The organism is Bacillus mycoides, assembly GCF_018742245.1.
GTDB lineage: Bacteria > Bacillota > Bacilli > Bacillales > Bacillaceae_G > Bacillus_A > Bacillus_A cereus_U.
Map to the genome: position 1 here is coordinate 115,343 of NZ_CP036135.1, position 46,972 is coordinate 162,314.

Here is a 46,972-nt window from a genome sequence, read left to right on the forward strand (position 1 = left end):
AAACGCGAAATGATTGTTATTTTCTTCATTTTAATTACTCCCCAAAATTTAATTTATTTAAGATTTTTGCTGTGACATCAATCAAAGATTACTTAATAAGTTTTTTCAGGTGAATCTATTATAATTATTTTGTTATTTCTATAAATCTTTTTTCAAGTTCATTTAATTCAAATGAACTACATATTCTATGATTTTCTTTGTTTAAAATTCGGTAATGTTGAGAAAGGATGTTTTGTTGTATTTTATAACCATTCAACTCTTTTAGTTCTCGCCACCATAGTTTTCCTCCTAAAGTCTTTGGGAAACTATTATTATAATTTGTAAAAGCAATTGTTTTGATAATCTCGTTAATATCGTCTCCAAAAGTCATATGGACTATATCGCTATCTTCAAAAAGAGTGACCACACATACTGCGCCTGTCCATGTGAGACTGCGTCTCCCTTTTTCTATTTCTATTAAGGTTTTTTTGGATAAACCGATAATTTCAGACATTTTATCTTGTGATAAATCATTTTCAATACGAATAAGTTTTAATTTTTCATTTACTAATTGAATAAATTCTTGTTTATCCATAATATCTCTCCTTTTCTTATGGTGTAATTTTACACTATAAGAGTGTTTTTGTCTATAATAGTGTGATTTTACACTTTGATTTTGTGATATTTATTTTTTAAAAACAGGAGTTCCACCACATCGCTATCAAGCTAATAAAAAGAAATACCCTCAAAATGAATAAAATACGTTATTCTTTCTGTAGAATCATAGGAAAGGATGGCGTTTTTTGTATGTCTATTTCTGTATCTGACGAACTACAACTATTTGCACAGGAGATTCAGAGTCTGTTATCCCCAAATACCTTACAGAATCTAGCTAGAGATGCTGGGTTTGTACAGCGAACAAGTAAGTATCGAGCACAAGATTTAATAGCTTTATGCGTATGGATAAGCCAAAGTGTAGCTACTCTGTTCTTCTATCATGTTTCAAATGTGCCAATTAGGGGTCACCATACACGCCCATCAACTTAAGAGTGTACCAAACTGAACTTTTGTTCAGCCGGGTTAAAACATTCTTAAAATAGAAGTATATTCTTAAAAATGCGCATACCAAATAAACCCTAACGGGTTTCACTTTTTTAATTATGCAATTTTTTTGTTTTCTCAATCCATTATACTCATAGACAACACCCATAATATCAAAGACAGTCTTCTTCTCATATCTGTGAGATTTTCGTCCATTTTTCTGTAGAAGATGGAACAGGCGGATTAAAATCTTTGTTATTTCTCGGGTGTTTTGCTGTATAGCTTGATAAAGAATGTATAGATGGTCTTGAATCATTCCAATGGCTTTATATTCGCTTAATTCTCTTTTCTTCTTTTGTAAAATTAATTGTCGCATCTTAAACATAGTAGAAGAACATAAAAAAATAGCGATGAGTTTTCCATAAATGTTGCATTCTAATCGCTCTCGTTTGATATTGTGCCAATCATGAATTTGAAATAAGGATTTCCAAGTTTTAAAGATAATTTCAATCTGCCAGCGGAGGGAATAAAAATCATGTATTTGTTCCATCGGAACCCATTCCAAAGCTGTATTGGTAACATAAATGTTCATACCAGCTAATCGTTTGCTTTTCTCTGAGTACGTAATACCCTTTTTACTTTCGGTATACACTTGTTTTTTTTTACGTTCTCGAAGTTGTTTTTCAGTTAATCGATATATAATAACGCGTGTAAATAGTTTTTTATCCTTTCCAATATAAGCATCTGTTATTTCATAGACCTGTCCTGGTTTTAAGGTATTCATAATGTGTTCTAAATCAACTTTGATGTACTGAGACTGTTTTTTTACTGTCCCATTTCGAAAGTATTCAGGAAACTCATTTTTGATATACACCATATTATTTAATTTCAGCCGCAATATATAATATACCCCACGTTGGTCCATTTGATCTAAATCGTCCAGTGAATAATAACCCAAATCTCGAATACAAAGGTCGCCAGGCCGTAATGTCGCTAAACATTCTGTTCCAAAGGTTTTATCATTATTCTTCCCTGGTTCAACTTGAAAATTTAAAAACTGCCCACTATGTAAATCATATTCCAATTGAATCTTTATACCTACTGTTTGTGCACAACCACCCGAACCGGGATACACACTAGCTAAGTGTTTTAGCACTTGAAAAATCGTTGCATCTAAAATGCGAATTCGTTGAAAATGGGTTAGTGAAGAACTTGGAATCACTGAAGTTTCATAAACTTTATTTTTTAATAATGCAGAGAAAACATGTTTTAAAAAACAAACAGCTTTTTTATTGAACCGTTTATTTAGTCCTTCTGGACTAATAAGAGTTCCTGTAGCTGCATGTAGTTGACTACACAGTCTAACTACAGAATCACTCGCTATCCGTTGACTCATCCAAACACAAATAGTGGCTAAGTCATGTCCTGAAAATTTGCGCTTTCGTTGAACAAAATCTAACTCTCTAGCAAGCTCTTCTAAAAATGAAGGAGTAAAATATTGATATAATTCCTCAGCAAATAATTGGAGTTCATCTTGAATCGAAAGATTCATAAAAAATGCCATCCTTTCTGCATATTTCTACAAAAAGAATAGCGATTTTTTCGCTATATGGATACAAATTTATCTTAACTTGATGGTGATGTATAGTGACCCCAAATATGCCCCAAAAACTTTACAGTAATAATTCTCATGTTACCTCGCTGGTTATTAGGATATTTTTTCTTACTATATGCATACTAAACGTACTATAAAAGGTGCATAGAAAGTGAGGGAATCATGGCTAAATTTTTGAAGCGTTTAAAATATAGAGACAATCCTAAGTCATTTTCAATACGAGACAATACTCATTTTCAGAAAAAAAATATTGAAGACTCCCTCTTAGGCGCTGATTTATCGAAAAACATAGCTGATATTCAGAATATATTTCGTCAAGCACCTGATTTAGTGATTCGCCGGTTTCAAATAAAAGCAGATGGATTAGAAGCCGCTTTAGTATATTTGTCTGGATTAACAGATAAAGAATTGATTCAAAATCATGTTCTAAGTCCTTTGATGAATAGTGATTTTGATACCAATACGGAACTTCCAATTCCATTAGGACAAATCAAAATTATTAATACGTGGAGTCAGATTGAAAATGCTATTTTTGGAGGAGATAGTGTTTTATTAATCCACAGTCGAACAACAGCACATCAATTGGATACGAAAGGATGGCCACAAAGAAATGTTGAAGACGCTCATAACGAAATAGCTCTAAAAGGTGCGCATCAAGGATTTACAGAAATTAGAAGTCAAAATATCGCAATGATTCGAAGGTATATTCCTCATCGTGAATTAACGGTAAAAGAAATAGTAATTGGTGTACGAAGCAAAACGAAGATTTCTATTTTATATTTGAAAGATGTAGCTTCTGAAGATGTGCTGAAGGAATTAGAAACACGGATTCATAATATTACAGTCGACGCTGTTGCTAGTAATGGGGAACTTATAGAATTCATTGAAGATAACCCGTACTCACCGTTTCCACAATTTATATTAACTGAAAGACCTGATTTGGCAGTATCTCACATTCTACAGGGCAGATTTGTAACTGTAATGGATCATTCGCCTAATGTGTTAATTGCTCCAACAAATTTTATTTGCTTTTTTCAAGGAGTGGATGATTACGGTACAAGGTGGCTAGTTGCTTCGTCTATTCGGATGCTTCGTTTTATCTCCTTTATAATTGCTTTATTTTTGCCTGCGAGTTATGTTGCTTTTATTTCCTTTAATTTTGAAGTTATTCCTGTAGAGCTGTATTTATCTATTGCAGAATCAAGAACGCGCGTACCCTTTTCTCCAGTTATGGAAGCATTACTTATGGAAATAACATTGGAAACGATGAGAGAAGGGGCTTTACGGATACCTACTCCGATCGGTCAGACAGTTGGAGTTGTAGGTGGTATTGTCATTGGACAGGCGGCTGTTCAGGCGGGAATTGTAAGCAACATTATGATTATTGTTGTTGCTATTACAGCCATCTCTTCTTTTGTTATCCCTAATTATGATATGGGAGCGGCAGTAAGACTTTTACGCTTTCCGATGATGCTAGCAGCTGCCTTATTTGGAATTGTTGGACTTGTTATCGGGTGGATGACTTTAATTGGACATCTAATCAGTCTTGAATCGCTAGGTACTCCTTACGGAACGCCATTAGCACCGTTTCGCTTTGCAGATATGAAAGATGCTTTTTTACGCTTTCCTTTATGGGCAATAAGAAGGCGTCCTAAGGATAATGGAACCATTCAATCTATTCGACAAGGAAAGAATCCTAATAAAAGGTGAAATCATGAAAAAGTATGCCTATAATGACATCACTCTTATGCAGTATATTGTTTTAATCAATGGAATGCAGGTGGCCACTGGCGTTTTATCACTTCCGCGCGTGCTTGCAGAAAACGCTGGAACAGATGGATGGATAGCTATATTGATTGGTTGGATATTCTCCACAATATCAGGTGTTTTTATCGTGAAAACTGCTGCAAGATATCCCGAGGACACGATTTATGACATTCTTATACGATTGTTTGGAAAAATAGTAGGGAAAGCATTCGTTGTTATTTACATGATGTACTTCGCTTTTTATACTTGTATCGTTCTTGTAAACGCTATGCTTTTTCTTAAGGGATGGCTTCTTCCGAAAACGCCTGACTATATCGTTATCTTTTTGTTTTCGATTCCTACCTTTTTTGTTGCGCGTAACGGTCCTCGTATTATAGGGCGATACTCCGAACTTTTTTTTTATATGGCGCTTTGGATTCCGTTGTTTTTTTTGATACCGCTTAAAGAGAACGGAAGTTGGATGCCCTTCTTTCCGCTATTAAAAGAAGGATGGAAACCTGTATTAACGGCTGTACCGACCACTATTTTTGCTTATTTAGGGTTTGATATTGCTTTCTTTTTATATCCTTTTTTACAAAAAAAACAGTATGCAGTCCATGGAATGGTTATTGCAAACACATTAACGATGTTATTTTATTTATTTACTACTATTGTTTGTTTTGCTTATTTTAGCCCTGATAGCATTACGCAATATAATCAACCGGTACTAAATTTAGTGAAAGTAATTGAATTTCGTTTTTTAGAACGTTTTGACATGATTTTATTGGCTGTTTACTTAACCATTGTTTCCACATCATGGATTCCTGCCCTATACTGTTCTGTATTTTGTTCAAGCCAATTACTTGGAAAACAAGATCATAGCTCTCATGTGGTTGTTCTCTTATTGCTCATTATCGGCATCATATTTTGGACTCATCCTAGTTGGAATGAAGCCGAAATTTGGCAACAGGTATTTTCGAATGCTGGATTAGGATTAACCTATATATTACCTATCATTTTATGGCTGTACTGCTGTCTATATGAGAAGTTTCGCCAGGGGAGGATACATTGAAAAGAAAAGTACTATGTTGTATTTTATTATCGGTGTTCATGATGACTGGATGCTTTGATCAAACAAATGTTGAAGATGTTTCTCTTACTCTTGTTCTTGGTATTGATTTAGATCGTAATGATAATTTATTAGTGTATATATCTAGCCCTGTTTTCAATAAAGAAGCAAAGATAAAAGAAGAAACTACTGGTGTGAAATCTGCTACGGTTCGAAAATCTAGAGAGCAATTTGATGCTACGGTTATGGCGCTTACCGCGGGAAGTAAAACACAGGTTATTTTAGTTGGAAAAAGGCTACTGAAACGAAAAAACTGGGAAAATCACCTCGATCCATTTTACCGAGATCCCAAAAATACAGTTACCGCAAGGGTTGTCGCTGTAGATGGGCCTGTTTCGGACGTCATCTTCTATAGCCCAAAAGATAAGCCGCGGCTTCCTATATATTTAACAAAACTAGTTGATACCGCTTCTTTAAGAAATATCACAGTAAAAACAACTCTTCAAGAACTATATGAACAAAGAGCAGACAAAGGGGTAACAGCAAATATTACTGAGGTGAAAAAAAAGAATAAAATATGGGTGACAGGTACAGCTTTATTGGATGAAAAAGGAAAGTATAAATTAACGCTAAAATCTAATGAAACCAAACTATTACGCATTTTGCAACAAAGAACTACAGGTGAGTTTCCATTCACAATTCCAATTAAGCTAAAGTCGGATAGCCAAGATAAAGATTGGATAAGTTTTACTGCCAATGGTATTCAAGTAAAGACAAAGGCAAGATATGATAATCATTTTATATTTAATGTAGATGTAAAGATGAGAATCGGTATTACAGAACGGCTTTTTTCGTTTAATACAAAAAAGGACGCAGCAAAATTACAAAAAGCGATTGAAACTAAGCTGGAAGCTGATTTCAATCAATTAATACAAAAAATGCAAACTGCCAAAATCGACCCTATTGGGCTTGGAGGATATGCAAGAACTTACACATATCCAGAATGGAAAAAAGTCCAAAATAAATGGAATAATGAATTAGCAAAGGGCGATGTAAACGTCAAGGTTAAGATTAAAATTGGCGGGATGGGAACGATTAAGTAACACGAATTCAACTGGAATTCGTACTGAAATTGCAAGTACCTTCTATTTTAGAAGTGGAAATGTCTTTAATAGGGGTTCCGCCCCATCACAATCAAGCTAAGAAAAGCAAATACCCCAAAACGAGAAAATTGGCATCTCCAGGTGAAAAGGTACAATTTTTTATTTTGGGGTGCTATAAAATTTTTAAGTTGATGGACATGGGGTCACCATATCAAAAAAAGAAAATTGTACGTTTAGACATAAAAATGACACATTTCGATTAGTTCTCTGTACGTTAAGGAATTAGTTTGTATATTTGAGGAGATGTACGAGACAGATGTGAATTTAGGGGGATCCAATATTTTCTATTCAAATATGATAGAATAGAAGTATATGCAAAACGGAGGAAAAACAAATGAACTCAAACACAAAACAGTTTATAAATGATATCCAGCAAAGAAAGAACAATTATATAGAAAATGTATTAATAGCAATACAACACCCTAAAAAAGAGCAATCTGAACAGGTCATTCAAAATATAGTAGAGAAGATGGATATGATGATTAGTTTAGTTACTACTTATATGAGGATTGAATTAGGATCTACGGAAGAATTAGAAGCACTTCAGGAAGAAATCATTCATGCTCAAGCATATATTCAAAAACGAAAATTTGAAGAAACACAGAGATAAAACCCTGTATTTTTATTTGGGCGTCTATGACGCCAATCTGTTATAAATCAAACTAGATGTAATTTGATCATTGTTTTGGCATAATCCATACAATTTGCGGCACCTTATCTTCAGTGAGCAAATGATCTGGTTTCACATTCTTTAACTTTCCTCTTACATTACCTCTTACAGTTTCAATAACCACATGTTTACCAATTACCGATTGTAATGTCTGATATACGTAGGGATTAGGTACACTTACCATATCTTGTTCACTAAAGTCATTTGCCTCTAAATAACTCATTCTATAGGACTCCTTTCTAACTTACATTTTTCCTCTTAATATATGATATAAATCTTATAACTATGCTAGAAGGATAATTCATTATAGGAACGAAAATAACATTTTAATAAGGTGCGTTTTCTATTCCTAAATTGCTAAAAAATTATTTATATAAGGTTACTTTTACTAGTTAATAGGTGATTATATAGGGATATTTTGAATGTACATCCAGGCTGTTCCTTTCAAGATATGTATCATTTTAAATACGCCCTTTATTAGAATAGTGCTCATACATTTTTTGAGATTCTTTAGTAATACGTGCGTTAAGTAAAATTGCTAACAATAAAAACACTCCATATTTTCCCCCTGTAGCTCCTATGATAATCACACTACTACAAACAAGCACAATTAATAGGATAAACGAAACTAAATAAATACAGTCATAATTCTTTGACATTTTCTCGTATTTTATGCGTTCTTTCCTTGCATCCATCTAAATTATCCATTTCACTATAAAATAAATCCCTACCTTAAAAAGAAAAATCTGTCCATTTAAATAATTAGTTTGTTTTTTTAGCAACTAATGTATATAACATGAAAAGAAATCCTACCAATATTAAGCTTTCCACTATGATAATCCCGACCCTCTCCTTCCTTTTAACCCCCAACACATCAGATGAAAATTATGTATATCCCATATTAACTGCAGCAAACAAAAAGGATCTTCCCTTCTCGTAAAGGCTGATCCTTTTCTTCGTTCATTCAACTATTTCTAGCTATTCTTGATTAATTAGAATAACAGCTGGTCCATCTACACGAATTCCACCAACTTCGATTTTTTCATAAGGCTCAACTGTAATAGAAATGACCCCTTCCCGCTTCTTTAATTCATTACTTAATTCTTTTGTTAACATTTTTTTCATGTGTGCACTCCTTCTTACTGCTTAATTTATTAGTGTTATGTAAATGAAATTAAAAATGGTTTCCTGGTCTGGAAACCATTTTTTGTAGTTGACCATATGGTGTTACCAGTTCGTTTATCAATTTTACGTAAAGAAGAGATAAACAATTACCTATTCACTGTCTCAGTAGATGTAAGGAACTCTTAAAGAGATAGCGGTGAGATCGATTGTTTTTTCTTCTAGAAATAATGACTTAGATAATATATTACCTAAAACAATGAAAGCCCTACCTCTCTTTCATCCTTACGGATCCTTGTCCGTGCCAGTGTGAATCAGGATTGCAAAAATCAAGTGACTATTTAATCGAGTTATTTGATGCAACTTCGAACGTTCGTAAAAGAAATTTAAAAATAAAAATGGATTAGATTGAAGTAATAACAAAAGAGGTTCCTACTCTAAAAGTGAGCTGAAGAAGTTGAATGTCTTTGAAATGATTTACTTTTAATAATAATCATATTCCCGAAAAATTCAGGATATTTTCGGGGGATGTAATACATTATCTATAATGAATCTTAACAGAAACTTTTTATTTGATTTTCAGTGATTCCTTTAATTAATCCTAGTTCACTAATCAAAAATTCATGTGCGTTATCCAACATTTTTTTTTCGCTTGTATTAAGTGCCTTTTCTTTCTTCATACGCATTAAATCACGTACAACTTCAGCACCTTCTTGTATTTCACCCGTTTTTATTTTGTCCGTGTTCACTTTATACCTTTGTTTCCACGGCAATAATCTATCTGATTCTCCATGCTGAAAAATGTGTATAATGTGTTTTAATGCAAGTATATCAGTAACTGGGCGTATACTCGAACTCAATATTTTACCCATAGGAATCATGACTTGCATATTACTGATTGACATTTTTATAACATAATACCGTTGTTTTTCCCCTGAGAATTCTTTTTCTTCTATGGCTTCAATTATACCTGCTCCGTGCATTGGATAAACAATGTTATCGCCAATTTGAAACATATAATCCACCTCCATATATGGTAACCTTGTTAAGCTTAACATATATGTGATTTTTTATCAAATATTTAATAATATCATAAATTTATTTTTAGTGTCAATATCTTTTTCTTCAAAAATAAAATTTAGTAAAAACAGCACCAAATTTATAGGGAGCGTGTCGGATTTCGAATAAAGGGAAGGGGGATTTTCCCGCGTATATTCTGAAACCTTTACTAATTAACGTAGATCAGTTTTCCCTTGAAAACGACCAAATCGATCCCGTATTTTTTTCAATCTTGTTTGGTACTCCAAAATCTCAATTCTTGCTTTTTCAGCTAGAGGTGCAATTGGTCTTAAATCTTTTAACCCCCAATAATCAACCACTACATCAAGTACTTGATCAAAATATTGTAGCGGTCCATAGTTAGCTTCTTTTGCAATCACAGCCATTCTATTTTCAAAATCAGGCATGACAGCACCTGGCATTTTAAAATTCATAATTACATTGGCAATATGATAGCAATAATTAGGTTCCAATTCCAAATGTGTTCGAATGACTTCTCGATAAAACGCATAATGAAGAGTTTCATCTTTTGCAAGACGGCGTAATAATGTAGCAAGATCTGGATCATGCTTACTTGCAACCTTAGCTACATTATTGTAAAACACCATCGTTGCAAGTTCTTGTAGCGTCGTATACGTCATTGCTTCGATTGGTGTGTGAAAATCGGGCTCAAATCCCCCCTCAACGACTGACTTTCTTAATTCATGTAATCGTTTGGGATTCACACTTCGAGTGAGTAGTAAATATGTCTCCAATAAATTCGAATGTTGATCCTCTTCTGAAGTCCAAGTATGAATAAAGTCTGTAATAACAGAAAGGGACCCTTTAAAAGTCGCAGATAAATACGTTGTAAACCATGGTAAATTCACTTCTGTTAATAAAGCTGTTTCAATGGCCGTAATTACACCAGAAGGAAGAGTAACTTGACTTTCATCCCAAGGAACTCTTTTAAAGTCCATTCCCTTATCCCATGGTAAAAACTCATGATAACCCCAGTCTATCTTCTGCGCTCTTATTTTATGTTGTTCATACAGTTCTTTTAAACGTGGTTCTAATCGGAAATCTAAATCATTTGTTAGCATATATAAGTGCCCCCTTTTCTTATCATAGATAGTCATTCTATTTTTACATTCATTTTTATCCTTAAAAATTTTCTACAAATAAATATTACTTTCCTTTTTTTAAGTCAAACATAACAAATTTGTAACAAAACTCTTTAAGAGCACTATATTTTTATATGATTTTTTCAAATCAAAAGGGGAACCGTTACATATATTGTCCTTTTTTATAAAAGGGGTTCTGAGGCATACGGTATGTTGCTTAGCCTAGATAAAAAAACGATCATCAGTAAATAGAGAATAACATTCATGGATGAAGATACTCGTCATGTTGTAAATCTTGGTGATTGTAAAAAGGTGCATGCCCATAAAGAATCGTTTTTTGGTCATCTGAAAGATGAAGCACATATAAAACCTTGCGAGTCTTTTATTGAATTAAAACAAGAGATTAAGAAATATATGACGTACTATAATCATTATAGATATCAATGGAATTTAAAAAAGATGACTCCTGTTGGATACAGAAATCACCTTCTTGATGTTGCCTAACTTTTTTTAAAAATGTCCTTTACAAAGGGTACAAATTAATTTGAAGATGTCTTTTTATTCACTGCACTGAGTCACAATTATTTTAGTACCTTTTAAATTTGCGACCAAAAATAATTACCATACCTGCAAGAACCATCAATATGCCCAATGCTGCACTGTTATTTGTACTTGCACCCGTTTTTGGAAGCTCTTTATATGTATCTTCTTTTTTATCAGAAGTACTATTGATTGAGATATTACTGTTACCAGTATCAGAGCCATTGCTGTTGTTAGTACCAGTAATGCCATTATCAGCACCATTACCGTTGTCTTTATCTTTCACAACCACTTTTTGTATTGTAGTTACCTCATTACCACCGGAGTCACGAACAAGGAATTTTACTTCGTAAGTACCAGTTTTAGATGTATCTACTTCACCAAATTGTATTACTTTATCAGTAATATCGCCATCTTCTTTATCAATAGCTTTAACCCCAGACATTGGATCGAATTTATCTCCAACTGTTACTGTAGTTTCTGAAGGTACAGTTAACTCAGGCCCTTGAATTTCAACAGGTTTTTCTTTTTCTTTAACTGTTACAGTTTGTGTTTGAGTTCCCAAATGACCTGCAGAATCTTTAACTGTGTAAGTTAAAACATACGTTCCCGGTTTAGTAGTATCTACATTACCTTTATATTTGACTTTGCTTGTTAAATTGCCATCTTCTTTATCGGTAGCAGACACTCCTGACATTGGGTCAAACGTATCTCCTACATGGAACGTAGTTGTAAATGGTACTTTTAACACCGGAGCTTGGTCTTCCGAAGGTTTTTCTGCCGCTTTAACAATTACAGTACGTAATTTAATTACTCGATGACCTTTAGAATCCTCCACAACATACTTGATTTTGTAAGTACCTTCTTTATCAGTACCTTGGTCTCCGCTATATGTTACTTTAGAAGTGATATCACCATCTTCTTTATCGATAGCTTTAACTCCACCCATTGGGTCGAATTGATCACCAACTGTTAATACTGTTTCCTCCGGTACTGTTAACTCTGGCTCTTTGTCTTCAGCAGGTTTTTCTTTAACTGTTATAGTTTGTGTTTGAGTTGCCAAATGACCTGCAGAATCTTTAACTGTGTATGTAATCGTGTAATTGCCAGGTGTATTTGTATCTACATAACCTTCATATTTTACTTCCGACGTAATGTCACCATCTTCTTTATCCGTAGCACTTACATCTTTCATTGGATAGAATTTATCTCCTTCAGTAATTGTCGTTTCTGAAGGTACTTTTAGTACTGGCGCTTCATCTTTTGTTTCTTCTTTCTCTTTAACCGTTACTGTTTGTTTTGCAGTTACTTTATGACCTTTAGAGTCTTTAACTGTGTAAGTTAAAACATACGTACCCGGTTTAGTAGTATCTACTTTACCGTCAACTGTTACTTTAGAAGTAAGATCTCCGTCTTCTTTATCAGTAGCAGACACTCCTGACATTGGGTCAAACGTATCTCCTACATTCATTGTTGCTCCAACAGGTACTGTTAATTTCGGTTCCATATCTGGAGTTTCTCCGTTTTCTTCTACAATTACAGGTTTAGAATCAGTTGCTTCCCAAATAGGAGCGGCTAAAAGTGGGTAATTCAACTCTTCTATTTTTTGTCTTGTTTCTGACGATGCCATAAGTCCCCATTTATCAAAGAACGGAAGTAAATTTTGTTTTGCAACCTTGGATGTATTGTAAATAAATGCTTGCATTTTCTCGTCACTCGTTTGAGGAAGCTCTTCTTTCGGGATTGCACGGTATAATTGATGTAATTTCGGATAAAATTCTTCTCCAAAAGCTAAGTCTAATTGCCAAAACATTGCTACTTTCACAAAAACATCATTAATTTTATTATAATCTTTTTCGGATTGAGGCTTATTTAAATAAGTAAACGCTTTGTCATATGTTCCGCCTTCTAATCTCGATTTATTTCCAAAAGCCCGTTGTACGGACAGACTATAAATATTTGTAGTAACTTCTGATAATCCATCCCACATCCACGGAAGTTGTTGCCTTTGATGTCCCATTTCATGCCAAGGGCCCCATCCATTTTCAGTGAAGTCTTTTACGTTTAGTACATGTTGAATCGCATCTCCCACATATGCTGTTCTACCAGGATACGCATACATATAATAATCAGAGCGATTATCTTCTACAAAGTGCACATAATGCTTGTCCGCTTCTGCTTCAGACAAACCAGAAACTCGGTCTTGAATTTTGATAGCTTCATCTAATTTTTGTAAGAGTTGTACAGGATCTGTGTTAGAGCCTATTAAATATTTTTTCACTCTTGCAGGACTTGCGGTTATGAGTGACCGGTCCCCTTTTAGTTCTACCGCATGGGCATCAGGATATTTATTTAGCATGTCTACTAAATCTTGTTGCGTATGTTTTCCTAACTCAAACAGAGGGGTAGTTGTTCCGCCTGTTTTTATCTCCGCTTTTACTGTTCCACTTTGCCCAGGATTATAAAAATAAATCATTCCGCCATTTGGGGATTCAATTGTATTTTCTCCTGGTTTTAAAGTGAACGACTTTATGAGCGAATCTTCATTCCATGCACCATCGTATGAGTATGTTCCTATATAAGCTCGAATAGTCTGTGTTCCTTCTACTTGAATGGTTATTTTTTCATTGGGACTTGCATATAGTCCAGTTGGTTCATAGGTACTAAATCTAAACCATCGTCGATCCATATCTCTAATTTTCTCTGCATCACCCTTGCCTGGGACATAAAAAACGTGTTCAGTCGTTACTTGTTGTTCCTCAGCTGCAACTTTTGTGATTCCTGTTATTCCTCCTATAAATGGAGAAGCAAGTACGTTTACAGCTATCAATGTTTTGATGGCTATTCCTTGCTGTCTTTTTTTCGTATCTTTTTTCATTTTGCATCACAATCCTTTCTGTAGTTTTACAAGTTTAATAGTTCTATACATATTAAGAAGTTTTATATAAACATTTTCACATTAGTAAAATATAAGATATAAGTATAAATTGAGGAATCGGCCAGGGCCTCTTCATGCTTGGTACAAGCTGAAAACAAAGAGAGAAGGTGAGTGCAGGTCACCTTTTGTTCTGAGTGGTAGGGATTTGTATGCCAAAAATACTTACCCTTAATAGTAAAGAAAATTCTGAAAAATATTCTTCTACAAAGTTTTTCTATGGTCTGTTTTCCATTCTTTTTTGTCACTTTGAGTTTAACATCCACTATATAATATGACAATTAAAATATGACATTTTTCGTTAAATATCGACAAAAAATTCCTTCATCACATCTTTTGATTGGATGAAGAAATAAACAAATATAGTAATTCTTTTAAGTATCGTATGTGAGTTAATTGGTTTTGATGGGCATGTGATGTGACCCCACATCCATCAACTTAAGAAAAGTAAACACCCCCAAGACGAAAAAATGAGCTGACTTCTTAAAATAACTAACTGGAGAGAAATTTTTTTAATTTAGGGGGTACTTCAAAATCTTAGCTTGATGGCGATGTGGTGATACCCTATTTTTACTTATAAAGTCTTACAAAACTGTCACCTTTATGTAAGGATATTAGATAGTTTAACTATTATTTCAATGTGATAATAAAAATATAAGAAATACATAAAAAATATATTATACAGAGGTAACCATACGATGATTGTAAAACTAGCATTTATACTTTTTGGAGTAGTCTTAGTATTATGGGGTATATATAGTACGAAAACATATGAATCATTTTTAGACAAACTCACTGGAATAGGACAGTTATTAGGCGGAATTACATGCATAATTGCTGGGATTTTATCCTTTATAATTAAATAATTTATAAAGGAGTAGCTCCAGCCTTACTAACCTATAAATCACTTGTTTTGTATCAAACAATCCTTACATACGGAGGTTTTAAAATGAAAAAATATATTTTAACTTTAATACCATTTATCCTAGGGATAGGGTGTGTAGTTAGTTATAATACTATCGGATCTAAAGTTGCATCGGATGGTACTCTTGTCGAACCATTCTATTTACTACCAATGGGTTATTCATTTTTAGCTATCGGTATAATTAGTCTTTTTGTAAGTAAAATTAAAAAAGTTAATAAATAGACTAAAAAAGAGCCTTAATACGGCTCTTTTTTAAAATCTCGTGAAAAGTTATTTTTTATGGTTTTCCCATTGTATTTGGGTATGAGGCAGCTATTGGGGTTGTTAGTGTTAATAAAAGTCATACAAGAACTGGGTTTTTTTCTCAATTTTTAGATATCCCTCAAACAATTATTCATTATATTGCTCAAAAAAACTTTTAACCGATATCTACTGTGGATTTTGAATAAAGTCTGATTGTTTATAATAAAGATTGATTAAACTTTATTTCAAAGCAACACTAAAAGTGCTCCTAAAGGCGATACTGATTTTATTGCTCTGACAACTTTTCCTTCTAAAAAATCTGATACGCATAAATCATTATTTTGAGCACATAAAAAAAAGACTGTAGCAAACATATAAAGTATGTTTGCTACAGTCTCTATTAATCTTTCAACTAGTTATTATATAATTTTATTTCTGAAGCTGAGGCAAATCCACCGTATCCTGATACCACTTCAAGCTTTACATATTGTGCATCTACTTTACTGAAACTTGCATTCTTCGTAAGTTTATTATTTTCCCATTTTCCAGTAGCAACCTTTATAAAATTAACTCCATCCAAACTTGTGTATATATTATAACTAGTTATGTTACCGTTATTATTGCTATCTTGTCTGGGAGCATAAGTTAATTTCGATATACTAGTAATTTCATTAAGCTTTATCGTAATGTATGGAGCTTTATCACTTCCATCCCATAACGTATGCCACATTGTCGAAGAGTTTCCATCAATTGCATTTGCACCAGCATTACCTTTTGCATCTTGTTGACTTGAGAAACCTGCAACCGATAAACTTGTGCGTGGTATTAATCCTACTACAGCAGTATCAGTAAACTTTAAGTTAACAGCATCACTTGCTGGATTTGAACCAACAGCAAACTTTCTAACGGTTAACGTAACATTTCCTGTTAAATCCGGTAAATTAGGAGAAGCTGGATTATATTTTGTCCAATGTGAACCTTGATCGATGCTGAATTCCATCGTACCGTCTAGACCAAAAATTAAGTTCTCATCATCATTTGAAGAAACATTCACTTTACCAGATTTTCCAATTGGAATTAATAAAGGTTGCGTCGTTCCAATCACTCTTGTTAAAATACCATTCGTTGAATTGATTGCTGATAATTCTTCATTGCTAAGAAGCATATCATTGCTTGTAGCAGCTTTATACGTTTTTCCCCCATCGATACTGTATTCCGTATCCGGTTTAATCCCCATTAATTTCCCTGCATTTACTCCATCAAAACTAAAAGTAGCAAGGTACAGCCCTAAACTTGGCATTTGGGCTTTTATATTATTAGCTACTTGCTTCTCATTAACATTTGTTATTGTGGAGAATGCATTTAATATATTTAAAGTATATTGCTGAAGCTTAGCTCTATCACCTGTATTAAGAACATGGCTTCTAATTTGAGTAAGAAGATCCATCATCGGTCTTGGCTCATTAGCAAAAGCAGAAACTATACTGTTATTTAATTCTTGCCACTCAGCATCTGTTACATTTGGATTTTGTAACATGAGAGAAACGTAATCTTTCCATACTAAAACATTAATTGGTAGAATATTCGTAGCTGTTTTATAAATTGCACTTTTCTTATCTGATGAAGACATCGCTTTCGCTAACCAGCGTAATCGCTCTGATTGATCTAGTTTTACTGAATCACGTTCAGCATTTTCAAATAATAATATGTTCGGTACTTGATTTTTCAAACTATTATCTGTCCAAGGAATAACAGTTACATCATGACGGCCCGATTCTCCCCATCCAGATATATCATTTCCTAAATTCCAAGAAGATGGTTTGTCATTCCATATGAGTGCACAATGTCCAGGCTGTGTAACAGGCATAGCTGCTACACCAAAGGCTTGACTTACTTGCACACCAAACTTTGAAATACCACCGCATACCGCACCATTTCTGTAAATTGAGGAAAGGTTCCAACCTAAACCATAGAATGCATCATTTCCAGCTTGAACGCTAACTCCATCTTTGTTGTTTGTTACATACTGAATCAAATATGCACTTGTTCCTATCTTATCTTGACTTTTCAATTCGGGATGTTCCGTATTAATCATTTTTCTTGCCCAAGTTAAATCTTCTTCTGGTGACCAAGTATTCACTACTAACCTTAAATGCCAAACATCATATGTTCTAAAGCAAGGAAGTAACTCATTATTTTGATCTGCTGATTTATAATGTTGATACCTCGTTAATGGATTAATAGGTGTATTATTTGTCCAATATTTTATAGGTTCAGCATGAGCTAACGATGTAGCTATCGCTAATTTCAAATACAAGCCTTCATGAGAATCTGCATCCGTATTCCATATTGTATTCCATATCTCAAGTGCATTTACTGGATTTTTTCCAGTTGGACTACCTCCTTCAAGAAACGTATTCATTACATCTGTATTTTTCATAACCCAATTAAGAAAATTTTGATGCGCAGCATCTTTTTTAGCGAATGTATTCATTGCTGCAGCACCTGTTTGTGAGATCAATTGCCACTGAGCCAAAGCTGCTGCAAATCCTGGGTCTGCAAGCTTATTCTGTAAACCCGTTCCAGTGATATTTCCAATATTTACATTCAGATACGTTGTGAGATAACTCAAATGACCCTCAAAATTACCATTTGCAATTGCCTGATCTGTCTTTTGGTTCAATGTTTCTAGATTGAATGTTTCTTGATTGGATGGCACCGTTGCAGCTGAAACTTTTGTATACGGAATCGTAGCAACACTCCCTAAAATAATTGGCATAGTTAATAATAAAGATGAAATCTTTTTCAAAATAAGTCCCCCTTGTTTTGTTTTTGACCTTTGACTGCTGCATTATCTTCCTTTATATAAAATAATTCCCCACACCTAAAGGCATGAGGAATTAAACAGCCAACATGAATAAAATTTGGTAGTTTCCTAACCTTTCGGCAACTGGCTGACATAGTGCAATGCACCTTAGTCCCTATAGCTTTGCGCCATTAGCTTTCACTAATTTTGCCTTTATCGAATTTCATTATCGGATGGAATCATAACAAAATTCAAAATATATTTATATATTTTGAAACTTATTAAATCAAATTTCATTTAATAATGTGGTAATCCTTAATTAAGGAAAAAATTCTTCTATAGTTTTTTTACCACTAGTTATTATCGTTACGGTTCATCGTGTTACATCTAAAATGATAAATAAAACTTTCACGAAAAAAAACGACTTGAATCATAATAATTCGTTTTTTTTCCGTAGGATAGAAAGACGAAAGAGTAGAGATGGAAAGTGCACAAACAAGAAAAATATATTAATTCTAAATTTTCGGAAAATTAAATCTAAAGGGGTTTGTGTCCACACTCTCTATAATTAAGACTTTATCACTAGAAATAAAATAAAACAACAAAATTCGCATAAATTCGACATTTTTTTCGTGAATTAAAGACGTACGGAAACGCTTCAAAGAATAACCCACTACATCTGAAAAATTCTCCAATTTCGGCGGGTGTTTTTTCTTATACTTTGTCTTGTAGTTTCCTATATAAAGCTAATCTTGAAACTGCACTAATAATAGTGTTCTTATCTTTTTTTTACTTATATTATGTAGGAATTAGTTGAAGGGAAATTCAGCCTCTAAAAGGATGTTCCGTCTAACTTTTTCAATTTCATGTTTACTATATAGTTTTTATATAACAAGAAAAAAGTAGGGGGAAGAAGCGCAAATAACAATTTCCTAATGAAGAATTGGTAGAAAGATTCCTTGTTTCACAATTTGAAACATACAATCAGCGTTTCACAACTCGTTGTCACTTAGGTTTCGATCAAGCTCAATCAGAACTAACAGCTATGTTTGAAGATAAAAAATAAAGAACCCTCTCCTCTGCAAGAAAAGAAATTCTTTATTTACACAAAAATATTGACGGTACCTGAAGTAGTACATCTCTATAAAAAAACATACAATCTTACCAACAAATACAAGGTTGTATGTTTTTATATTATTTACATGTATTCAGGTGCAATCCGGTCCTATTTGCGGTTGTCCTATTTGTGGTTCTCCTATTTGTACAATCTATTTATTTTGTGCAATCTTAGCACCTTCATATAATTTATCTGTATAATTTTTAAGGTCCTGCCAATTATCCTTCGCTGTATTCAGATCTGCTCTTATAATCTCATCAAACAAGTCTAGACTAATGCTGTCAACACTGGCAATCAATGATTTATATTTTTTCTCCACTGTCCCCCACTGAGTCTTTATATTTTCAAGAGCAGTAACAGCTGTACCAACTGTTGCAGCCATATGTTCCGTTTTATTTTTGGCATCAGTCAAAATAACTACTTCTGCCTCTGCTCCAGAAATTCTGGACTTTAATTGTTCTATTTCTTGTTGTGCAGATGCGATATTCTTGTCAGCAGTGACAATCAATGGTATACCAATCGGAGGCATAAATACAGATAAAGCTATATAGCCACCACGTTTATCATAGTTTTCTTTAATTGTATTATTACAATTCTCAATTCGTTGTTGTAGAAGCGGAATACCAGCGTTCGTACTTTCTAGAATATTCTCCAATTGATTGAAATCTTCTTTGAAATTTCTTGTATTTTCTGCTATTTCACCTTGAAAATTTTTCAATTTTTCTAACAGTACATCTAATTTTTGACTATTGTACAAAATACTATTGTACAAATTTTCTAGTTCATATTTTAATTTCTCTGTATCTTTTTGCTCTATAGCAGTTAGTAAAAGCTTATAACTTGCTTGAAACGTATCATTATAACTTACAATATTCTGATGCGTGTACATAATACGAGTTTTAAAATACATGAACCAAAAGTCGGCATTCTCTATTGCATCCCGTTGATGCTTAATCATGTTTGCTTGTAAATCACCATTTATAGAACTTATTTTACTTAAATCTGTCAGCTGTTGATTACTGATTGTATTGGCATATGAATCCATTGTAAGGATATTTGCCACCATTTTTCCCATTACTTCTTTAAATTCACCAGGACCAAGGGAATAGTTCTTCAAACTTTCTTGCTGTTGGGACACAGTTTGTTCTGCTGCCAAAGTATGAAGTGGAATTACATTACTCGCTGCCATTCCCGTAATGATTGTTGACAAAATAATTTTCTTATATAAATTCTTATTCATCTTTTTCACCTACTCTTTCACATGCATCACATATTTTATTAAATTCATAAGCTTCTATTCTTTACTTCAAATGAATTATGATTATTGCAAATAAAACAACATATTAAGATAGAGATTCTCGTACTTTCTTATTCTATAATCTTTATTAAGTTTCATAACTATATAGGAAGTCTCCTGCTCAAACTTGAACAGGAGACTCACATTATGTGTTCTTCAAAAGAGAAACTCAGTATATTATATTTTTCATTACTTCGGCAATTTCTTGATGTAATATTATTTGTTCAAGAATGAAATCTCACTACTTTGAATATTTTCAGCATACTTTCTAATCTGCTCCCAATGATCCTTCGCTGTATCCAGATCTGCTGTTATATCCATAGCAAGGAATTCTGGGTCAACAGCTTTAGCACTCTTAATCAATGAGTCATATTTTGTTCCCATTCCATCCCACGCAGTCTTTATATTTTCAAGAGAAACAATAGCTTTATCAATTGTATCTGTTAAATTTTTAATATCACTTTGCACTATCGTTAATCTAGCTGACTGTAGTTTCGCCATTGAAATATCTTGTGTTAGCTTTATAATTTGGTCTTGTGCCTTGATTATCTGCTGCTGCGATGAAACTACTCCGTATATCCCACCTCCTAATATAGGTGCACCAATGGGCGCAAAAGGTGAAAGAACTAAATATGCACCAGCAGCAGTTGCAACCGACGATGCAATATAAATTTTGTTATTCTCATCGATTACTGCTTTATTTGTTTCGATTTGTTGCTGAAACAGTGGAATTCCGGCTTCTTCACCAGTTAAAATATTTACAATCTTTTCAGCATTCCCTTTTAAATTTTGTGTATCTTTTTCTAATTTGCCGCGAAAGCTTTTCAAATCATCCACTAATTTGGTCACTTGATCTTTATTCTGTGAAATTTCATCATTCAACTTTGTAAGCAAAGCTGTTAGTTTGACTGGATCATTTTTATATTGTAATAAATAACGAGAGTAATTTTGGAATTTTGTATCATAACTGATAATATTTTGATTCGTCGTAATTATTCCTGACTTCAAATTATTTAACCAGTATGTTGCATTTTCTCTAGTAAGATTTTGGTTGGCTTTAATGTCTGTTTTTAAATTATCGCCAACTGAAGATAAACCATCCAAATTAATATCTGCTTGTTTAAGTATAGTTAAAGCATACAGGTCCATTACCAACATATTGGATTTAGTATCCTTCATCGCATGATCAAGCCCTGTTGGTCCAAGGTAATAACTAGGGTATTTTAGGTCTTGATTTGCATAAATAGGTGCTGGTTCCTCTGCCGAGGCATATGATGGCATAATGCCACCCGCTACGATTGTTGCTATTAATGTAGATAAAGCCATTACTTTATAAGGTTTTTTCATCACATTTTTCTCTCCTTACATTATTAAGAATTATTGTTCTGAATTCTACAAATTTCATCCTGTTACTTTTATTTTTGTAACACTCTCTTGATATTCCGTTGTTTGTTTTTTCAATTCATCCGTAAACTGTTTAAGCTCTTTTAATCGTGCTTGTAATGAATTAGAATCTATTTTCACATCAGTATTAAGACTTGTCCCCGTTTCAATCATTATGTTATTAAAGGTGTCCCAACTACTTACTAGATTGTCAAAACTCTGAGTTTGCTTTTTAACTGTTCTTGTAAAGTTATTTAATTGCTGCTCAATAAGTGTCATTTGAGTTGCTTGCACTTCAATATTCGATAAATTTTGTACCAATTGAATTAGTTTCTGTTGCTTTTGAGCAATAGCTTTATTCAGTTCTGTTACTTTATCATTTTTGAGTTGTCCATATTGGTTATAAATCGCTTCCAAATTAGACACGTCTACAGTTTTATCCTTAACTCCGTCTTTCAAAATATTAATAACCGACTTTGTAATATTTAAAGAACCGTCTAGATTTTCTTTTGGTAGAGCTAGAAGTTTTTCAAAATCTTCTTGAATGCCTGCATTAAGTTGTCCCATTTCCGTTCTTAATTTTTCAATGTCTCCGTCTGAACCCTTATAAGATTCAAACGCTCTGCTAACTTTACTAGAAAAATTATTACTATCTTCAGCCAATTCGTTTTTAGAATTGTTTAAGTCTTCTGAAGTTATTTTCATATTATACTGAATTTTTTGCACGTCACCTTGAAGTAAGTTAAAAATACGTACAAATAATGCTTTTGCTTCCGGATCTTCATTCATTTTTCCAGCTAGTTCAACTAATTTATTGTAATAATTTGTAAACCTTATTCCGAAACTCTGTATGTCTTGATTTACAACGGATAATTTGTGGTTATTTACATCCAGGCAGTCTCGAACATGGTTTCTTACAGTACCTTGATCAGTTGTTATTCCATATATAGTACTTACATCAAGATCTGGTTGCTGTAATATGATTAGCCCATATCCTTGAATCAATGGCGTCTGTGATCCTAATTTCGTAATCGAATTTGATAACCTATCCATAGCGGGTCCAAGTATACTACTTGGTTGTAAATAAGTTGTTTTACTTTCTGCAAAAGTATTTACAGGTGAGAAGCAACTTGTAGATACTGCAGTAATTAATAACCCTGCGACTAACGTTTTTTTCATGGTAATCCCTCCCATTAATTGGTGTTTGTTGATAAAATAGTTAGACTAAATTTTAAAGGTTTCATTTTTATTTATATGAAATCTAGCCTTGCAACTATTTATGCTTTGATTAGCTCTCAAATCAATAGTATGATATTCATTTGAGAGCTGGACCTGCTTCACTTGCAGGAAGTCCAGATAGATTTAGTCGTTGCTCCTATCATTAATCCTGCCATGACTTTTTTGATAGCAATTTCATAAGATCCTACAAGATTACAAAAAATGAAATTATACTTGTACATTGCTTATACTTTTACCTCGGAATAAAATAAAATCATTTTTGCTATGTAGAGACTTAGAATGCTATTTCTTATAAATGTGATACTTTTGTGGTTCTAAATTGTTTCTAAGTTTAATTAACTGAGTAATGAGAAAATTAATTCGACATAATGTTACTTGCAACTTCACTGCACTTTTTATTCGTATAATCTTCTCCTTTCTTAGTGGTCGTACCAATTACACCTTTATTAAAACATTAAACTTTTAATGCGTAAATAGTAGAATTTTGTCGAATAAATCCGAAAATTATACTATTAAGCATTAGTTCCACTGGCAATATTATCCTGATAAAATTACTATTTAATCTTATTTATATTCAATCTTATTCAATTAATTGTAATTATTATAAGTTAATATATATATTAAAAAGATAGTTAATTTAGCTTAAAAGAAAAAATGCAATGTGATTTAATTATATTAAAATAATTCAATCACATCCTGCATACTCATTACCTTTATTTGTATATGTAAAATTGCATGCTCTTTGGTGATTTGCTCCAGAAGTCTTTCATCAAATTACAAAAACCTAGGATATTCCCAATTATATAGGGGTAACGCCACATCATCATCAAGCTAAAGCGAATTTGTATTCACAAAATGAAAAAAACGCTATTCTTTTTGTAGAAATACACAGAAAGGATAGCGTTTTTGTATGAATCTATCGATTCAGGATAAGTTTCATTTATTCACTGAAGAACTACAGCAATATCTATCTCCACATATTCTTTAACAACTTGCACAAGATACAGGTTTTGTAAAACTGGGTACCGTCAGCATTTTGGAAAAAACCCACGCTAAGCAAAAAATACAATAAGCTGCCCATATGGACAGCTCATTTACATAATTATCGTTATTAGAAGTTAATTAAGATTCTAACCTTTTCTTTCTTGTATGTAATTCAGTAATATATCTCGCTCTTTTTCAAATAGCATTTTAAGTTTATTAATCTCAGATATTGGCTTCCAGCAAATATCTTGAATCAACTCATCTGGATCCTGAATTTTCTTTTCTCCACCAACTAGTTCAACTTCAAAATATTCAACATGAACATCTACGCCATATGTAATTCCATCTCGTTCATGTATTTTTTGAACAATTTGCACTTGGTAGCCCGTTTCTTCCCAAACTTCACGAATGCAACACTCTTCAAATGTTTCCTTTTCCTCTACTCCACCTGAAGGAACAGACCAAAGTTCAGGCTCTTTTGGTTTCTCCTGTGCTACCATTAGTATTTCATCTCTTGAGTTTATACAAATTGCTGCTGACCCTTTCCATATAGACATGTTCAAATCCCCTTTAATATAATAAATTAACTAAATTTTACCACAATTAAATGACGTATATTGTAGCCTTGGAATAAAGTTTGATTAAATTAACTTAATGAACCTTGATAAAAGAGCAAATAGAAAAAGCGTGTTTTGAAAAAAGATTGATCAAAACACGCTTTTTCTATATTCAATTGAATCATCCTTTTATAAAAAAGTTTGATAATTTTTGGGATCCTTGCTCAATTAAAGCGCCCGATTGCGGAATAATGGAAAATGCAAAAACACAGCAAAAATGACTCCTTAGTTATTTTGCTAAAGCTATCCCGTTAATTCAACAAAAAAGGGGTATAGTCCCCTCTTATTAACTTAATATGTACACCAAAATACCTTTTCAGCTATTGGTTCACTGGCCGATACCTTTATGAAATTTAACAAAATATCCGTTTCGCTTGTTCCTACATATTCATCTTCATCTACATTATAATATTGAACCACTTCAACTTTATATAAGCCATTTTCTATTTCAATCTTATATTTGGAACAATTTCGATCAGGTACTTTGTTATTTTGAAACTGAGCAGCCATTGTAAGGCAGTCATAATCCACTAAATATAGTTGATTTTCCGTTACTTCTATATACCCTACTGCTTTCCTAAAGCATTTATGAGTTATTTCTTCCGTACCTTTTCTAACCTCTACTCTCCAGGAATATTCAATTCCTTCCTCAGTCATTTGAAAAACTAAAATATGCCCTTGCTTCATCTCGTCTCCAAAATGTTGCAAGAGATTATCTAATTCCCAATCTTCATCTACGAATGATTCGTATTTATTAGTGTTCGCTACTCCAATAAAATTCGTATCACCAAAGTCCATACAAAACCTCATTTTTCTCTTCCCCTTTGCTCGGTGTTTTTTGGACATTGTATCATTTTACTTGGGATAAAACACCAGTTAATTTAAGTTAAAGCTTTCTCAATAGCTTCATCTATAATAATTTCCTTCAAATATGTTATTCGAGAAAATGGCCCTTTAGTGGAGTAACTTTATTGCTACTCAACAGTTCCTTAATCCGCCTTTCAGTTCAGATCTTCTTTTCACTATAAAAACATCCCTTTAGATAAACAGATCCAAAGGGACAAAACATCGCAATTTTTTTATAAACACTGTAACTTTATTTAAAAATAACACCAAACAGTTCTACTTTTCAATTGATAAGTATTTAAATTTAAATACTGGTCTAGGTACATATTTCGCAATAAATCTATCCGAAATAAAAATAATATCTCCATTTCACATAAAATAGTATCCAAAACAGACGAGACCGAATCCATTAAGCGGATTAATTAGGCACAAAATTAAATGTAGACTATTGATTATGTAGTTTATTTTTTATTAAACATTATGGTAAGTGAAATTTTATATTCCCCTTGTTAAAAACGCCCCCATAGATCTTACACCTATGAGAGCTACCTAAGGGTCTTTTGACTTTCGACTTGATTCTATTGTAACAAGCTTTCACCAAATAGCAAAAACATAAAGATCCAAAACCAAATAACCAAACGAAATGCACTCTTGAAGCCTCCCCACAGGGAAAATGTTTCCTCTTGCATTATTATCCCCCTTTCCTACTTGTCTTTTGGTTCTCCAAACCATTCATACATTGCCTGTCGGCTTATAATCCATTCCTTACGCTTCCCTTCAGGATGCAAAAAATACTTCACTAAACCTTCTTGTAACATGCGCTCTAAATCATTTATTTGCTTCTCGTTCATTAGAGAGGGGCTATATTTATTCTTAATTGTCTCACGAGGAATCCCCCAATAAAATGCTGCTTCAGATGGTGTCATGTATTTATCAATTTCTTTCATGGGAATTCTCCTTTGTTTGTGCTTTTCCTTTTATGTTACAATAAATAAAGAAGGCAATGGACTAGATTTCCTTCTACTTCAGTCACTCATTAACTAAGCCCTTTGTTTGCTGTTAAGCAAATGAAGGTTTTTTATTTTGCTTGTTTATATTTACTATCTATGACAGCCAAACGGATCAACTTCAGCTTAATATCCTTACTAAGAGAAAGCCATTCAGATGTACCAATTTTCATATCCTTTTTCTCCCCATTCCCTTTTTATACTTCAAGAAAATTAACCCCTTAAAACATTTGTATTTTACACTAATTTAACAACTAGGGAATCCTCATCATATTCGTGAATGTGTAAATCATAGCGCATTTCTGTTGCATCCAGTACTTTACAAAACCTCTGATAGTAAGCCGGATTACTTACTTCCATACCAATTTCTCCATTCCTGAACAGATACTCTAAATCATCAATGATTTCTTTTACTGTATTCTCCAATGTTCTCACTCCTTATCTTTATAAAATAACCCTATAAGGTTATTTTATAACAAAACGACCAACCTTACAAGGTTATTTGTTTGTTTTACAGATATTTTATAAAAAATTCTTAATAACATCCTTAACTCACTTTAAACCGCTTATTTTCACTTACAACACATCCTTTGTTATTTAGGTCTTATGTCATTCACTTTTAAATAAACATTGATTATATCGAAATCTGAGAAGCTGTTTTTTGATGAGAGTATGATTTTTTTAAAGTTAATTCCTAAAAATAACAAAAGAGCTGTGTAGAGATAATAAAGTTATTTAATTCTTCTTTCAAAAACACAAAGGAGATACTACATTTTAAGTAGTATCTCCTTTTAAAGTTCTTTAAAAATATTCATTTCAGCATAATTGTAGACATTAAAACAGAAAATAAAGTTGTTTAATTCTTTATTGAACTAAAGCGCCCTTTAGTTCAATAAAGAATAGTATTTGTTACATATAATTTAAAAGTTGTGAATTAACGAAATGCCGTATTATTCTTGCAATTTTCATCTAATTAACACTACACCACTGCATTTAATAACTTGTAATCATTATCAAAATAGGCATGTATCATGTGTCCACCAAATAAATCTCCATCATGATATTCACAGTATATATCATTTGCTCTAATTTCGATGTCATAGAGAGTAATTGCTTTTTCAAATTTTTCTTTAGTTACATCATATTCTCCTGCATCTACAGCATCCCAATTTAAATGTTCATCATTCTCATCATACTCAGGCCAAAAATCATTTTTGTAATCAATCAATTTCTCTGCTATGGCTACTTTAGCCTTTTTATCAAATTCTTCTACGCATAAAAAAAGCTTCTCTGCTCTTTTAATCATCTCATTAACATCTACATATTCATTTCTAATATCCAATTGCCAATGTATTTTCCCCTTATTTTGCTGATATGCTTTACAAGCCTCATTAAAGGTAAACGCTCCAATTAATTCACTTTTTATTGATTTTTCCATCTCCTAATTTCCTTTCTATTAATATAATCCTCCATCGATTACATCGAACTCATCTAAAATTTAACATAGATATCCAATTTTCTTAAAAGGTATTGCTCAACCAAATAGCCCTTTAATCGAATAACATGACTGCTGTTTTTTACAACTTTATTATGTTTTAAACGACTTTATTGTAAATCAAACAACTTTATTGTATAGGTTTCGAATAAAGTTTGATCAAATTAATGCTATTAACCGTGATAAAAGCCTGAAAGCAAAGAGCATGTTTTGAAAAAAGATTAATCAAAACATGCTCTTATAGTATTTAATCAGATTATTCTTTTATAAAAAAGATTGATTTTTTTTGTAATCCTTCAATATTTCGGATATCAGGAATAATTGCATGAACTTCAACAACTTTAACTAAAAAACATTCCATTCTATAAAAAGTTTGTTTGAAGCTTTCTTAGAATTCTTTAATTGAAAGAGGCGAAGTATCGCAACTTTATCCAAAGCAACAAAAGCGGAAAATAAAACCTAGAAACATAGCGCTAAAAACTATCATCAGTTTTGGTTTTAAGATTTCCGTTTAAAAAACAAGAGGATTATTTACTTTTCAACCACTTGGCTCTAACCAATTCTCTATCGTTTAATAAATTTTTCTTAGCTAGTTCAAAACACACTAACCAAAAATCTTTTTGCCACTTTGCACAATCTTCCTCGTAATCCATAAGCATCTGAAGCATACAATATGAATCAGAAGGCTGAATATGAATCATATCATTTTTAAAAAATAAAGCTGTAAGACCATGTTCAATAGATAGCAAGCAACCTTTATTAAATGAAATTGTATAATAAGCATAGTTGTCCTTCGTATAATCAGGTAAAATTTCAAATGTAGGAGTTCCTATAAAAGGATGGATTTCTTCCATACTATTAAAAGTAATAGGACTAAAGGAGTCGTCATTTTCATTATATATCTCGTATCTCATTAAGTCTTTAAATTGCAATTCAAATAGACTCTTTAGTATATTTTCATAAACAATATCAAAGTGTTCCTTTAAATAACATAGCGTATTATAAGCTTCTTTTGTTAAAGGTAGATTACTCTCTAAATACCCCTTTATCTCAATTTTTTTTTGTTCAAAAAACGTAACAGAACCATTTACGTTTATAGAGCCATCCCAACAATCGTATTTTTCAGAAAAGTTAAAATCATCCACTCTATATAACACCGTTCACACCCACCTAATTAAATTTTGTTATTCATAATTAACGCCCTCTTATTATGTCACAACTGAAGCATAGCAAATGGCGTAGTATAATTGTAATTAATCTACAAAATGAAAAGCAATTTTTAGTCTTGAAAAATAGCTATAATCCTTATAAAACCCATCAAAAATAAATCCCCCCCTTTAAATACTAAATCCAAAGGGTAAAACGGTGCAATTTTTTTATAAACAGTTAATCTTCTTTCAAAATGGTTAAACTTTGTTATAAACGATTAAACTTTATTTCAAATCCACATATTGTCACTTAACAAGAGCTGGATTTTCATCACAGCTCATTTATTTATTGGTTCCATATGTGTACATGTCGGATATTGAGAACAGCCAAAAAACTTATTTCCTGTTTTATTTGAATTTCGAACGACTAAATGATTCTTACATGCTGGACATTTCCGTTCTGCCGGTGTCACCCCTTGATACACATCTTCAGCCGAATATTCGGGATTAATTTTATTAATCAATTTCTGAAGTTCTATACGATCTATTAGTTTTACATGGCATGCCTCTGCTAATTCTTTCGCTTGCCTTGTATACACGCTGTTCGTTACAACCCAGCCCTCATGTGCTTTGTAATAGGCTTGTGCTGCATATATCTCTTGTACGGCACTGATGCCGACTCTATTTTTCATCCCGTAGCGTTTCGCCTGAATTACAATACGATTTTTCCCTTTTAATACCAGATCTGCTCCGAAATCATTTGACTGCTTTGTGACTGTTGGAGAATAACCCAACTCTCGAAAGAGAGCCTTCAGATACACTTCGAATTGATGTCCGTCCATTTTATCTATATAGCGAATACCAGACCTCGCCATTCGCTTCAGCATTCTACGCTCCTGGATCTTCCGGTACATAAATTTTAAAATACGAAAAAGAACATAAAGGATAAAACCATAAATCAAAATCTGTAATATGTTTGGCATTCCTGGTAGATTAGACACTTCTCTCCACCTCTTTAATTGGTTTCATTTTCTTTGGTTGAGCTGTTTCTTTTACCTGTTGCTCACTCACTTGTTTCTTCCGGACATCGTTCCAATCTTTTTCATTCGTTGGAATATCCTCTTTAAGATCTACAAAGCATTTCATCGTCTGAATAAAGTCTTTCCCGGCTTTATCGTTATCAACTGCCATAATGACCTCTTTAATATCGTGCCCTTCTTTTTTCGCATCCATTAAAGATTGAATCACTGTTTTTGACTTCAATCCATGCATAGAAACCAGGCGAGCATTTTGTATCTTATTTTGCTTGATACTCCAGTGAGATAACATATCAATCGGATCTTCATAAAAATAGATTTTATCCGGCTTACCCACATCAACTGTAAAACCCGCATTGATTTTTTCATAATTCGGGACAATTTGTTTAAAGCTGCCCCTTTTATTCTCCATTTTGACTGTACCTTGACGATTCATTCCAATTACTTGCCCTTTGCCGCCTTCTTCCCTCCATTTGAACACCACATTATTTTTCTTATCCTGGGCGATGAGATCCTTTTTAATCAACCAGTTCACCAAGCGAGGATCTATTTTCCGTTCATCAATTAAGTATCGCTTGATCTCTGTTTGTTTCGGCACCTCTAAGTGTTTTGGATAGATAAATGGCTGCTGCCCTTTTTTGCGTTCCTCCTCAGCTTTTGAACGATCAAATTCTTTGTAGTCCCCCTTCTGAATGTCCATCACGGCTTGAGGGAATGTCATGTCATAGTACATTATGGCAAAGCTAATCGCTCCATATCCTTTTTCCCCTCGACTATTCCAGGCGTATTGATTCCCTTTAATGATGAGACTGTCATGTTCCGTATGACGATAATAGTTTCCTTCTTTCTTAAACGTTTCTCCTTTTGCTTCCAGATATGAAATCAAGTCAATATTTCTTGCTTTCATCGCATCCTCCGTACTGACATGTGCCATTACGGAATCCCCCTTTACTCTATAAGATGAAATAAAAAAGAGGACTATTCCGTTTCCTAGTCCTCTTTTGCTACTTATAGTTGATACATTTCATTTTTATTTGCCGAATAAGAATTTTAATCGCTTCTCCTGTACGCTGTATGATAAACGAGCATCAAATTTCTTCCCGTTTTTGTTTGAGATAAACCCTTTAATCTGATCCGTCACATTCTTTTCTAATAGCTTTTTCACATGGTTACTACTTAGATTTTTACCAGAGAATGTACCAAAAGTGATGAAGTCACAGCCCTTTTTGTATCGCTCACATAAGTAATTACTTTTTCCTACAAGAACTCTACTTTTGCATAGTGGGCATTTGCCAATTGTACGATCTTCAGTTGTTGGAAAACGGAATTTCAGACTTCCGTCCGCTTCCATATAGATAGCTGCTGTAAATTCTCCCTTTTCTCCTTGAAAACCGCTGATAAAATCCGTTGTTTTATACTGAATTAACTTTTTCATCTGATTACCAGGGATTGCTTTCCTTTTCATCTTGGCTGGTAACATAAAATCACATCCATTTTTATGCTCCGTGCATCCATAAAATGTTTTACGATGAAGCATATCCCCTTTTTTACATTTTGGACATTTACCAAATGACAGCTCCTCTTGTGTTGGGAACTGAAATTTAACGTTTCCTTCATGTAACACTAGATAAGCGGAAAACTCCTTCTCATTGGACTTAAATCCATTTGAAAGATCTGTTTTCTCATCCTCAAACAGCTTTTTCGCTTGCACCTCCGGAATCGCTTTTTCTTTGATTTTCTTTGGTAGGGAAATTCCACATTCTGGATAATTACTGCACCCATAGAAATTACCTTTGCCCTTTAACTTTAATATAGGTTTCATCGACTCTCCATGAATCATTTGTTGATTTTAGATGATGTTGTACTTTCTCTTCTAATTGAGGCCCATATTGATAAACCCAGCGCATAATCGTTGTGTGAGCAATGGATAATCCCCTTCCATCATTTCCACCAGATTACGGAAGCTCAAATTGTATCGTAGATACCACCTTACTATTAATAAGATTAGTTCAGGCTGATAATGTTTCCACTTGAATAGGTTTTGCTTTTCCATACTGTTCATGCCCTTTTTTTGAGTACTAGTATCAGTATGTCTAAGTATCAGAGATTAGTTACATAAATCTTATAGTTTTGCACCAGAACCACTTCGTCTATGCAAAAATATATTCACCGTAAATTTTATCTATTTTTGATACTCTACAACATATATGACGAAATACATATGACGAACCCTTTTTTTATCATTAGAGTTCGTCATATGTCCTCTTATCTATGTCGAAGTATATATGACGAACTCTAATAGCAAATTTTCACTTGATATCATTGGATTTTATTACTCACGCCTGACGAAGTAGTATGTGCTTTTAAATTAAGAGTCCATAGGGGATAATGGGTTGCTTTTTTGCAAATTCCAGTTAAAATATACTTTAATCATTTTCATGTTCTGAACTGCCTAATTTATCCAACATTTATTGCTTTTATTTCATGACTATTGCACTCGATTTTATGCAAGTTTCCGTATATTATTTCCATATCAAAGGCGTGTTTGAAATTGAAAAAATCATTTGATTATGGCGTTAAATAGGTTCTGGTGCAAAAATAGAATAAAAGATAATAAAGTGCATAGATTCCTAACGGAATCGTATCTTATGCTGCAAGTCCAAACAATTGATGGATGAACTCTTTCTGATTTTGGACAGACTGGTCCCGTAAATCAACCTGTTCTTTTTTCATCATATGCATGGCCTCTACTCCAGAAAGAATGGATGTAGCTGTGTCAAAACATTTGAACCCTAGCATAGAACGAATTCGCTTCTTTATAAAGCGATGATCTTGTTCTACTATGTTATTCAAGTACTTTTGTTGTCTAAGTCGCATACCACCAGCTATACTTTTTTCTTTTTTCAACTGTTCAATTGCTATAGGATAAGCTGGATTATTATCGACTGTTATAATACGAGGTTTTGAAACATGAAAAGACTGCAAGGCCTTCTTGAAAAAGCGCTTTGCAGCCTTCTGATCTCTTGTTTTGCTTAGGTAAAAATCGATTGTATTTCCTTTCGAATCAACAGTACGATACAGGTACATCCATTGACCTTTTACTTTGATATATGTTTCATCGACTCTCCAGGAGTCATTTGTTTGTTTAAGATGACGTCAATTCAGGACCGTACTGATGAACCCAACGCATAATTGTTGTATGAGAAATGGATAAGCCCCTTTCCTCCATCATTTCCACTAAATCACGAAAACTGAGGTTGTACCGTAGGTACCATCTTATCGTTAATAAAATAATATCAGGCTGATAATACTTCCATTTGAATACATTTTCCTTTTCCATACCAATCACGCACCTTCTTTAGATTAGTAGTATCAGTATGTCCAAGATTTGTAGATTTACTGCAATTGTCCTGAATTTTTTGCACCAGAACCCTATTTTCCCTAAAAAATAAATTCAAAACACCTCTCAGATTTTATAATTATTTCTCTTTTTCTAAACTATTCAGCTATGAAATTTCTACTTATATGAAACTGAAAATTCTATCATTTACTCTTGAACTACTCACCACTTAGCATCCTCGCGGGCTGTTTGAAGTGGGAGATTCCTAAGTACAGAAACCTAACGGTTTCTAATTCATTAGGCTATCCCCGTAGTTCCTACGGTTAAGAGACGAATTGCTTCGTTTTTAAGATTGAGCGCTGCGTTTCGATCTCTATCGTGATGTGCGCCACAAGAAGGGCAATCCCACTCACGAATGGTTAGATTTTTAACATCTTTGTTTTTGTATTCACAATTGGAGCATAATTGACTAGAAGCAAATGTTTTAGATACCATAACAACTTTTTTGCCATACCATTTCGCTTTATATTCCAACATCGTTCGAAATTGTGACCAAGATACTTCACCAATCGCTTTTGCAAGCTTTCTATTTTTGAGCATATTACGGACTTGTAAGTCTTCCATACCGATAACATCGTGGTTTTTGATGATTTCAGTAGAAAGTTTATGTAAGTAATCAGCTCTTGCATTTGCAATATGTTCATGGATTCGTGCAACTTTCACACGTTGTTTATTCCAGTTCGAAGAACCTTTTGTTCTTCTAGAAAGGATACGCTGTGCTTTCGCTAACTTTTCTTCTAATGTACGGAAGAATTTAGGGTTCTTGTATGTTATGCCATCTGAAAGAATGGCATAATCTTTTAACCCCACATCGATACCAACAGAAGAACTTGTTTTTTCTACTGGTTGCACTTCTGTTTCTGTAAGAATAGACACAAAGTGTCTACCGCTTGGATTTCGTCTAATTGTGGCATTTAGGATACGTCCTGACACTTCACGACTTTTGGCAAATCTAACGAAACCGAGCTTCGGTAACTTTATTGTATGACCTACAATGGCGATATTATGATTCGTACATTTTGTTGTATAGGATTGTATTTTATTCTTTTTAGACTTGAATTGTGGCATATCATTTTGTTTCTTGAAAAAACGTAAAAAAGCATCTGCGAGGTTTTTTAATGAGGATTGAAGAGCGGTACTATCTACTTCTTTTAACCAAAGCGTATCTTGTCGTTTTTTTAATTGCGTAAGCTCGGCAGAGCAAGAAGGATAGGTTAATCCTTTTCCCGCTTCTTTATACGTATCATTCCAAAGAGTAAGAAAATGGTTAAATACAAAGCGGCTGCAACCAATCATTTTAGCAATTAATATTTCTTGTTTCTTATTTGGATAGATACGAAATTTATATGCTTTATTTACTAACATAGGTTGCACCTCACTTTTTCATAGTATATCTACAGAATACAAAAAACGTAGGCTTACGCCTACTGACATTCATCTCCCACCTAAAATTGGTGTTTCACACCTTCACATTTTTGAGGAAGGAGTCTTTTATCAGAAAACGATTAATTAACCTTGTAATTTACTAAGCTAAAATCTTGAGTCCCTTGATACAGCTAGCCTAGCATCTCTAAAATAGATTCTAATGTTTATAATGATTTTATTTTTTAAACAAGATTTAATAAATACAGTATTCTATCCTAAAAGGGAAACATTATAAGTATGTTCTTTATCATTTTCCGACAGAAGACTCCCTCTTAATTTTTGTGATTATTTGGGGAAATATATCAAATTTATAAAAAAGTAGGGAAGCTTGTATGTTCTTACAAGCTTCCCTACTTTTTTTACGTATTCTTTAAGTTATTTTTTAAATAATTTAGCGAACCATGATTTTTCTTGTTGAGAAGACGCAACTAACTTCTTAGTTTCTTGTATTTCTCGAACCACTTCTAATAACTGCTGATCTCTATTGTTTATTTTTCTATCAATAGTCTTTTGCTGTTCATCAATCTTGTTCGTTAGTGTTTGATTAGTTTGTTCCAAATTGTCTATGCGTTTTAAAAGTTCCATATTCATAGCTTTTTGCTCTTGAAAATATATAGAAACTTCTTTCATACTCTCATACATCGTCTGAATAATTGGTTTCGTTATTTCGTCGTCTTCATCATTCTCTTCTACTACAATATAATCTACATTTTGTTTTAACATCTGTTCTATTATTTCTGGTGGTTCTTGTGCATCCTTCATATTAGCAATTAATTTAAAAAGCTCTAATGCTTCTTGTTCATATCTCAGCGTTCGCCCCTTCGTCCCAGCGACGGTTGGTAAATATGGTTTGAATTGATCCCGCCAGGCCTGGAGGGTTGTCCGTGGCTTCCCAAGCATCCTTGCTATATCTGCAAGGGAATATGTTTTCTTATAAGGTCCTTCCCTATCCATTTCATCGTCCTCCCCTCATCGTTATTTGTTGTTATCAATGTCCGACATGTTGTCATTGCATTGTTATTGATTATCATCCATGTCAGTCATGTTGTCATTATATTGTTATCGATTATCATCCATGTCAGTCATGTTGTCATTATATTGTTATCGATTATCATCCATGTCTGTCATGTTGTCATTGTATTGTTATCGATTATCATCCATGTCGGTCATGTTGTCATTACATTGTTGTTGATTATCATTTATGTCGGTCATGTTGTTGTTTTACTGTTACTCATCATCATTTATGTTCGACATGTTGGCGTCTAACTGTTATGTGTTTAATTCGTTTGAAAGAAGGTATTTCCTTGTTTATTTTGAATTTTTTAAGTGTATAGGTTAATTAAATAATAAGTATGATTCAAGTCGTACTTATTATTTAAAGTGTTCTTATTTTTGATTAAATGTGCTAAATCATAATCAAAAGTAGCACTTAAGTCGTACTTAATGTATAGAGGGGGAATTATAAATGAAAATTGGAAGAAAAGTAGCGGATTTCGGAAATAGTTTTAATAATTTCATGGTTGATGGTTATTATATTGAACTTGCAACGAATGTAGTTAAAATTTCAAAGAAACAAGCTGAGGATTTACTTGTTGATCGTATTTCTAGACCAGAAGATTTACTGGATAGATTACTAATTTCCACTGAAATCGAGGGTGAAGAGTCTTTCTATTTAGTTGGGCAATTAGCTGAAGATAATCAGTTGGCAAACTCACATGTAAATAAGATGCACGATAAAATTAATAGTCCTATCCCATACGTAAGCTTTTTAGGAGCAATAGCATATTATCATGCTCTTAACGCTGATCAAGAAGATAATGAAGTTGAAATTGAACACATGAGTATGATGCTTCCAATTTGGCTTTTAAAACGCGAAGAGAAATTTAGCATTGCCCATAAAAAAATGGAAGAAAAATTTATCGGTGAACATAAAGTTAAAGTGTTAACACCAGGAATGGAGAAAGAACTAACTATTACAGTCAATTCAGCAAAATGTAGAAATGAATCAGAAGTTGCCAGACATTCTTTAAAATATAAAATGGTTTCAAAAGATCAGAATACAAATGTAATTAGTATTGAAAAGCGATATGAATCTGAGAGATTCGATGACTATGAAGTAGTTTTAACTGACATTGGTGGCGGCTCTACAGATGCTGTGCGATTAGGTAAAGGACTTACTACACCTAAGCATAGAGATTCTTTCCAAGTTATCGATATTGAGCCATTCTTAGGATATCTAGAACGCTTTAGAAAAGAAAAATTGATTCAATACTTTAAGGATCTAAGAACATTAGAGAAATTTATAGTTAATAAATATAAAGTACAAAAGTATGTACTATCGAATGAAAATACTGGTGAAGAATATGATTTTACAAATGAAATTGTAGAGGCACTGAAAGAATATGCAAGAATTTTAGTTGCTAAAATTCTTGATGTATTCATCCCCTCTAGTACGAATACAGTATTGAAATTCATTTATATCGGAGGCGAAGCACCCGTTTTAGAACCATACATCCGTCTCGCTTTATTGAATCATATGTCTGAAATGGCTGCTAAAAACAATCACTTCTTCTTGAACGATATTATTCAAAATAGCGATAAGGAAGTATTTGCTCCAACTTCACGCACAATTAATCTAGCTGCATTAGAATTAAAAGTAATTGATGAAATGAAGGGACAGTTAGCCTAAAATAAAGGGACGTGCTGATAATGGCTAAAAATAGAAAAATGGCATTACATGCTGATAACATGCCTGAAGATGTATATAGGGTCCTTAATGAAAAAGCTAATGGTAGACAATTAACAGCATTTGTTGTTGAACTGGTACAAAATGAAAAACGTTATGCGCAACTACTGCAGAAATTAGATAATGTAGAACAGAGATTAAATCTTTTAGATACAGTTGAAAATAAATTGGATCTTCTACTTACTAATGGATTTGTTCCCGCACAGAGACAAGAAGATTTAAAAACAGAGGATCCCATATTGCAAGAAGGTAAAATTATTGACGCTAGGGTAGTACTTGGTGGGATTTCTGAAGAAGATAACGAAGAGCTTGATTTCTAACTAGTAAAGAAGACCTTTAGGTATAATCCTAAGGTCTTTTTATATTTATGTGACCTAAATTCTGTTGAATTGAACTACCCGCCACTTAACACCCTTATCGGTTGTCTGAAGTGGGGGATTCCTACAAACACCAAAGTATCCTTCGGTTATCTTAGTAGGCGAACCCCGTAGTTCCTGCGGTTAATACGAAATTCGTGCAGTATCACAATCTTCTTTTTGGTTTTTTGACATCTTGAAATAGACTTGGTTTTGGTAGCATGAATTCCACTGACATAAGTCATCTTTCCCCTTTAGGGATGGGAGTGTCAAAATGAAGTAGTCCTGATATCACTGCTATAATCTTCTTTACAATATAGATATTTCCCTTTTTCTATAATTAGATATTTCCCTATATCTCTACTTTTATTATTAGAAGTGGTGGTATAGGGGGAGCCTTTGAAACATTACTGATTCTCTTGTATGTACCACATATCACTATTACAATCTTCCTCTCAATATAGATATATCCCTATTTCTATAATTGGATATTTCCCTATCCCTCTGCTTTTATTATTAGAAAGGGTGGTATAAGGGGCGTCTCTGAACAATTACTGCTTCTATTGTATGTACTGCATATCACTATTATAATCTCTCAATATAGATATATCCCTATTTCTATAATTGGATATTTCCCTATCCCTCTACTTTTGTTATCAGAAATGGAGACATAGGGGGCGTCTTTGAACAATTACTGCTTCTATTGTATGTAACACATATCACTATTATAATCTCTCTCTCAATATAGATATATGTAGAAGCGAATTTATCCGGAATCTGAAAATGTGTAGAATCCAATACACGAATACGACGAAAATAGTTAGTATACATGGTTGTAATTTTGTTAGTGGAACACAATTGTTGATGAAGTACATACGCTAGTATTTGTTGTAAAAACTGTGCAGCCTGAGAATTAAATCGTTGATTGAGTCCTTCTGGACTCATAGAAATACCTGTATTAGCTTCTAATCGACTACATAATTGTGCCAATGAAGTATGAGCCATATTTTGGCTTAATCAAACACACAGAGCTACTAAATCTTGTGCACGATATTTACTTTTTCGCTGAATAAATCCTATCTCTCTAGCTAATTGTTCTAAGACATCAGCTAACATATATCGTTGTAACTCTTTAGAAAATAATTCTAGTTTATCAAAAATCGATAAGTTTATGCCAAATACGCCATCCTTTCCTACGATTCTACAGAAAGAATAACGTATTTTTTCATTTTAAAGAAATTTAGTTTTGTTAGCTTGATAATGATGTGACGCTACCCCAATAATGAGTATCGTAATTTTCTTCTTGTGTTATCCAAAATAAAATATGTATATTGTTACATTTATTTACGACGCCTTCTCTTTGCTTTTTTACGCTGATTTGTATAACTATATTTTTTTATATGAGTACTTCTGTTCTTCTTATAATTAGGTAACTTAACTATAAAAACAGTAATTGCCCAAAAAATGAAAAATATAAGGTTTGCAATCATCCAAAGGTTAATATCATAGTCATATAGCTTACTAAAATACTTTTTGTCACGAGTAATATGGCTTACGTTACTGTCAATTGCTTCGAGGGTGTAAGGAATAACCCAAAAGGAACCAATTAATATAACAATTATTCCAAGAATGAAACTGAGTATATGTTTTATCAAGTTCTATTCTCCTTTAATTATGTTTATTGTATACGTTCATATAGTATATATGGTTATGGTGCAAAGATTGTATTTATTTGAAAGAGGTATATAAATTTCTATTGGAATCTATTTTTATAAATGGGTTCTTGCCACACCACAATCAAGCTAAGAAAAGTAAATACCCCGAAACAAGAAAATTGGCACCTCCAGGTGAAAATGTACAATTTATTATTTTGGAGGCGTTATAAAATTCTTAAGTTGATGGGCATGTGGCATAGGGGGAGTCTTTGAAAAAATTTCTGATTCTATTATTTGTACCACATATCACTATTATAATCCCCCTAACAATATAGATATATCCCCATTTCTATAATTGGATATTTCCCTATATATCTTCTTTTGTTATCAGAAATGGAGGTATGGGGGAGCCTTTGAAAATTACTGATTCCATTGTATGAACCACTTATCACTGCTATAGTCTTTTTTATAATATAGATATACCCCTATTTCTATAATTGGATATTCCCCTACGTCTCTACTTTTATTATAGAAATGAGGATATAGGGGGGAGCTCTTGAAAATTACTGATTCCATTGTATGAACCACTTATTACTACTATAATCTTTCTTTTAATATAGAAATATCCCTATTTCTATAATTGGATATTTCCCTACGTCTCTACTTTTATTATAAAAATGAGGATATAGGGAGGAGCTCTTGAAAACTACTGATCCCATTGTATGTACCACTTATCATAACTATAATCCTCCTTTCAATATGGAAATATCCCTATTTCTATAACTCTGCCATCAAGTTACACTTATGCAACATCAATTATAGGAATGGGTGTTTCTTTTTTAAAAAGCCCCCAAAACAAAAAAATTATACAGCTCACCTGATAATATCAATTCTCTCGTTTTGGTATATTTGCTTTTCTTAGCTTGATGAGCATGAGATATGGGGATATAAGGACTTTTTCAAAAAATGAATGGAGTGGTATAAATGACAGATTCTATTGCATGTACCACATATCACTGCTATAATTTTCTTTATAACATAGAAATATCCCTATTTCTATAATTAGATATTTCCCTATATTTCTAATCTTTTCACTAAAATATAGAAATAGGGAAATCTTCCAGAAAATAAATGGAGTGGTATAAATGGCTATTACAATTACTGTTGGGAATTACAAAGGGGGCGTTGGTAAAACCACTAATGCTGTATTAAACTCTTATGAATTCGCAAAAAAGGGGAAAAGAACTTTACTCGTTGACCTTGATCCACAGAGTAATGCAACAAAATCTCTTATGTTAACAAAATCTATCCTTAATCCTGAAGAACAGGTGGCTTTAACTAAAACATTGATGAAAGGAATTCAAGAGGGGAATTTAGATGGATTAGAAGTTGAAATAATGGAAAATTTACATTTAATTCCTTCTTATGTTGATTTTCAAGATTTCGCAAAATTTCTATATAAATCGTGTTCTTCGGAAGAAGAGGAAGATTTCTACTTTAAGGAATTGCTTGAGAAAATAAAACATAAATACGATTACATATTTATCGATGTTCCACCTATGTCAATTGAAGTTACAAAAAATGCAGTTGTAGCTTCTGATTATGTTCTTATAACTCTACAAACACAAGAACGTTCTCTTACAGGTGCAGAAAACTACATTAACCAACTAATAAAATTAAAAGAGCAATATAATCTTGATATTGAAGTTGTAGGTATTCTTCCAGTGCTATTAAAAAATAATGGTAAAGTGGATGAATACATTATGGAAAATGCTCGTGAAATTTTTGGTGAAGAAAACCTATTTAAAAATATCGTTCCACAGATGGAACGTATTAAAAGGTTTGATGTTAACGGTATTACTGAAAATGATAGACATGATTTAAATGTAATAGAACTATACGAAAAAATTAGTGATGAATTATTATCTCGTATCAATGTTTTTGAAAGTATGAAGGTTGGTGTATAATATGGCAAGAACTCCTGGATTATTAGGCCGAAAAAAGAGCAATTTTGATCCAACAGATCCTTATATCCCAAACGAGGATTCAGTTGTAACAAAAAGTGGCGAAGATACTCCTACTTTTTCACCTAAAAATGAACAAGAACAAGTAAATCAGCAGGAACAAAAGACGGAGCAAACACCAGAGAAAAAGAAATTTAAAAACCAACAAGGTAGTATTAAAATTTCTAGTCAATCTAAGGAAGAGCTTGGAGCACTAATGAAACTTACTAATACAAAATATGCTCATGAAATAATAGATTTACTTATACATCATTATGTAGAAAATCAATTAACTCCCGAACGGAAAAGGAAATTTAAATTATTAACAGAGATTTAGAAATATAGAAATATCCCTACGTAGAAATAGGGATATTTCTATATTTTTGATTTTAAAAAATATCCTCACCAGCACTTCCTCCACTGCAATTTCCTCATGATATACCTTATGTAAATTGATAATAAGGTTATTTAATTTCGATAAAAAAATATAAGAGCCTTGCTATATTTTTTTGTAGTAAGAATCTTTAAATTTGTTTAATTCATGTTGAACTAAAGTACCCGTTACTCTATTTAGTTAGATGAGTAATTTATAGTTCGATTACTTGTATCACATATCATCCCTGTGCTCCTCTCCCGTAGTATAGAAATATCCCTATTTCTATATATCCCTGATTTTTTTATCAAAAATAGCGAAGATACTCCTGTTTCTTCACCTGAAAACGAGTAAAGACAAGTGAATGTATGGAATTTAAAAACCAATAGGGCGGTTTTAAAACTTCTAGCCAATCTCATGACTCATGAAGAGCTTGGAACACTAATGAAGCTCACTATTAAGAAATATACTCATGAAATAATAGATTTACTTATACATTATTATGTAGAAAATCAATTAACTCCCGAACAGAAAAGGAAATTTAAATTATTAACAGAGATTTAGAAGTATAGAAATATCCCTACGTAGAAATAGGGATATTTCTATATTTTTGCAGTAAAAAAAATATAATCACCAGAACTTCTTCCACGACTTTCTCTTCCCTCTCATCACCGCAATTCCCTTATGATATTCCCTCATCAATCGCTTTTTCACTTAAGCTAACTATTTTATATCTTCTTTGTACTTGGCTACATTAACACACCATTACTTTTGAGCTAGTAGCGTCATTCTTTTTATTTCTTCAAATGTAGCTTCGAAATAATGTTTGTTCAAATTGATACTAATAACCTTGATAAACGAGCAAAAAGAAAGAGCGTGTTTTGAAAAAAGATTGATTAAAACACACTCTTTCTTTATTTAATTTATAGAAATGAATGTATAGGAGAGGGCTTTGGATAAGTTACTGGAATACTATACATTACTGATTCTATTTTATATACCACATAACACTACTATAATCTCCTTTTTAATATGGAAATATCCCTATTTCTATAAGTGGATATTTCTATATCCCGTTGCCTTTGTTACAGAAATATAGGGATAGGAGAGAGCTTTAGATAAGTTACTGGAATACTATACATTACTGATTCTATTGCATATACCACATAACACTACTATAATCTCCTTTTTAATATAGAAATATCCCTATTTCTATAAGTGGATATTTCTATATTAATTAGTGTATTTTAAAACAGGCGAATTCAATAACTACATTAAAAAGAATCCTATTTCTAGGACTCTTTTTAATACTAATTTTTAGCTTTAACTTACATTTTATCGATAATCATTTGTCTTTTATACCATTGATTTAATTTGCTTCTCGCCGTACTAGAAAGACGTTTTGTTTTTTTATTATAGAATCTAGAAAGAGTAGGCTGCGATATACCTATCTCTATTGAAAGCTCTCGCATAGTTATATTCTTTTTCATATGCATAAACTCTATTTTCTCTCTGATTACTTGTTCATTTTCACTCGTATCTAATGGCTTTTCTACAATTTTTACTGGCTGACTTTCCTCATGTATTGTATCAATTGTTTTCTTTTTCGCTAAGTTTTCCATTGAACTAATTAGTTCTTTGGGTGGCAATATTACTATTCCTAACTGTGAATAATAATTTTTAAACCAATTCTTCTTTGTCAGTTTTTCTTCTTCTAAACCATTATGATATTCCCAATGAGAAATTACTTCTTCTTTTTCTAAATCACTAAGAACATTTTCTAATTGTTCGCGAATACGATTAGGTTTTTGTTTCTGGTTTATACCCATAACTGCTAACAAACCTTTATCTCCACCTATAGAATAAGGTCTTTGTAAGCTAGAAAACATTTGACGTATTCTCCATTGCCATGTCAAATATCGAATTAATCTTTTATGATATTTGTGTCTATAACTATTATATTCAAGTGCCTTTTTTGATAATAATGCGGTAGTACTATTAGATCCATATAGATATCCGGATAAGAAACTTCCCGGTTTGATTCGACACGATTCTATCCCCATGTATTCGTTTGTGTTTTTATCTCTCCATAGAACTACAGAATCTAATACAAATAGTCTTTTGATTACCTCGCGTTTTACTTCATAATGCTTACCTGTTTCAGCGCGATCATTTAATACGACTACTTCATTGTCATCATTTAGATATATAAAAATACTCGCTAGGGCCGCAATCCGCTTCGCAACTTTAATTTTATCTTCTACCCTATAATATTCGACACCATTTGCCTTAGCCTTTGAAATACTGCACATTTCTAAAACTTGTTCATATGAAAAATCAATAAATTCATCAGGCGATTTTGCTTCATTCAACCATTGAATCGTGATGGTATCTAAACAATCTGCAGTTAGATCATCCATATTACTCATTACACCATCTACTAATGTATTCCATCTTGCTGTCTCTTCAATATTCGTTAACTTTAGATCTTCATCTTTATGAGAGGAAAGCTGTGCCACTCCATTACTATCCTTTGTTTCAATAGGATAAGATTTTAACCGTGTGTTTTCATCTTCTTCAAATTGATTTTTAGCTATTCCATCTCTTAACTTATAATAGACCGCGGAGTTATTTACTTCTAAATAGTTTTCATTCACTATGTTCGCATCTGATTCACTTGTTGCTGTATGCACTATAGTACTAGCTGTCTGATTTTTACGAAACTCTTGTTCAATAAAGACACCTATGGTCTCATGAATAATTAATCTGTAAGTATCTATATTTTTAAATATATCTAGAGGAGAAACACCTTTTCTTTGTTGTTGCTCTAACCACTGTACAAGCATTGAAAATGATGGAGAAAGGTATTCTGAAGTCACAATTTTACTTTGATCTGCTTCAACATCAACATAATAGGAAACCCATTTATGCCACAATTGCTCATCTTGTTTATACAGTTGTTCAGTTATTGATAGTGCGTCTCTAAACAATTGTAGAACGTCTTCCATTTAAATTCGGCTCCTTATATACATTTAGTTATTATTGATCTTAATTTGAAAATAATTAGCTATATGATGTTCCTTTTTATAAAACTAGAAATAAAGTCATAATATTCAATTCTTTCGTTTCACCCTAAACATGTTAAGGGCTCTAGTTTGCATACTTATAGTCCACTCTGTAACTGATTATACAAGACTGAATCGATTTGTAAAATCCAAATAGCAATTATACAAGTACTTATACAATAACCTATCTTTCAACCATTAGCTCTTTTTCTATTAGATTTTCAGTAATATTATTTATAAATACAACTATCCGTTAATTGTTATGTATAAATAAATAGATCAAAATGCCGATACAAAGTATAATTTATAATATCGTATCTTTCTTAAACAAACACCATACATTTTCATAGCAAAGGAATGCAAGTATACTGATCTATACTGCATTCCTTTATTGTAATTGTATGTCCACTATATTTTTATTCTTCCTTTTCTAAAATTAAAAAACTAACATCCAAATTTCTTATTTTTCACCTCTTTCTGGATCCACTCCATTGTAATAAAAACTCTTCATTAAATGTCCAAACTATTAGCTATCCCCCCTAAACAACAATAATTTTTATAATAGAAGTTCCAACTGTTATAAAAAACAAAGAAAGAGTGGAAAAGCAATACACAAACGTGTAAATCACATGGAGTAAACCGATAAAAAGAATGAAAATTCTGATAATTTATTCGCTAAGGGTTTTCGTTTACTCTTTCTTTGTTGTTATGAGTTTAACATTAAAAATAACATAAATCAACAAAAAAACAAAAAATTCTTATATTTTCGACACTTTATTCATCTCGCTCTAATTTCACCTTAAAAACATAGTTACAGTAGCTTTAAGATAAAGTTTAATCGAAATAATGTCATTAACCTTAATAAATGAACAAAAGAAAAGATCGTATTTAAAAAAAGATCGTGACTTTATTTCAAATCCACACTCTCTCTAAAGTACCTCTTACATTTTAAGGAGAAGTGAAAGTGAAAAAATGTAAGAATTAAAATATTAATGTTACTTCGAACACCCCAAATTCATCAAAATGAAAATTTATAGCCATATCATTCCCCTTTCCATCAAAACATGAAACAAAAATGACATTATGTAACTCTTTTGACTAACTCGAAATTTTTTTCTAAAAGTGCTTAAAGCTTGATATATAAGCTTTTCTACTACACCTATACTATTAGTTATGAAAATTTATAGCTATATGATGTCCCTTTTTTTTAGGTGAAAACCCCCTTAAACCCTTTCATATTAAGGCTTTACACGTTTCTAACTCTATTTTCATGTATTTATGCAACATGAAAATCCATAGCTGTATGATGTCCCCTTTTTTAACCAAACATGAAAACTCGCCTAGCCACTTCATGTTCCTTTTGTAATTATAAAATTACAGATAAAACCCATTAACATCACTGTTTAAAGGGTTTCATCTGTTCAATTCACAATTATAAACATGAAAATCCATAGCCATATCATGTCCCTTTTATTTTTTTGAAAATCGATATAACTGTTGATTTAATCATGTTTACAAGGTTTTTTTGCTATTTCCCTTCTTTTCTAACAATATGAAAATCCATAGCCATATCATGTCCATAAAAAAAATTACAGGAAGCCTGAAACCCCTTGATACACAAGGGATTAAAGGGCGTTTCATCTTTTTGTTTTTTCTCTTAAAGGGACGCATTTCAGCAAATTTCGATTTGGTATAATCAAAATTGGTATATTTTATAGTGTTTTGACATTTATTTCTGAATTTATAGGTAGGAGGTGAAAAAG

General features: G+C 32.7%; 33 protein-coding genes, 9 pseudogenes and 1 riboswitch (1 of these 43 only partly in view). Of the genes and pseudogenes, 12 read left to right on the top strand and 30 right to left on the bottom strand.

Going from position 1 to position 46,972, the window contains the following annotated elements; all coding sequences use genetic code 11:
* Both EXW56_RS27275 and EXW56_RS27280 read right to left on the bottom strand, forming a co-directional pair.
* A protein-coding gene (locus tag EXW56_RS27275) for a hypothetical protein (protein ID WP_002107147.1) crosses the window boundary here: on the bottom strand, positions 1-29 show its start. The gene continues 331 nt to the left of window position 1, outside the view; the window shows 29 of its 360 coding nt (coding positions 1-29); its start codon is at positions 27-29; its stop codon lies off the left edge, out of view.
* A 95-nt stretch (positions 30-124) separates the two neighbouring features.
* Positions 125-574, bottom strand: coding sequence for a helix-turn-helix transcriptional regulator (locus tag EXW56_RS27280; RefSeq protein WP_002107148.1), 450 nt, complete (start codon positions 572-574; stop codon positions 125-127).
* A gap of 212 nt (positions 575-786) precedes the next feature.
* Between EXW56_RS27280 and EXW56_RS27285 the strand changes: the two are divergent.
* Positions 787-960 (top strand): annotated as a pseudogene (locus EXW56_RS27285) (IS4 family transposase); the annotation flags it as partial.
* A gap of 211 nt (positions 961-1,171) precedes the next feature.
* Here EXW56_RS27285 and EXW56_RS27290 read toward each other — a convergent pair.
* Positions 1,172-2,572 (bottom strand): annotated as a pseudogene (locus EXW56_RS27290) (IS4 family transposase); the annotation flags it as partial.
* A 225-nt stretch (positions 2,573-2,797) separates the two neighbouring features.
* On the opposite strand from EXW56_RS27290, the gene EXW56_RS27295 reads away from it, so the two are divergent.
* From EXW56_RS27295 to EXW56_RS27310, 4 genes are all read left to right on the top strand, one after another.
* Positions 2,798-4,345: a spore germination protein gene (locus tag EXW56_RS27295; protein WP_215597706.1), complete on the top strand. Its 1,548-nt coding sequence runs from the start codon at positions 2,798-2,800 to the stop codon at positions 4,343-4,345.
* 4 nt (positions 4,346-4,349) lie between these two features.
* Positions 4,350-5,453, top strand: a complete 1,104-nt coding sequence (locus EXW56_RS27300) for a GerAB/ArcD/ProY family transporter (protein WP_033711196.1) — start codon at positions 4,350-4,352, stop codon at positions 5,451-5,453.
* Positions 5,450-6,553: a Ger(x)C family spore germination protein gene (locus EXW56_RS27305; RefSeq protein WP_215597707.1), complete on the top strand. Its 1,104-nt coding sequence runs from the start codon at positions 5,450-5,452 to the stop codon at positions 6,551-6,553. The genes EXW56_RS27300 and EXW56_RS27305 overlap by 4 nt, the downstream gene beginning before the upstream one ends.
* A 394-nt stretch (positions 6,554-6,947) precedes the next feature.
* A complete protein-coding gene (locus tag EXW56_RS27310; RefSeq protein WP_215558663.1) occupies positions 6,948-7,223 on the top strand; it encodes a hypothetical protein in 276 nt (91 codons plus the stop codon).
* Between the two features lie 67 nt (positions 7,224-7,290).
* Here EXW56_RS27310 and EXW56_RS27315 read toward each other — a convergent pair whose 3' ends face one another.
* The 5 genes from EXW56_RS27315 to EXW56_RS27335 form a co-directional block, all read right to left on the bottom strand.
* On the bottom strand, positions 7,291-7,506 hold the full coding sequence (locus tag EXW56_RS27315) for a DUF2642 domain-containing protein (protein ID WP_215558664.1): 216 nt from the start codon (positions 7,504-7,506) through the stop codon (positions 7,291-7,293).
* Positions 7,507-7,744: 238 nt separating this feature from the next.
* Positions 7,745-7,978 carry a hypothetical protein gene (locus EXW56_RS27320; protein ID WP_199674978.1) on the bottom strand — a complete coding sequence of 78 codons (234 nt, stop codon included), beginning with the start codon at positions 7,976-7,978 and terminating at the stop codon, positions 7,745-7,747.
* A gap of 283 nt (positions 7,979-8,261) precedes the next feature.
* A complete protein-coding gene (locus EXW56_RS27325; protein ID WP_000738549.1) occupies positions 8,262-8,408 on the bottom strand; it encodes a BC1881 family protein in 147 nt (48 codons plus the stop codon).
* Positions 8,409-8,959: 551 nt separating this feature from the next.
* Positions 8,960-9,421, bottom strand: a complete 462-nt coding sequence (locus tag EXW56_RS27330; RefSeq protein ID WP_016104163.1) for a CarD family transcriptional regulator — start codon at positions 9,419-9,421, stop codon at positions 8,960-8,962.
* Positions 9,422-9,637: 216 nt separating this feature from the next.
* Positions 9,638-10,546 (bottom strand): acyl-ACP desaturase, encoded by a 909-nt coding sequence (locus EXW56_RS27335; RefSeq protein WP_215558665.1) that lies wholly within the window; start codon positions 10,544-10,546, stop codon positions 9,638-9,640.
* Between the two features lie 336 nt (positions 10,547-10,882).
* Between EXW56_RS27335 and EXW56_RS27340 the strand changes: the two are divergent.
* Positions 10,883-11,071 (top strand): annotated as a pseudogene (locus EXW56_RS27340) (IS3 family transposase); the annotation flags it as partial.
* Between the two features lie 82 nt (positions 11,072-11,153).
* Here EXW56_RS27340 and EXW56_RS27345 read toward each other — a convergent pair.
* Positions 11,154-13,985 (bottom strand): immunoglobulin-like domain-containing protein, encoded by a 2,832-nt coding sequence (locus tag EXW56_RS27345; RefSeq protein ID WP_215597708.1) that lies wholly within the window; start codon positions 13,983-13,985, stop codon positions 11,154-11,156.
* Between the two features lie 1,006 nt (positions 13,986-14,991).
* On the opposite strand from EXW56_RS27345, the gene EXW56_RS27350 reads away from it, so the two are divergent.
* Positions 14,992-15,189, top strand: a complete 198-nt coding sequence (locus tag EXW56_RS27350) for a DUF3955 domain-containing protein (protein WP_016107058.1) — start codon at positions 14,992-14,994, stop codon at positions 15,187-15,189.
* A gap of 433 nt (positions 15,190-15,622) precedes the next feature.
* Here EXW56_RS27350 and EXW56_RS27355 read toward each other — a convergent pair whose 3' ends face one another.
* Positions 15,623-18,019, bottom strand: coding sequence for a discoidin domain-containing protein (locus tag EXW56_RS27355; protein ID WP_215558667.1), 2,397 nt, complete (start codon positions 18,017-18,019; stop codon positions 15,623-15,625).
* A gap of 133 nt (positions 18,020-18,152) precedes the next feature.
* Positions 18,153-18,238, bottom strand: a riboswitch (cyclic di-GMP riboswitch).
* 703 nt (positions 18,239-18,941) lie between these two features.
* On the opposite strand from EXW56_RS27355, the pseudogene EXW56_RS27360 reads away from it, so the two are divergent.
* Positions 18,942-19,082, top strand: a pseudogene (locus EXW56_RS27360) (IS256 family transposase); the annotation flags it as partial.
* 202 nt (positions 19,083-19,284) lie between these two features.
* Here EXW56_RS27360 and nheC read toward each other — a convergent pair.
* The 16 genes and pseudogenes from nheC to EXW56_RS27440 form a co-directional block, all read right to left on the bottom strand.
* On the bottom strand, positions 19,285-20,373 hold the full coding sequence (gene nheC, locus EXW56_RS27365; protein WP_215558668.1) for a non-hemolytic enterotoxin subunit C: 1,089 nt from the start codon (positions 20,371-20,373) through the stop codon (positions 19,285-19,287).
* A gap of 273 nt (positions 20,374-20,646) precedes the next feature.
* Positions 20,647-21,777, bottom strand: a complete 1,131-nt coding sequence (nheB, locus tag EXW56_RS27370) for a non-hemolytic enterotoxin subunit B (RefSeq protein WP_215558742.1) — start codon at positions 21,775-21,777, stop codon at positions 20,647-20,649.
* A 54-nt stretch (positions 21,778-21,831) separates the two neighbouring features.
* Positions 21,832-22,992: a non-hemolytic enterotoxin subunit A gene (gene nheA / locus EXW56_RS27375; RefSeq protein WP_215558669.1), complete on the bottom strand. Its 1,161-nt coding sequence runs from the start codon at positions 22,990-22,992 to the stop codon at positions 21,832-21,834.
* 1,190 nt (positions 22,993-24,182) lie between these two features.
* Complete coding sequence (locus tag EXW56_RS27380) at positions 24,183-24,593, bottom strand: NUDIX hydrolase (RefSeq protein WP_215558670.1); 411 nt, start codon at positions 24,591-24,593, stop codon at positions 24,183-24,185.
* A gap of 351 nt (positions 24,594-24,944) precedes the next feature.
* Positions 24,945-25,451 carry a hypothetical protein gene (locus EXW56_RS27385; RefSeq protein ID WP_016128098.1) on the bottom strand — a complete coding sequence of 169 codons (507 nt, stop codon included), beginning with the start codon at positions 25,449-25,451 and terminating at the stop codon, positions 24,945-24,947.
* 752 nt (positions 25,452-26,203) lie between these two features.
* Positions 26,204-26,446 (bottom strand): helix-turn-helix domain-containing protein, encoded by a 243-nt coding sequence (locus EXW56_RS27390; RefSeq protein WP_002139963.1) that lies wholly within the window; start codon positions 26,444-26,446, stop codon positions 26,204-26,206.
* Between the two features lie 297 nt (positions 26,447-26,743).
* Entirely contained in the window at positions 26,744-26,932 is a 189-nt protein-coding gene (locus EXW56_RS27395; RefSeq protein WP_000432338.1) for a hypothetical protein, read from the bottom strand.
* Between the two features lie 553 nt (positions 26,933-27,485).
* Positions 27,486-27,944 carry a DUF2262 domain-containing protein gene (locus EXW56_RS27400; RefSeq protein ID WP_215558671.1) on the bottom strand — a complete coding sequence of 153 codons (459 nt, stop codon included), beginning with the start codon at positions 27,942-27,944 and terminating at the stop codon, positions 27,486-27,488.
* A gap of 584 nt (positions 27,945-28,528) precedes the next feature.
* Positions 28,529-29,158 (bottom strand): DUF6985 domain-containing protein, encoded by a 630-nt coding sequence (locus EXW56_RS27405; protein WP_215558672.1) that lies wholly within the window; start codon positions 29,156-29,158, stop codon positions 28,529-28,531.
* 329 nt (positions 29,159-29,487) lie between these two features.
* Entirely contained in the window at positions 29,488-30,150 is a 663-nt protein-coding gene (locus tag EXW56_RS27410) for a restriction endonuclease (protein ID WP_215558673.1), read from the bottom strand.
* Positions 30,143-31,120 (bottom strand): DUF3991 and TOPRIM domain-containing protein, encoded by a 978-nt coding sequence (locus EXW56_RS27415; RefSeq protein ID WP_215558674.1) that lies wholly within the window; start codon positions 31,118-31,120, stop codon positions 30,143-30,145. The genes EXW56_RS27410 and EXW56_RS27415 overlap by 8 nt, the downstream gene beginning before the upstream one ends.
* A 96-nt stretch (positions 31,121-31,216) precedes the next feature.
* Positions 31,217-31,993 (bottom strand): annotated as a pseudogene (locus EXW56_RS27420) (topoisomerase C-terminal repeat-containing protein); the annotation flags it as partial.
* Positions 31,980-32,239 (bottom strand): annotated as a pseudogene (locus tag EXW56_RS27425) (IS6 family transposase); the annotation flags it as partial. The pseudogenes EXW56_RS27420 and EXW56_RS27425, both read right to left, overlap by 14 nt.
* Positions 32,240-32,832: 593 nt before the next feature.
* Positions 32,833-33,526: pseudogene (locus EXW56_RS27430) on the bottom strand (IS6 family transposase).
* Positions 33,527-33,823: 297 nt separating this feature from the next.
* Positions 33,824-34,951, bottom strand: coding sequence for an IS200/IS605 family element RNA-guided endonuclease TnpB (tnpB, locus tag EXW56_RS27435; RefSeq protein ID WP_215558676.1), 1,128 nt, complete (start codon positions 34,949-34,951; stop codon positions 33,824-33,826).
* A gap of 435 nt (positions 34,952-35,386) precedes the next feature.
* Positions 35,387-35,965, bottom strand: a complete 579-nt coding sequence (locus tag EXW56_RS27440; RefSeq protein WP_215558677.1) for a DUF3967 domain-containing protein — start codon at positions 35,963-35,965, stop codon at positions 35,387-35,389.
* Positions 35,966-36,476: 511 nt separating this feature from the next.
* Here EXW56_RS27440 and EXW56_RS27445 point away from each other — a divergent pair.
* Together EXW56_RS27445 and EXW56_RS27450 are read left to right on the top strand one after the other, a co-directional pair.
* On the top strand, positions 36,477-37,700 hold the full coding sequence (locus tag EXW56_RS27445; RefSeq protein ID WP_215558679.1) for a ParM/StbA family protein: 1,224 nt from the start codon (positions 36,477-36,479) through the stop codon (positions 37,698-37,700).
* Between the two features lie 20 nt (positions 37,701-37,720).
* Positions 37,721-38,077, top strand: a complete 357-nt coding sequence (locus tag EXW56_RS27450) for a hypothetical protein (protein WP_215558680.1) — start codon at positions 37,721-37,723, stop codon at positions 38,075-38,077.
* Between the two features lie 786 nt (positions 38,078-38,863).
* On the opposite strand, the pseudogene EXW56_RS27455 reads toward EXW56_RS27450, so the two are convergent.
* Both EXW56_RS27455 and EXW56_RS27460 read right to left on the bottom strand, forming a co-directional pair.
* Positions 38,864-39,286 (bottom strand): annotated as a pseudogene (locus EXW56_RS27455) (IS4 family transposase); the annotation flags it as partial.
* Positions 39,287-39,453: 167 nt separating this feature from the next.
* Positions 39,454-39,768, bottom strand: coding sequence for a hypothetical protein (locus tag EXW56_RS27460; protein WP_215558681.1), 315 nt, complete (start codon positions 39,766-39,768; stop codon positions 39,454-39,456).
* Positions 39,769-40,913: 1,145 nt separating this feature from the next.
* On the opposite strand from EXW56_RS27460, the gene EXW56_RS27465 reads away from it, so the two are divergent.
* On the top strand, positions 40,914-41,735 hold the full coding sequence (locus EXW56_RS27465; RefSeq protein ID WP_215558682.1) for a ParA family protein: 822 nt from the start codon (positions 40,914-40,916) through the stop codon (positions 41,733-41,735).
* 1 nt (position 41,736) lies between these two features.
* On the top strand, positions 41,737-42,108 hold the full coding sequence (locus tag EXW56_RS27470) for a hypothetical protein (RefSeq protein ID WP_215558683.1): 372 nt from the start codon (positions 41,737-41,739) through the stop codon (positions 42,106-42,108).
* A 1,364-nt stretch (positions 42,109-43,472) separates the two neighbouring features.
* Here the strand turns inward: EXW56_RS27470 and EXW56_RS27475 are convergent.
* Together EXW56_RS27475 and EXW56_RS27480 are read right to left on the bottom strand one after the other, a co-directional pair.
* Positions 43,473-45,152, bottom strand: a complete 1,680-nt coding sequence (locus EXW56_RS27475; RefSeq protein ID WP_215558684.1) for a helix-turn-helix domain-containing protein — start codon at positions 45,150-45,152, stop codon at positions 43,473-43,475.
* Positions 45,153-46,721: 1,569 nt separating this feature from the next.
* Positions 46,722-46,972 (bottom strand): annotated as a pseudogene (locus EXW56_RS27480) (hypothetical protein); the annotation flags it as partial.

Bases quoted from the DNA above. Each gene is read 5' to 3' on its own strand.
- EXW56_RS27385 (WP_016128098.1), bottom strand. From the start codon at position 25,451: ATGGACTTTGGTGATACGAATTTTATTGGAGTAGCGAACACTAATAAA.
- EXW56_RS27470 (WP_215558683.1), top strand. From the start codon at position 41,737: ATGGCAAGAACTCCTGGATTATTAGGCCGAAAAAAGAGCAATTTTGAT.
- EXW56_RS27295 (WP_215597706.1), top strand. From the start codon at position 2,798: ATGGCTAAATTTTTGAAGCGTTTAAAATATAGAGACAATCCTAAGTCA.
- EXW56_RS27390 (WP_002139963.1), bottom strand. From the start codon at position 26,446: ATGAAAGAAATTGATAAATACATGACACCATCTGAAGCAGCATTTTAT.
- EXW56_RS27465 (WP_215558682.1), top strand. From the start codon at position 40,914: ATGGCTATTACAATTACTGTTGGGAATTACAAAGGGGGCGTTGGTAAA.
- EXW56_RS27475 (WP_215558684.1), bottom strand. From the start codon at position 45,152: ATGGAAGACGTTCTACAATTGTTTAGAGACGCACTATCAATAACTGAA.
- EXW56_RS27335 (WP_215558665.1), bottom strand. From the start codon at position 10,546: ATGCTAACAAATGATTTAGATTTCCGATTAGAACCACGTTTAAAAGAA.
- EXW56_RS27350 (WP_016107058.1), top strand. From the start codon at position 14,992: ATGAAAAAATATATTTTAACTTTAATACCATTTATCCTAGGGATAGGG.
- EXW56_RS27345 (WP_215597708.1), bottom strand. From the start codon at position 13,985: ATGAAAAAAGATACGAAAAAAAGACAGCAAGGAATAGCCATCAAAACA.
- tnpB (WP_215558676.1), bottom strand. From the start codon at position 34,951: ATGTTAGTAAATAAAGCATATAAATTTCGTATCTATCCAAATAAGAAA.
- EXW56_RS27320 (WP_199674978.1), bottom strand. From the start codon at position 7,978: ATGGATGCAAGGAAAGAACGCATAAAATACGAGAAAATGTCAAAGAAT.
- EXW56_RS27380 (WP_215558670.1), bottom strand. From the start codon at position 24,593: ATGTCTATATGGAAAGGGTCAGCAGCAATTTGTATAAACTCAAGAGAT.
- EXW56_RS27325 (WP_000738549.1), bottom strand. From the start codon at position 8,408: ATGAAAAAAATGTTAACAAAAGAATTAAGTAATGAATTAAAGAAGCGG.
- EXW56_RS27445 (WP_215558679.1), top strand. From the start codon at position 36,477: ATGAAAATTGGAAGAAAAGTAGCGGATTTCGGAAATAGTTTTAATAAT.
- nheA (WP_215558669.1), bottom strand. From the start codon at position 22,992: ATGAAAAAAACGTTAGTCGCAGGGTTATTAATTACTGCAGTATCTACA.
- EXW56_RS27450 (WP_215558680.1), top strand. From the start codon at position 37,721: ATGGCTAAAAATAGAAAAATGGCATTACATGCTGATAACATGCCTGAA.
- EXW56_RS27440 (WP_215558677.1), bottom strand. From the start codon at position 35,965: ATGGATAGGGAAGGACCTTATAAGAAAACATATTCCCTTGCAGATATA.
- EXW56_RS27300 (WP_033711196.1), top strand. From the start codon at position 4,350: ATGAAAAAGTATGCCTATAATGACATCACTCTTATGCAGTATATTGTT.
- EXW56_RS27315 (WP_215558664.1), bottom strand. From the start codon at position 7,506: ATGAGTTATTTAGAGGCAAATGACTTTAGTGAACAAGATATGGTAAGT.
- EXW56_RS27415 (WP_215558674.1), bottom strand. From the start codon at position 31,120: ATGGCACATGTCAGTACGGAGGATGCGATGAAAGCAAGAAATATTGAC.
- EXW56_RS27280 (WP_002107148.1), bottom strand. From the start codon at position 574: ATGGATAAACAAGAATTTATTCAATTAGTAAATGAAAAATTAAAACTT.
- EXW56_RS27330 (WP_016104163.1), bottom strand. From the start codon at position 9,421: ATGTTTCAAATTGGCGATAACATTGTTTATCCAATGCACGGAGCAGGT.
- nheC (WP_215558668.1), bottom strand. From the start codon at position 20,373: ATGAATAAGAATTTATATAAGAAAATTATTTTGTCAACAATCATTACG.
- EXW56_RS27310 (WP_215558663.1), top strand. From the start codon at position 6,948: ATGAACTCAAACACAAAACAGTTTATAAATGATATCCAGCAAAGAAAG.
- EXW56_RS27400 (WP_215558671.1), bottom strand. From the start codon at position 27,944: ATGGAAAAATCAATAAAAAGTGAATTAATTGGAGCGTTTACCTTTAAT.
- nheB (WP_215558742.1), bottom strand. From the start codon at position 21,777: ATGAAAAAACCTTATAAAGTAATGGCTTTATCTACATTAATAGCAACA.